At 42.4% G+C, this 57,671-nt stretch carries 44 protein-coding genes (2 of these 44 running past the window's edge); 24 read left to right on the plus strand and 20 right to left on the minus strand.

The annotated features are described in order from the left end of the window. From D0T66_RS10700 to D0T66_RS10715, 4 genes are all read left to right on the plus strand, one after another. A protein-coding gene (locus D0T66_RS10700) for a TonB-dependent receptor (protein ID WP_163357278.1) crosses the window boundary here: on the plus strand, positions 1-1,472 show its 3' end. Its footprint begins 1,672 nt before the window's first position; only the last 1,472 of its 3,144 coding nucleotides appear in the window; its start codon lies off the left edge, out of view; it ends in the stop codon at positions 1,470-1,472. 12 nt (positions 1,473-1,484) lie between these two features. Further along, positions 1,485-3,101, plus strand: coding sequence for a RagB/SusD family nutrient uptake outer membrane protein (locus D0T66_RS10705; protein ID WP_163357279.1), 1,617 nt, complete (start codon positions 1,485-1,487; stop codon positions 3,099-3,101). A 43-nt stretch (positions 3,102-3,144) separates the two neighbouring features. Continuing rightward, the gene (locus tag D0T66_RS10710) at positions 3,145-4,278 is read left to right on the plus strand and encodes a SusE domain-containing protein (RefSeq protein ID WP_255489806.1); all 1,134 of its coding nucleotides are present in this window, start codon (positions 3,145-3,147) and stop codon (positions 4,276-4,278) included. A gap of 76 nt (positions 4,279-4,354) precedes the next feature. Beyond that, entirely contained in the window at positions 4,355-5,548 is a 1,194-nt protein-coding gene (locus D0T66_RS10715; protein WP_163357280.1) for a glycoside hydrolase family 76 protein, read from the plus strand. A 77-nt stretch (positions 5,549-5,625) separates the two neighbouring features. Here D0T66_RS10715 and D0T66_RS10720 read toward each other — a convergent pair whose 3' ends face one another. From D0T66_RS10720 to D0T66_RS10730, 3 genes are read right to left on the minus strand one after another with little or no spacing between them, the layout of a single operon-like run. Continuing rightward, entirely contained in the window at positions 5,626-6,762 is a 1,137-nt protein-coding gene (locus D0T66_RS10720; RefSeq protein ID WP_163357281.1) for a TlpA disulfide reductase family protein, read from the minus strand. 10 nt (positions 6,763-6,772) lie between these two features. Then, positions 6,773-7,903, minus strand: a complete 1,131-nt coding sequence (locus tag D0T66_RS10725) for a TlpA disulfide reductase family protein (RefSeq protein WP_163357282.1) — start codon at positions 7,901-7,903, stop codon at positions 6,773-6,775. A 27-nt stretch (positions 7,904-7,930) separates the two neighbouring features. Beyond that, positions 7,931-9,082: a DUF4369 domain-containing protein gene (locus D0T66_RS10730; protein WP_163357283.1), complete on the minus strand. Its 1,152-nt coding sequence runs from the start codon at positions 9,080-9,082 to the stop codon at positions 7,931-7,933. A 210-nt stretch (positions 9,083-9,292) separates the two neighbouring features. Here D0T66_RS10730 and D0T66_RS10735 point away from each other — a divergent pair, with 210 nt between their 5' ends. From D0T66_RS10735 to D0T66_RS10795, 13 genes are all read left to right on the plus strand, one after another. Beyond that, on the plus strand, positions 9,293-10,408 hold the full coding sequence (locus tag D0T66_RS10735; protein ID WP_163357284.1) for a glycoside hydrolase family protein: 1,116 nt from the start codon (positions 9,293-9,295) through the stop codon (positions 10,406-10,408). A gap of 73 nt (positions 10,409-10,481) precedes the next feature. Next, positions 10,482-12,155 (plus strand): DUF6377 domain-containing protein, encoded by a 1,674-nt coding sequence (locus tag D0T66_RS10740; RefSeq protein WP_163357285.1) that lies wholly within the window; start codon positions 10,482-10,484, stop codon positions 12,153-12,155. A 22-nt stretch (positions 12,156-12,177) separates the two neighbouring features. Further along, positions 12,178-12,921 carry an NUDIX hydrolase gene (locus D0T66_RS10745; protein WP_163357286.1) on the plus strand — a complete coding sequence of 248 codons (744 nt, stop codon included), beginning with the start codon at positions 12,178-12,180 and terminating at the stop codon, positions 12,919-12,921. Between the two features lie 281 nt (positions 12,922-13,202). Next, positions 13,203-16,220, plus strand: a complete 3,018-nt coding sequence (locus D0T66_RS10750; protein ID WP_221412212.1) for a TonB-dependent receptor — start codon at positions 13,203-13,205, stop codon at positions 16,218-16,220. A 21-nt stretch (positions 16,221-16,241) separates the two neighbouring features. Continuing rightward, positions 16,242-17,831: a RagB/SusD family nutrient uptake outer membrane protein gene (locus tag D0T66_RS10755; RefSeq protein WP_221412213.1), complete on the plus strand. Its 1,590-nt coding sequence runs from the start codon at positions 16,242-16,244 to the stop codon at positions 17,829-17,831. 22 nt (positions 17,832-17,853) lie between these two features. Then, positions 17,854-18,957, plus strand: a complete 1,104-nt coding sequence (locus D0T66_RS10760; RefSeq protein WP_163357287.1) for a SusF/SusE family outer membrane protein — start codon at positions 17,854-17,856, stop codon at positions 18,955-18,957. Positions 18,958-19,027: 70 nt separating this feature from the next. After that, positions 19,028-21,238, plus strand: coding sequence for a glycoside hydrolase family 97 protein (locus D0T66_RS10765; RefSeq protein ID WP_163357288.1), 2,211 nt, complete (start codon positions 19,028-19,030; stop codon positions 21,236-21,238). 58 nt (positions 21,239-21,296) lie between these two features. Beyond that, positions 21,297-23,141, plus strand: coding sequence for a glycoside hydrolase family 13 protein (locus D0T66_RS10770; protein ID WP_163357289.1), 1,845 nt, complete (start codon positions 21,297-21,299; stop codon positions 23,139-23,141). A gap of 207 nt (positions 23,142-23,348) precedes the next feature. Beyond that, positions 23,349-24,728: a TolC family protein gene (locus tag D0T66_RS10775; protein ID WP_163357290.1), complete on the plus strand. Its 1,380-nt coding sequence runs from the start codon at positions 23,349-23,351 to the stop codon at positions 24,726-24,728. Positions 24,729-24,801: 73 nt separating this feature from the next. Continuing rightward, on the plus strand, positions 24,802-25,803 hold the full coding sequence (locus D0T66_RS10780) for an HlyD family secretion protein (RefSeq protein ID WP_163357291.1): 1,002 nt from the start codon (positions 24,802-24,804) through the stop codon (positions 25,801-25,803). Continuing rightward, complete coding sequence (locus tag D0T66_RS10785; protein ID WP_163357292.1) at positions 25,800-26,969, plus strand: ABC transporter permease; 1,170 nt, start codon at positions 25,800-25,802, stop codon at positions 26,967-26,969. Before D0T66_RS10780 ends, D0T66_RS10785 begins: the two co-directional genes overlap by 4 nt. After that, on the plus strand, positions 26,953-28,170 hold the full coding sequence (locus tag D0T66_RS10790) for an ABC transporter permease (protein ID WP_255489807.1): 1,218 nt from the start codon (positions 26,953-26,955) through the stop codon (positions 28,168-28,170). Before D0T66_RS10785 ends, D0T66_RS10790 begins: the two co-directional genes overlap by 17 nt. 3 nt (positions 28,171-28,173) lie before the next feature. Beyond that, entirely contained in the window at positions 28,174-28,368 is a 195-nt protein-coding gene (locus tag D0T66_RS10795; RefSeq protein ID WP_221412214.1) for a hypothetical protein, read from the plus strand. A 39-nt stretch (positions 28,369-28,407) separates the two neighbouring features. Here the strand turns inward: D0T66_RS10795 and D0T66_RS10800 are convergent, their stop codons facing one another. Continuing rightward, a complete protein-coding gene (locus D0T66_RS10800) occupies positions 28,408-29,484 on the minus strand; it encodes a tyrosine-protein phosphatase (RefSeq protein WP_163357294.1) in 1,077 nt (358 codons plus the stop codon). Between the two features lie 207 nt (positions 29,485-29,691). Between D0T66_RS10800 and D0T66_RS10805 the strand changes: the two genes are divergently transcribed. After that, positions 29,692-30,744, plus strand: a complete 1,053-nt coding sequence (locus tag D0T66_RS10805) for a tyrosine-protein phosphatase (RefSeq protein WP_255489808.1) — start codon at positions 29,692-29,694, stop codon at positions 30,742-30,744. Positions 30,745-30,986: 242 nt separating this feature from the next. Here the strand turns inward: D0T66_RS10805 and D0T66_RS10810 are convergent, their stop codons facing one another. The 8 genes from D0T66_RS10810 to D0T66_RS10845 form a co-directional block, all read right to left on the minus strand. After that, a complete protein-coding gene (locus D0T66_RS10810; RefSeq protein WP_163357295.1) occupies positions 30,987-32,225 on the minus strand; it encodes an FISUMP domain-containing protein in 1,239 nt (412 codons plus the stop codon). Between the two features lie 646 nt (positions 32,226-32,871). Beyond that, positions 32,872-33,522 (minus strand): HAD family phosphatase, encoded by a 651-nt coding sequence (locus D0T66_RS10815; protein WP_163357296.1) that lies wholly within the window; start codon positions 33,520-33,522, stop codon positions 32,872-32,874. A 78-nt stretch (positions 33,523-33,600) separates the two neighbouring features. After that, a complete protein-coding gene (locus D0T66_RS10820) occupies positions 33,601-34,047 on the minus strand; it encodes a GNAT family N-acetyltransferase (RefSeq protein WP_163357297.1) in 447 nt (148 codons plus the stop codon). A gap of 16 nt (positions 34,048-34,063) precedes the next feature. After that, positions 34,064-35,167 (minus strand): redox-regulated ATPase YchF, encoded by a 1,104-nt coding sequence (gene ychF / locus D0T66_RS10825; protein WP_163357298.1) that lies wholly within the window; start codon positions 35,165-35,167, stop codon positions 34,064-34,066. Between the two features lie 84 nt (positions 35,168-35,251). Beyond that, the gene (locus D0T66_RS10830; RefSeq protein ID WP_163357299.1) at positions 35,252-35,563 is read right to left on the minus strand and encodes a type II toxin-antitoxin system RelE/ParE family toxin; all 312 of its coding nucleotides are present in this window, start codon (positions 35,561-35,563) and stop codon (positions 35,252-35,254) included. Continuing rightward, positions 35,560-35,784, minus strand: coding sequence for a hypothetical protein (locus tag D0T66_RS10835; protein WP_163357300.1), 225 nt, complete (start codon positions 35,782-35,784; stop codon positions 35,560-35,562). Before D0T66_RS10835 ends, D0T66_RS10830 begins: the two co-directional genes overlap by 4 nt. Positions 35,785-35,929: 145 nt before the next feature. Then, positions 35,930-38,884, minus strand: a complete 2,955-nt coding sequence (locus D0T66_RS10840; RefSeq protein WP_163357301.1) for a hypothetical protein — start codon at positions 38,882-38,884, stop codon at positions 35,930-35,932. Between the two features lie 299 nt (positions 38,885-39,183). Then, positions 39,184-41,718, minus strand: coding sequence for a hypothetical protein (locus D0T66_RS10845; RefSeq protein ID WP_163357302.1), 2,535 nt, complete (start codon positions 41,716-41,718; stop codon positions 39,184-39,186). Positions 41,719-42,543: 825 nt separating this feature from the next. On the opposite strand from D0T66_RS10845, the gene D0T66_RS10850 reads away from it, so the two are divergent. Continuing rightward, positions 42,544-43,713 (plus strand): OmpA family protein, encoded by a 1,170-nt coding sequence (locus D0T66_RS10850; protein ID WP_163357303.1) that lies wholly within the window; start codon positions 42,544-42,546, stop codon positions 43,711-43,713. A 141-nt stretch (positions 43,714-43,854) separates the two neighbouring features. Beyond that, positions 43,855-44,067 carry a hypothetical protein gene (locus D0T66_RS10855; RefSeq protein ID WP_163357304.1) on the plus strand — a complete coding sequence of 71 codons (213 nt, stop codon included), beginning with the start codon at positions 43,855-43,857 and terminating at the stop codon, positions 44,065-44,067. A 74-nt stretch (positions 44,068-44,141) separates the two neighbouring features. Here D0T66_RS10855 and D0T66_RS10860 read toward each other — a convergent pair whose 3' ends face one another. Continuing rightward, positions 44,142-45,734, minus strand: a complete 1,593-nt coding sequence (locus D0T66_RS10860) for a glycoside hydrolase family 32 protein (RefSeq protein WP_255489813.1) — start codon at positions 45,732-45,734, stop codon at positions 44,142-44,144. Positions 45,735-46,462: 728 nt separating this feature from the next. Here D0T66_RS10860 and sppA point away from each other — a divergent pair. The 4 genes from sppA (at position 46,463) to D0T66_RS10880 (ending at position 51,207) form a co-directional block, all read left to right on the plus strand. Beyond that, on the plus strand, positions 46,463-48,220 hold the full coding sequence (gene sppA / locus D0T66_RS10865) for a signal peptide peptidase SppA (protein ID WP_163357306.1): 1,758 nt from the start codon (positions 46,463-46,465) through the stop codon (positions 48,218-48,220). Positions 48,221-48,277: 57 nt separating this feature from the next. Further along, positions 48,278-49,366: a tetraacyldisaccharide 4'-kinase gene (lpxK, locus tag D0T66_RS10870; protein WP_163357307.1), complete on the plus strand. Its 1,089-nt coding sequence runs from the start codon at positions 48,278-48,280 to the stop codon at positions 49,364-49,366. A 130-nt stretch (positions 49,367-49,496) separates the two neighbouring features. Then, the gene (locus D0T66_RS10875) at positions 49,497-50,276 is read left to right on the plus strand and encodes a radical SAM protein (protein WP_163357308.1); all 780 of its coding nucleotides are present in this window, start codon (positions 49,497-49,499) and stop codon (positions 50,274-50,276) included. 67 nt (positions 50,277-50,343) lie between these two features. Beyond that, positions 50,344-51,207, plus strand: a complete 864-nt coding sequence (locus D0T66_RS10880; protein WP_163357309.1) for an ion transporter — start codon at positions 50,344-50,346, stop codon at positions 51,205-51,207. A gap of 384 nt (positions 51,208-51,591) precedes the next feature. On the opposite strand, the gene deoC is transcribed toward D0T66_RS10880, so the two are convergent. From deoC to mnmG, 7 genes are all read right to left on the minus strand, one after another. Then, positions 51,592-52,455, minus strand: coding sequence for a deoxyribose-phosphate aldolase (deoC, locus tag D0T66_RS10885; protein ID WP_163357310.1), 864 nt, complete (start codon positions 52,453-52,455; stop codon positions 51,592-51,594). A 2-nt stretch (positions 52,456-52,457) separates the two neighbouring features. Continuing rightward, positions 52,458-52,784: a nucleotide pyrophosphohydrolase gene (locus tag D0T66_RS10890; RefSeq protein ID WP_163357311.1), complete on the minus strand. Its 327-nt coding sequence runs from the start codon at positions 52,782-52,784 to the stop codon at positions 52,458-52,460. A gap of 1 nt (position 52,785) precedes the next feature. Continuing rightward, a complete protein-coding gene (gene dtd / locus D0T66_RS10895; protein ID WP_163357312.1) occupies positions 52,786-53,238 on the minus strand; it encodes a D-aminoacyl-tRNA deacylase in 453 nt (150 codons plus the stop codon). 76 nt (positions 53,239-53,314) lie between these two features. Continuing rightward, positions 53,315-53,905 (minus strand): HdeD family acid-resistance protein, encoded by a 591-nt coding sequence (locus tag D0T66_RS10900; protein WP_163357313.1) that lies wholly within the window; start codon positions 53,903-53,905, stop codon positions 53,315-53,317. Positions 53,906-54,021: 116 nt separating this feature from the next. After that, positions 54,022-55,845, minus strand: coding sequence for an excinuclease ABC subunit UvrC (gene uvrC / locus D0T66_RS10905; RefSeq protein ID WP_163357314.1), 1,824 nt, complete (start codon positions 55,843-55,845; stop codon positions 54,022-54,024). 18 nt (positions 55,846-55,863) lie between these two features. Beyond that, positions 55,864-56,415 (minus strand): adenine phosphoribosyltransferase, encoded by a 552-nt coding sequence (locus D0T66_RS10910; protein WP_163357315.1) that lies wholly within the window; start codon positions 56,413-56,415, stop codon positions 55,864-55,866. An 85-nt stretch (positions 56,416-56,500) separates the two neighbouring features. Next, positions 56,501-57,671: the 3' portion of a tRNA uridine-5-carboxymethylaminomethyl(34) synthesis enzyme MnmG gene (gene mnmG / locus D0T66_RS10915; protein WP_163357316.1), read on the minus strand. 704 nt of this gene lie beyond the right edge of the window; the window shows 1,171 of its 1,875 coding nt (coding positions 705-1,875); its start codon lies beyond the right edge, outside the window — the gene reads right to left on this strand; it ends in the stop codon at positions 56,501-56,503.

Consider the following 57,671-nt stretch of genomic DNA (forward strand, 5'->3'; position numbering starts at 1 on the left):
ATTTGGGAACTCCTACCACAGGAAACGAAGAGTATAAAGGCACCAATAGTTCGCTGCAAGGAGCAAATAAATGGTCGATCATTTCTTACCTCGGACGTTTGCACTATTCATACAAAGACAGATACTATGCCGAAGGTAGCTTCCGTTACGATGGAGCTTCTAAATTTGCGAAAGATAACAGATGGGGCTTCTTCCCATCGGCATCATTGGCATGGAGACTTTCGGAAGAAGAATTCTTTAACTTCTACAAAGAGGCAGTTGGAGGAGACCTCAAATTGCGTGTAACTTACGGGGTATTAGGTAATCAGCGGATAGGTGATTATCAATTTATGACAGCATACGAAACATATTCGGATCAATACGGATTTAATAACAATTCGGTTGGTGCGGCAGGCTTCCAGTTGGGGAATGAAAATATCAAATGGGAAAAAACCAACGACTTCAACATCGGACTCGATGCTTCTTTCTTCAACGGTGCATTGTCAGTCTCAGCCAACTACTTCAACAAGGTGACGAAAGACATCCTTTTGAAACCTAAAGTACCAACAGTATTCGGTGGAGAACTCAACGACTATAATGTAGGTGAAATGCGAAACCAAGGTTGGGACTTAACAATCAACTATTTCTTGAAAACAGGAGAATTCAACCATAACTTTATGGCAAATATCGGGGACTCTTGGAATAAAGTCCTGAAGTTCGAAGGTTTTGAGCAAATAGATAACAATGACCAGTTGTATACCATTATCCGCGAAGGCATGCCTTTCAAATCATATTATGGATATAAAACAGCAGGCTTCTTCAAGAGCAGGGAAGATATAAATAACTCAGCCCTTCCGGCAGGAGTTGATCCATCTTCTCTCCAACCGGGTGATGTTAAGTACGTAGACCGCAACAATGACGGTGTTATCGACGTAAAAGACCGTGCATACTTAGGAAACGGATTCCCTCGTTATTCATTCGGACTTTCTTACGATGTTTCATATAAAGGATTCGACTTCAGCATGTTCTGGCAAGGAGTATTGAAACGTCAGCAATTTGTCCGCGGAGAGTTGGTAGAGCCTATCCACGGTGGTTATTCATATGTAATCTACAAACATCAGCTGGATTACTGGACACCTACCAATACCGGCGCAAGATGGCCGAGACTGACAAAGAGTGGTTCGTCTCATAACAACAACTGGGAATTTAAAGGTTCTGACTTGTACGTTCTCGATGGAAAATATATGCGTCTCAAAAATATCCAATTAGGATATACTATACCAAAACATTTAACACAGAAAATTGGACTTGGAAAAGTACGTGCTTATATCAACGGACAAAACCTACTGACATTCAGCAATAACTCCTTTATTGATCCCGAATCATCCGAGTTCGACTCAAACATGGGAGGACGTAATGGCGTTGGTGCAAACAGTGCACGTAACTATCCGTCATTGAAATATTACGGTTTTGGTTTCGATATCGAATTCTAAAGAAGAAAAATTATGAGAAAAATAAGTTTTAAAAATATACTCTTATCAGCTGTTGTTTTACTTGCCTTTTCGGCTTGTAACAACTTGGACCAGGCACCGAAGGATAAGTTTACGGATGCAAACTTCTGGCAGTCGGTCAAAAACTCCGACCTGATGGTGAATATGGCATATCGGCAGATGTATGGCGCTGATAAAATGTGGAAAGACGAAGCATTGAGCGATAATGTGTTCAATGGTCGTAGTTGGGAAGATACCCGCCGGGTACGTGCCGGATTGGCCGATGCCTCATTAGATATGTTCAAAGGCGAATGGAAAGACATGTATGGCGGCATTAAAACCTGTCATAAATATCTGGATAATGTAGACCGTGTTCCTGATATGGACGATGCTTACAAAGCGAAAAGAACATCCGAAGTCCGTTTTATCCGTGCATGGAACTATTTCCGTTTGGTTAGTTTCTATGGCGATGTTCCTTTCTTCACAACAGATATTTCGTTGGCTGATGCGAAAACGATAAGCCGTACGCCGAAAGCGACAGTGTTGCAGTTTATCCACGACGAGCTGGACGAAATTATGCCGTTGTTGCCGACAAGAGATCAATTGGCTGCAAGCGATAATGGACGTGTAACACGCGGAGCCGCTTGTGCTTTTCAGGCACGTGTATATTTGTACGAAAGCAACTGGGCCAAAGTAGAGGACTATGCCGGCAGATTGATCAACGATCAGGCTAACTATGGAACATACGCACTGTATCCTGATTACGAAGGATTGTTCCAATCGCTGAACGAATATAATGAAGAAGTAATTTTCGATTATGCTTTTGTTCCTGCCGTAAAAACATGGGGCGAAATGTATGCCCGCGTTCCAATGTCTCAAGGGGCATATCTCAACGATGGCGCACCTACGCAAGAGTTGGTAGATTCGTATATAATGAAAAACGGCAAAACAATTGCCGACGCATCTTATAATCCGAATATGCCATACGTAAATCGTGATCCTCGCCTCGATTACAGCATCGTTTACCATGACTGCAATTGGATAAAAGAAGATGGCAGTTCGGTTGTGATCAAGATTGATCCGAATGATGCTTCAACTGGCAGTAGCCCTGATAAATGGGGCGTAGGTAACAGTACATCTACCGGATACTATATCCGCAAATACTGGGATCCTGACCACGAAGCAAGCATACAGCAAAGCACTAATATCATCCTGCTTCGCTATGCTGATATATTGTTGATGTATGCCGAAGCTATGTTCGAGCAAAACCGCATGAGTTCTGCCGTATGGGATGCAACAATTAAGCTTGTCCGCCAAAGAGCAGGCTTTACTGCCACGGGAGCTGTAGATTATCCTACTTTAGGGACTGATGATATGAGAGCGTTAATCCGCAACGAGCGTCGTTCGGAATTGGCGATGGAAGGTGTCCGTTACCACGATGTAGTACGATGGAAAGCCGGCCTCGAATTCTTTGACAAACCTGTCAGGGGTGCAAAATTTGCCAATGGAGGAACAGCACATATCATATTTGACGAACGCAAGTTCAATACAAATAGAGACTATCTCTGGGCTGTACCTTTGGATCAGGTGGATTTGAATCCTAACCTGAAACCAAATAACCCAGGTTATTAATATTAACAAAACACATAATTAGTAAATTAAAAAAAAGATTATTATGAAAACAATGTTGAATAAAATATTAATTCTGCTTGCACTTTCTTTAATAATGGTGTCTTGTACAGAAGATATGAAGTTTAAGAATGCAAAAGTCACTCCGGTAGAAACACTATATGAGCCTGTCGATGGAAAGACTCTTCTGTTAGATCCTCAAGGATCATCTTATTTCTCTTGGGAGCCTGCAAGAACAGAAGACAGCGGTCCTGCGATTTATGAAATTATATTTGATAAACTTGGAGGAGACTTCTCTAACCCTCTTTATGTAATGCCGTCAGACGGAAATGGATCTTTGGCGGGAGTTTCGGTTTCTCATAAAATCCTGAGTTTAGTTGCTGAACTTAACGGAGTGGATATGGGTGAATCAACGACTGTTATCTGGACTGTTAGATCCTCAAGAGGAATCAATACAGCAATCTCTTCAGTACATCGCGAATTGTCATATACTCGTTTAGCTGGTTTTACTCCGGAGCAAACTCCTGCAGAATTGTATATTACAGGAACAGGTTCGGAAGCCGGAACAAACTTGTCAGATGCTATTCCATTCAAAAATTTAGGTAAACAAATATTTGAAATCTATACAGAATTGAATTCAGGTCAGACATATCAGCTGGTAAGTAAAACCTCAACTTCAGATCCTGATTTCAAAACATTCTATATTGATGGTTTGATCAAACAAAGCGAACATGGAACAGAGAGCGGAACAGTTACTCAGACATCAGGTATTTATCATATTGTGCTTGACTTCTCTACAGCATCGGTAACGTTTACTGAAATACAAAGAGTAGAATTCTATTTCTGTCCGACAGGTGCTACCGAATGGCCTCTTGCATACCAAGGAAAAGGTATATGGAAAGGTACAGGACCTGTAACATTCAAACAAGAAAGCTGGGGACGCGACCAACGCTATAAATTTAGAGTGACAACAGCTACACAACTCGAAGATTGGGGACCAGAGAATGCCGGAGAAGACGGAACGCCTTCTGGAGCAGCAGAATATTACAATCTGGCCATTTATACTCCTGTTAATCAATGGGATCACAAATGGAAGTTTGCTTCTGCATTTGATGGTGCAAATGTTACTTTGACGGTTTATATGCAAGGCGATGGTGTATACAGACATACTGTTGAGTAAAATTTAAGTAAAAAACTAATAAGGGTTGACCGAAAAGAAAACTTCCTCAACCCTTATTATAAAAATATATCAGCTTATGAAGAAATTAATATTCTTGTCCCTGACGAGTGTGCTGTTATTAGCATCTTGCAGCAAGGTGGACGATAAATACCTATACGACGATACAATAGCGATAGACTGGAATGCTGCTGCCGACAGTAGTAGCATGACATTAGCTGTCGACTATTGGAATACGACAGGGCATTTCTTTAACGATGATGCTCATGGCAACCCGACAACGAACGACTATTGGCCCGAAGCTCATGGCTTAGACGTTTTGGTCGATGCCTATCTGCGGACAAATGACGATTTTTACAAGAACCGTATCTACGACTGGTATGATGGCGTGAAAGCCAAAAACTGGTATCATGGCGGCGGAACTTGGGAGAATGAGTACTATGACGATATGGGCTGGCATGGCTTGGCTCACATGAGAGCTTTCGAAGCTACAGGCGATACTCGCTACGAACAGTCGGCCAAAGAACTCTGGGCATGGATCACACAAGGCTGGAGCGACTATGAAGGTGGAGGAATCAAATGGCGTATACCTTCCGATGCTTTAGGTGAAAGCAAAGGAATCCCTGCCAATGGTCCGGCAGCTATCATTGCCGCTCGCCGATGGATTAAATATGGTGATACTGAATCTTATCTGGTTCCGGGAAAAACAGTAAGCCTTAATAATTTGGAATGGGCTAAGATGATTTATGAATGGATTAAAGAAAATCGTTTTGTTCCATCTACCGGACGTGTTTTTGAAGATATCAACAACAAGAATAATGATTTCTTGTATAACTTTGGTACTTTCATGGGAGCAGCCTTGGAATTGTATCATATAACAGGAGACGGAGTGTATCTGAATGATGCCATCAAGATGGCCGATTATGCTATCGCCAATCGTAGCGCCAACGGCATATTAAATGATTGGGGGCAGCAAGAAAACCATGATGTGAACTTGTTTAAAGGTATCTTTGTCCGCTATTTCACTCAATTGGTTATGGAAGACGATCTTCCTGATTTTGCCCGCCTGCGTTATGTGACATTTATGAAAAATAATGGAAAAACATTGTGGGAGAATGGTACGCTCAAGCCTGATGGAGGATCTGTATTCTATGGATCCAACTGGGAAGAGAAACCATTGACCTACGACGTTAAACTCAGAGGTGAACTCAGCGGTTGCATGATGATGGAAGCAATAGCATTGCTCTATAACGAAGGTTATATAAAAGACTGATTTGGACTATAATAGACAATAAGAAAGCCGGCTTTTTGATTGAGCCGGCTTCTTTATTTTGGATGGTAGTGTATTGGTTATTTAGCCAATAATTCCAATATCTTAGCTTCCATTTGAGCGCCACGTAAATCGCGTGCAACGATTGTTCCGTCGCGGTCGAGGATAAAAGTCTGCGGAATACGGGTAATACCATATTGTTGAGCAGCTTTACCATTCCAGCCTCCATCGCCGAGGAACTGCGGCCATACCATTTTCATGGTACTTACGGCAGTTTTCCAATCCTGAGCAGAATCGTCGAGCGAAATACCGATTAATTCGAAACCATTATCTTTCTGTTCGCTGTAGAAACGTGCCAGCTCCGGCATTTCCTTGCGGCATGGCATACACCACGATGCCCAGAAATCGACCAGGACAACCTTGCCTTTACCGATGTAGTCGCTAATGTTTTGACTTTTTCCGTCGATGTTCTCCAACGTTATCCCATTGAATTTAGTCCCGATAGCGACACCATCTTGGCTCCATACATATTTCTGCATGATGCTCGAGATAGCCGCTTCTTTCTGGAACGAAGGACTCGATGCTGTATATAACTCGGTCATTTGCGGGATCGAAAATTGCGAAGCATAGTTGATGAAATAGAATTCACCAATACCATTTTGCATATTTTCTTTTGTGTAACTGAAAACAGTTTCGCTCATCTGCGACATAATTTCCTGTGCGGTAGCAGTCAGCGATTGCATCATTGCCTCGTCGAGTGTTCCCTCTTCCGAAGCCTTTTGGGCATTCTCCTCTAATGCGGAGAATCTGCTGTAATAGCCGCGCAATGTTTGTTGCAGCGCTTCGTGTTTGGTGTTGTATGTCCCACCCTGAATAACGATGCTGTTTTCGGTCAACTGCATCTCTATCGTTGCAGGTTCGGCAATGAAGAAGGAGAAAATATCTTCTTCCGTATTTCCGTTGCTGATGGCGATGATGCGTATTTCGGGGACATTAGGAGCTGCTTCGGTAAACTGAAACTTGCCACCGGATACGGATGTAGTATCTATCGTATTGACATCCGAAAGATTCTTATAATCAAGCGACTGTAAGGATACAGTGCTCCCGTCGTATGAAGAATCGAAAAGTTTTCCGTTGAGTGTGTAGTTGCCTTTTTGAGCAAGGATTGCCCCTGAAATCAGGAGCAATCCGAGTATAATGTTAAGTTTTTTAGTCATATTCTAATTGTTATTTCATCAATTCGGCAAGCTTATTTGCCAAATCTTCGCCACGCAAACCGCGTGCTATGATTTTTCCGTCTTTGTCTATCAGTACAGTTGCCGGTATCGATTTCACTCCGTAATCCTGAGCACCTTGAGCTTCCCAGAATTTAAGATCGGTGATTTGCGGCCATGTCATATTCATCGCGTTCAGTCCCGAAAGCCAGCTTTTTTCATCCTGATCGAGTGATACGCCGACGATTTCCAAGCCTTTAGGCTTATATTTAGCATAGAGTTTTACCAATTCCGGCATATCCTTGCGGCACGGGCCACACCATGATGCCCAGAAGTCGACTAAGACATATTTTCCTTTGCCTGCATATTCCGACAAGGCGATATCCTGACCTTTCGGATCTTTCCCTTTGATGTCGACAAACGGTTTGCCTTCGGCAGTGTTTTCTATTGCATTTACATAACTTTCGAGGCGGGTTATGCTTTCATATCCTTTCTTATCGGCAGGGAGAGTTGCCAAAATCGATTTGATTTTATCGGGCGCGAACATTCCGCCATTGCGTTGGAAGAAGTAGATACCCAGCGGATTATCGAGGTTGGTTTTGATAAACTCGAATACCACTTCTTTTTCCTGATTGTCTATCGCCTCATATTCTTTATCGATGCGTTCGTCCAAAGCTTTGTCTTTTCCTGCATTCTGTTGATATTGTTTATACAGATCGCGTTTTTTATCCTGCGAGGTACGCATTTGAGTGATGAATGCCTGATACTCATCGTTTTTAGCAGTCCCTTTGATAGTTGTGGATGTACTGTCCAAAGTAGCTTCGATGTTTCCCGGCTCGGCAACGAACATAATCGATTTGGGCATTCTTTCGTTTGGCTTTTTCTCGAAAACAATCGTTTGCAAAGATGTGGCAGGAGCTACACCTTTGAATGTGAACGAACCGTTCAACACCAATGCACTATCCAGTTTTACAGGCTGAGCAGCAGGATCTTTTTTCAATTCCTCTTCTACCTGATTCAGGTATACATAGGTGCTGTCGTAGCTGTCGCTTGTGACGTGGCCTGTTACGGTGTATGCGTTCTTATCGGCACATGATGCAGCCAATGCGGCTACAGCAAACAGGGGGATTAGAATCTTTTTCATCGTGGTTATTCTTATTTGATTTTTTAATTATTTTAATGCGTCTTCTAACTTATCTTCCAGTTCGTCAGGAGCTATGTTGATAGACAATACTTTTCCGTCGGGAGCGATAAACAATGTATATGGAATGGCTCCGAAATCGTATACTTCAGGTGATGCAAACTTGGCATCGAATAGCTGTACTCCCGGCAAACCATATTGTACAGCCTCTAACCACGTTTTTCTGTCTTGATCCAACGAAATACACACCAGTTCGAACCCTTTGTCCTTGTATGCATCATAGATGGGTATCAATGCGCCCAATATACTGAAGCACTCTTGTGATTGTCTCCAGAAGTAAAGGTATACATATTTGCCTTTTCCTACGTGCTTCGACAACAATTCTTCCGATCCTTTGACATTTGTTAGCCTTAAAACCTCGAACGGTTTACCTACATAGCGGGCATCCGACTCGATGCGGAGATCTATCGATTCTTTTAGGTTTTTTACTTGCTCTCTGTTCTGGAAAGAAGTATCGCTTATGGCAATCAATTCTGCTATTTGCTCTTTGCCGAAGTAATTGGCAAAGGTGAAAAACATGGCTTCTCCTGCCTGATTATCCATATTATCTTTCAGGAGGCTGAATATACCTTTTTTTGAACTGCGCGATATGCTTTTCATCCGCGATGCTATATCGGTGCTTTTTTCCTTCAATTCAGTTTTTGTCATCGAATCTTTTTTCTTGTCGATTTCTTCGATTTCCTCATCCAATGCTGCTATTTTGTTGGCATAAACATACATCTGGTTGTTGAGGCTATCGTTTTTGGGCGTTCCGCCGATGGTCACCAACTGCTTATCCACCGTAGCATTCACTGTTCCTGGTTCGATGATGATAAACATATCCTGAAATGCCGGCTCTCCTGCTTTTTTGTCTTCTTTTTTCATGCCCAACACGCCGAGTTGTGGAGTATTGCCCAACTTCGTGTTGAATACGAATTTTCCGTCTTTGATTTCAGCCGAGTCGGTCAGGACAGGGCCTTTGGTCGTCATACTATCTACATTCAATGTATACAGGAAGAGTTTTTTACCGTTCAGGTCGGTGTTGTCTGCCAGACTTCCGTTGATGGTGAGGGTGGGCGTATTATCGCACGATGCCAGCAAAAGGAGTGACAGAAATATAAGGATAGAAATGCTTTTTTTCATAAGAAAAGGGAAAATAGGTTTATTTGTCAATAAAAATTAGTTTAAGTCGCAAAGATATAAAAACTTATCCATCTGTCAGTGTATATGATGTTATTAGTTGTTTATATTCATATTGTTGATGAGATAAAAACGGATATAAGGCCGAAATATTTTTCTAAAAAGGTTATATTTGCATTAGACTAACTTAATAACCTAATTGTAAATTATACCATGAATTATCAAAGTCAAAAAAAGATCGGCGCCTTATTTTTCCTAAGCCTTATTATTTTAATCTTCTCCAATTGTGCTTCGTCAGAGAAGAAAGACGCAGCTTTTATAGACAGATTGCTCCCAGCCCCTGTGGATGGCGGATTTGCTATGGATGATTATTGGATTTGGGGTTCGTCCGTGATAAAGGGTGAAGATGGCAAATACCACATGTTTGCCGACCGCTGGCATAAAGATCTGGGATTCGAGTCGTGGGTGACACACTCCCAAGTGGTACATGCTGTGGCAGATAAACCCGAAGGCCCTTATACATTTTCGGATGTTACGCTTCCTCCCCGCGGAAAAGAATATTTCGACGGATTGGTTACGCATAATCCGCGTGTGATAAAATACGACGGTCTTTATTATATTTATTACTTTGGTACAACATACGACTATCCTGTACCACAGCCCGGCGAGAAGCGTGTGGATGACTGGTTCGAAAAAGCGTGGATGAATAAACGCATCGGACTGGCATGGTCGGCATCGCCTTATGGCCCTTGGGAGCGTGCCGATAAACCCGTGCTTGAACCGCGCGAGGGGAAATGGGATTCTTCCATTACTACCAATCCTTCGCCTGTTGTCAATCCGAAAACAGGGAAAATATTGCTGATGTATAAATCTTCTACCGGAAGCTCAGCACCTCCGTTGCTATTAGGAGTAGCCGAAGCCGATTCGCCTCGTGGAGAATATCGACGCTTGTCAGACGATCCTATCTTCCGCTTCGATACGGCAGAGAATCAGGATAACGATGTGGAAGATCCGTTTGTGTGGTTCAACGGGGAAGAATATGAACTGATTATGAAAGACCGCTTCGGACATATCTGTGGCGAAGAGGGTGGCGGTGTGCATGCAACCTCGCCGGATGGGGTGAACTGGACGCTGTCTGATCCGGTGAAAGCCTATTCCAAGACAATCGCATGGGATAATGGAACTACGACACATCAGGCGAATTTCGAACGTCCGTTTTTGCTTATGGAAGACGGTGTACCGGCATACTTTTTTGCTGCTACGGGAACGGGGCCGAGTCCGTGGAACTTCGAAAAAACATGGAATATGGTTATTCCATTGAAGAAATAGAAAAGTTCCTGCCACCTGCTTTTTCTTATTTTATTATTACTTTTGTAGCTCCAATAGAATACTTTAAGAGTCTATGAGAAAAATTCTTATTATCCTTCTGTTATGTCTTGTTCCGACAGTAACTGTTTTTTCTTCGAATATATCGGATAATCAACTCGATTCACTCCTGAAAGTATTGGATAAGACGATAGAAGAGCGTGCTGCATATACTGCTCAGAAAAAGGCGATTATTCAAGACCTCGAGAATAGAGCCCATCAGGCGGTTTCGGACGAAGTCCGGTTTTTTATATACGCTCAGGTATTTGACGAATACAAGTCTTTCCAGATGGATTCGGCTTTGGTGATTGCCAACAAACGGATGCAATTATCGGAAGACCTGAAGCATACGGCTGATGCTGATATGTATAAGATATACGGCGAACTGAATCAGGCTGAGGTGATGATGGTCACGGGTATGTATAAGGAGGCTTTAGAGATTCTAAATCAGCAAGATCGTTCAAAATATAAGCGAAATGATGAGCAATCGTACCTTTACCATTTATATCATTCGCTGTATATGCTTATGGCACAGTATTCTTTTTCCGAAAAGGAAAGAAAAGAATATCTGAAACTGGAGTACCAGTATAAAGATTCTATTCTGTCGACAATAGATCCCGACAATATAGGTTATCAGCAAGTCCTTTCCAGCAAGTTGATGATGAGCGGGCATTGCGATGAGGCGCTCGAATTGGCTACGCTTGTTTATAGTACCAATCAGAATGATAGCAGGACGGTGGGTATGATCTCTTATACCATCAGCCAGATATATGCCGCGAAGGGCGATTCGCTGAATCAGAAGAAATATCTGGCCATTTCGGCGATCAATGATCTCCGCTGCGGGGTGAAAGAGTATATGTCTCTGCCCGAATTGGCAGCATTGATTTATGCCGATGGAGATATCAGCCGTTCGTATAATTATATGAAATGTTCGCTGGAAGATGCCATCTTCTGTAAAGCGCGGCTTCGGACGCTCGAGATATCGCGTATGCTCCCGATTATCAATGCGGCATATGATATGAAAGTGAAACAGGAATGGAACAACCTGATTATCTTATTGATTATCATTATTACCCTCGTTGTTGTGTTGGTGATATCGCTCCTTTATATTTATAAGAAGTTGAAGGAATTAGCGGCTACCAGGCGTTCGTTGAGAGAAACCAACAAAGATCTGAAACAGATAAATGAAGATTTGAACGACCTGAATAAGAAGTTGTCGGAATCCGACCACGTCAAAGAAGAATATATCGGTTATGTATTCACGATGTGTTCTTCCTATATCGATAAGCTCGACGATTTCAGGAAGCGTGTCAACAGGAAGATAAAAGCAAACCAGACGGACGAATTGTTGAAGCAAACCAGCTCTGCCTCTTTTGTGGGGGACGAGTTGAAGGAGTTTTATAAAAGTTTCGACACGATATTTCTCAATATCTATCCCGACTTTATCGAAGAATTTAACTCCCTATTGTGCGACGATGAGCATGTTACGCCTAAGGACGGTGAATTGCTAAGCCCCGAACTCCGCATCTATGCCCTCGTAAAACTGGGAATCAGCGATAGTGTGAAAATAGCGAGTTTCCTGCATTATTCTACGCAGACGGTTTATAACTATAGGCTTAAGATCCGTAATAAGGCGAAGGTGGATAAGAGTAATTTCCCCGAAGCTGTGCGGCAGATAGGGCAACTAAAAAATATAGACAGCAATCATTAATGTATCAGTAAAAAACATAACGATGTCAGCAAACCATTTTGGCCCATATACAGAAGATAATATCCATCCCGGTTTTTCCGTCGATTGTGTAATTCTGACCTTCCATAAGGGAAAATTGAAAGTTCTCTTACGCGAACTCGGATTGCGCAATTATTGGGCTTTACTCGGTGGCTTTATGTTTCACGAAGAAAATGCCGATCAGGCTGCCCATCGTATATTGGAATCCTATACGGGATTGAAAAATATTTTTCTGAAACAGTTTCATCTCTTTAGCGATCCGGCGCGTACTATCATGGATCAGAATATGGATTTTGTGCGGCAAAATGTTACGTCGGGGAAAAAAGTGGAATGGTTTCTGCGGAGATTTATAAGTATGGGTTACTTTGCGCTTGTGAAATATGACAGTGTTGCTTTGCCCAATGATACAAAGGACGTATTGAGATGGTACGATGCAAAAACTTTACCTCCTCTCTATTCTGACCACAAGAATATTGTAGAAACTGCTTTGGCGAACATTCGGGCTATGCTGCCGGTGATACCCGTGGGCTATGAACTCCTGCCTGAGAAGTTCACTATGAGCGAGTTGCGCAAGATTTACGAGATTATATTAGAGAAAACATTCGACCGGCGAAACTTTCAACGAAAAGTCCTTTCCGAAGGAAACGTCATACAATTGAAGGAGAAAAAAAGCACACGAACGTATAATCCGCCCTCTTTGTTTTCGTTCGATCTTTCTAAAAAGGATTTGACAGGGATAATTCATTAGCGATATTTTCGTCACTGTCATTTGTCTTTTTTTGTTAAGAATATCCGCTCGATTTACCTGTTTTTACTTACTAAAAGAATTTTTAATATTTACTTTTTTGTTATTTTAATGCTTCTTATATTTCTTATTATTAGCACATTGTATTATTTTTATGTTTACTTATCCCCTTTACCTACCCCTACAAACCAACTAATTCCCGATTAATTTTGTTTTAGTGTAAAAGACGCGAGTTACATCTTTTAACATTCTAAATCTTCTAACTCTAAAAACATAAATTGACCATGAAAATCAAACTGGAAAAAATGAGGAGGTTCTTTCTCCTGTTAGCTGGTTGCTTCATCCTGACCAGCGTTTCAGCCCAAACCGACAAGGTAACAGTAAGAGGTGTCGTTATCGACTCTCAAGGTGAAGCCCTTATCGGTGTAAGTGTGATCGAAAAAGGAACAACAAATGGTACGCAAACCGATTTGGACGGAGCTTATGAGATAGCTGTTCCGGCAAATGCGGTTCTCGAATTCTCATTTGTGGGTTTCACTAAACAAGAAATAGCTGTTAACGGAAGAACTCAGATTTCGTTGACAATGAAAGAAAATGCTGAGATGCTCGACGAAGTGGTTGTTATCGGATACGGAGCCGTTAAAAAAGGCGACCTCACCGGATCGATAACAGCAATCGGCGAAAAGGATTTCCAAAAAGGAGTGATGACATCTCCTACCGAGCTGATTACCGGTAAGGTAGCAGGTGTGCAAATCACCTCAAACGGGGGACGTGCCGGATCGGGTAGCCGTATTCGTATTCGTGGTGGAGCGTCGTTGAATGCGTCAAACGATCCGCTTATCGTAGTTGACGGTGTTCCGCTCGATGTCAGCGGAATATCAGGGTCTTCAGATGCCTTGTCTACCATCAACCCGAACGACATCGAATCGATGAACGTATTGAAAGATGCTTCGGCAACTGCTATCTACGGTTCGCGTGCTTCGAATGGGGTTGTTCTCATTACTACGAAAAAGGGAAAAGCCGGACAAAAGCTAAACATAAACCTTTCTACTCAGAATTCACTTTCTTACAACAGCAAGAAAGTGGATGTGATGTCGGCTAATCAGTTCAGAGAGGCAGTGGGGTGGGCTATTGATAATTATCCAATCAACCCTAAACCGACACGTTTTAACAACTTATTAGGTACAGCCAATACTGACTGGCAGGATGAGATCTACCGTGTGGCATTTACGACTGATAATAACTTGAGTTTGAGCGGTTCGTACAAGAATATGCCATATCGTGTATCTGTATCATATCTCGATCAGGATGGTATCCTCGATACGGATAACATGAAACGTACGACAGGAGCAATAAGTCTTTCTCCTACGTTTCTTCAGGATCATCTATCTGTGAACATCAATCTGAAAGGAACATATACCAATCAACGTTTTGGTAACGGCGATGCTATTGGCGCTGCCCTTCGTATGGATCCGACTCAACCGGTTAAAGCCAGTGGCTTTGACGAGTTTAATGGATATTGGGCATGGTTAGAAGGTGGTAAGCTCAATAATAATGCGACCAAAAACCCTGTAGCCCTTTTGAAGAGTAAAAATGATAAGTCGGACGTGTATCGTAGTATCGGTAATGCCCAGTTCGATTATAAAATGCATTTCTTGCCGGAATTGAGAGCGAACCTGAACTTGGGATATGATATTTCTCAGGGAAAAGGGAATGTGGTTGTACAAAAATGGGGACCACAAGCTTATTATAATGAAGGTATTCCGGGTTCAGGAGGAAGTATAGGTGGAGAACGCAGTAAGTATAAGCAGAATAAGCGAAACTTATTGATGGAGTTCTATCTCAACTATGCTAAAGATTTGAAAGAGATAGACAGCCGTTTCGATGTGATGGGAGGATATACTTATCAGGATTGGAAAACGAAAGATTACAATTATACAGCTACAACGTATGATGGAGATCCTCTTGCCGAAGCTCCGGCTTTCCCTTCTGTAACTTATCAGAATACATTGATCTCATATTTTGGACGTCTCAACTATACGTTCAAAGAACGCTACTTATTGACAGCAACATTACGTCGCGATGGATCTTCCCGCTTCAGTAAGGATAATCGTTGGGGTACTTTCCCTTCGGTAGCATTAGCATGGAGATTAAGTGAAGAGGACTTTATGAGCGGATTTGATAAATTGTCTAATCTGAAACTTCGCTTAGGGTATGGTGTTACAGGACAGCAAGAAGTAGGAAATTATGAATATATCCCGACCTATTCGTATAGCGAAAGCTCTGCAAGCGTACAACTTGGTAACCAATTCTATCAGATGTGGCGTCCGAATGGCTATGATAAGGATCGTAAATGGGAACAAACCCAGACATACAATGTCGGTCTCGACTATGGTTTCTTCGATGGACGTGTAAATGGAGCAGTTGATTACTATTACAAAAAGACAAAAGACTTGCTTGCATTGGTATATCTTCCACTCGGAAGTAATTATACTAATATGATTGTAAAAAACATAGGAAAACTAAATAATCAAGGAGTTGAGTTCAATGTAAATGTTGTTGCTATTCAATCGAATGATATCCAGTGGGATTTAGGATTCAATGCGACTTATAATAAATCTGAAATCACACAATTATCAAAGAATGATAAGAATAATGCAGGAATTACTACCGGAGGTATATCCGGAGGTACAGGTAGTACAGTACAAATACACTCGGTAGGTTACGCTCCGAATGCGTTCTATGTATATAAACAACTATATGATACGAACGGAAAACCTATTGAGGGCGCATATGCTGACCTCAATGGAGATGGAGTAGTAAATGAAAATGACCGCTATCGCTACAAAAAGCCTGAGGCTGACTGGTTCTTCGGTTTCAATACCAACTTTACTTACCAGCAGTGGTCGGTAGGTACAGCTTTGCGTGCAAGTTTAGGTAACTATATGTACAACAATATCTATTCGGATGCCGGAAACTTCAATCAGGTACTCAATCCGAACGAATTCCTGATGAATGCTCCAAAGAATATTCTTAAGACAGAGTTCTACAATCGTAACCTGTTTTCTGACTACTACGTTCGGAATGCATCGTTCCTGAAAATGGATTATATCAATGTAGGATATGATTTCGGGAAAATCAGTAAGAAGTACAATGTGAACCTGAAAGCCAATTTCACTGTTCAAAATGTCTTCACACTGACTAAATACGATGGTGTAGATCCTGAAATTGCCGGAGGTATAGATAATAACTTCTATCCTAATCCTCGCACGTTTGTATTAGGATTGAACCTTAATTTTTAATTTGCAAAAATCCGAATCATTATGAAAAAGATCAATATATTCAACAAAATTGCTTGTCTGGCTTTAGGATTGGCGGTAATGATGGCAACATCATGTACCAGCGATCTCGACAGATTTCCAAGTAATGATAGTACAGACAAAGAAGTCTATAACACATTTGACGGATACAAAGAAGCATTAGCTAAAGTATATGGAGGTTACACGCTTACAGGTAACAGTGGTCCTGCCGGGAGCGGTGATATTTCAGGGCTCGACGAAGGTAGCTATGCTGACTTTATACGTGGATTCTTCAATGCACAGGAATTACCGACTGACGAAGTTATGTGTATATGGAGCGACGATGGTATTTCGGGACTGAATTATATTAACTTCTCATCCAGTAATCCGTTCACAAGAGGATTATATAGCCGTTCGATGACACACATCATGTATGCGAACAGCTTTATTCAGAACTCGGCTGATGGTATTGTAAACGGCAAGGGTTTTTCGGCTACAGAAGTACAAGAAATTGGATATTTCAATGCCGAAGCACGATTTCTCAGAGCATTCCAATATTGGGTATTAATGGATTTGTATGGTAATCCTCCATTTGTTGATGAAAATTCCCCATTAGATGATATGCCAGAGCAGATTAAACGCGCAGATTTATTCGCCTACATCGAATCTGAACTGTTAGAGATTAAAGATCTGTTACAAGAGCCACGTCAGAATGAATACGGACGTGCCGATAAAGCCGCGGCATGGGCATTACTTGCTCGCCTCTATCTGAATGCAGCAGTGTATACGGGAACAGCAAAATATACCGAGGCTGCGACTTATAGCAAGATGGTTATCGATGCCGGTTATACGCTCAAACCTAATTACGAAGACTTATTCCTTGCGGATAACAATCTGAATAATAATGAAATCATCTTGTCGATAAACTATGACGGAACCTATACCCGCAACTATGGAGGTACATCGTTCCTTATCAATTCGAGCTTTACAGCTAAACTCGAAACGGATCATGGATTATCTTACGGTCTTTCCGGCGCATGGGGTGGAAACAGGACAAGAGGTAAATTCTCAGAAAAATTTGATGCTGCCGACGGACGTAAGCTATTGGCTGGAGATACTCCGGTAATCACCGATGTGACCGATTTCTATCACGGATTGGCAAGCTATAAATTCCGTAATATTACTTCGGCAGGAGTTGGCGGTACAAATACCAACTTTGCCGATACCGATTTTCCATTGTTCCGCTTAGCCGAAATGTATCTGATATATGCCGAGGCTGTTAAGCGTGGAGGTACAGGTTCCGATGCTAATGCATTGACTTATATGAACCTTCTCAGAGTAAGAGCTTTTGGAAACTCGACTGAAAATTACGGAAGTTTTGCGGCAGTTACCCTTGACGAGATATTGGACGAAAGAGCACGCGAATTGTATTGGGAATGTCATCGTCGTACCGACCTCGTTCGTTACGGATATTTCACCACAGCGCGCTACATGTGGGAATGGAAAGGTGGAACAAAAGAAGGACGCTCGGTGAGCAGCCACTACAATATCTACCCTATCCCGTCTACAGATATTACGGCTAACCCTAATTTGAAGCAAAACCCTAACTATTAACCAGACTAAAAAAGAAACCATTATGAAAAAGATTCATATATTATTATTTCTATTGCCGCTGATTATATTCTCGGCATGTAGCAAAGACGAAGACAAAATGTACGTTTTGCCCGTTGACGACGCTACACCTCCATCCCTGTCGGTAGAAGGTTCGACAAATATCGAAGTGACAGCCGAAACATACGAGATTTTCCCTGCCATATTGAATTGGTCGAAAGCCAATTTTGGAAAAGATATTGTTGTGGAGTATATTCTTGAAATGGATACTACTGAAAACTTTGAAACTAAATATCAGGTTGCTGTTGGTAAAAGCGCTTACTCCAAAGCTCTCTCAGGGGCAGAATTGAGTAAATGGGCAATTGATAAATTCGGCGCCTATGACGAAGCTGCCGGTACAGTAAGTACCCTGTTTTTCAGCATGCGTATTGCAGCTGTGGTAGCTTTGGAAAACGGAACGGTAATCAATAAACCGGATACAGTATTCTCTAATGTCTTATCGCTCGAACTGACTCCTTATTTTCAGGCTCCGGCTTTCCCGACCGAAATGTATATGATCGGCGAAGAATTTGGAAATTTTGACTGGTCACAACCAGGCATTGTAACCATGACTCCTGTAAATGATAAAGAAGGAGAATTCTGGTGTATCCGTTACATGACGGGAGGTAAGAAGTTCAAATGGTCACCTAAGAAAGCGTGGAGCGGAGACTTCAACCAACTCGGTACGAATGTAGGTTTCACCATTGACGGAGGCGATGCAAAAATAACGACTGATGGTATGTATATTGTTTATATAGACCTGAAAAATGATGTGCTGACCATCGAACCGGCCAAAGTATATGGTATGGGAGACTGCTTCGGCGGATGGTCTACCGAAACATATCCGTTCACAGTGAATCCGGTGACTAAAACAATGGATATCACAACTACCGGCGCAGGAGATCTTCGTATGTATGCTTCATCAACGGCTTCATCTATAGGCGGCGACTGGTGGAGAATGGAATTTATCCTCAGAGCAGGAGTTATTGAGTATCGCGGAAATGGCGGCGATCAGGAACCACGCGTAAATGTTGCTGCGGGTAAAACTATCAGCCTCGACTTTAATGCCGGAACAGGAACAATAAATTAATTGGTTATTCTAAATAAGATTCAGCGGGAATTATATGTGATTCCCGCTGAATTTAAAAGCTTAAGGAAAAATGAAGAAACTTTTATCTACTCTGACTATTATCCTTCTCATTGCAATGACTTGTAATGCACAGGAGTTGAAATCGCCGAACGGTAATTTTGCAATGAAATTCTACCTTCAAAATGGTGGTATACCGACGTATACGCTGACCTATAAAGGGAAAGAAGTGATTAAGCCGAGCAAACTCGGACTTGAATTAGTTCCCGAAAAAGATGGACGCGAATATTGGGACTTTTCGCCCGAAGGAACACAATCGAAACAAAAGAATGAAAAAACATCGCTCTATGATGGTTTCGTTGTAGCCAATACGGCGACTTCTGCTTTTGACGAAACGTGGCAGCCTGTATGGGGCGAAACAAAAGATATCCGCAACCATTACAACGAGTTGGCGGTGACATTGAATCAACCGAACACCGACCGTCAGATAGTAATCCGTTTCCGCATGTTCAATGACGGCTTAGGTTTCCGTTACGAATTTCCGCAACAAAAGAACCTCATCTATTTTATTATCAAAGAAGAACGTAGCCAGTTTGCTATGACAGGCGACCACAAAGCTATCTGGTTGCCGGGCGACTACGACACACAGGAATATGACCATACCACATCGCGCCTGTCGGAGATACGTGGTTTGATGGACAAGGCCGTGACGCCTAACTCATCGCAGACACCATTCTCCAAAACAGGTGTACAGACATCGTTGATCATGAAATCGGACGATGGATTATATATCAACTTGCACGAAGCGGCATTGATCAACTACTCTTGCATGCACCTCAATCTGGATGACAAGAACATGATTTTTGAATCGTGGTTGACACCCGATGCACAAGGAAATAAAGGACATTTGCAAGCGCCATGCGTAAGCCCTTGGCGTACTATCATCGTGAGCGACGATGCATGCGACATTCTTGCCTCTAATATGACATTGAATCTGAACGAGCCTTGTAAAATCGAAGATACATCATGGATTAAGCCGGTGAAATATGTCGGTGTATGGTGGGAAATGATTACAGGAAAAAGTTCATGGTCTTACACGAACGAATTGCCAAGCGTTCAGTTGGGTGTGACAGATTATACGAAAGTGAAACCGAACGGAACACACGCAGCAAATACTGCTCACGTAAAAGAATATATAGACTTTGCTGCTAAACACGGATTCGATGCCGTATTGGTAGAAGGATGGAATATCGGTTGGGAAGACTGGTTCGGAAACTCGAAAGATTATGTGTTCGATTTCCTGACACCATATCCTGATTTTGATGTTAAAGAACTTCATCGCTATGCCAAGAGCAAAGGGGTGAAAATGATGATGCACCACGAAACATCATCATCGGTACGCAACTACGAACGACACATGGATGCTGCTTATAAATTTATGAATGATAATGGCTACACATCTGTGAAAAGCGGATATGTAGGAGATATGATTCCACGCGGCGAACACCATTACGGACAATGGTTGAACAATCATTATTTGTATGCCGTTGAGAAAGCTGCCGAGCACAAAATCATGGTCAATGCGCACGAAGCTACCCGTCCTACTGGTGTTTGCCGTACTTATCCTAACCTGATCGGTAACGAATCGGCACGTGGTACAGAATATCAGGCATTCGGAGGAAGTAACCCGAACCATGTAACTGTACTTCCGTTTACACGTTTGCTGGGAGGTCCTATGGACTATACTCCGGGTATTTTCGAAATGGATATCGCCAAACTCAACCCGAATAACAATTCGCACGTAAACAGTACATTGGCTAATCAATTGGCATTGTATGTGACTATGTACAGCCCATTGCAGATGGCTGCCGATATCATCGAGAACTACGAACGCTTCCCGGATGCATTCCAATTTATCAAAGACGTTGCTATCGACTGGGACGACAGTAAATATCTGGAAGCCGAACCGGGAGAATATATTACTATTGCCCGCAAAGCAAAAGGAACAAATAACTGGTTTGTCGGAAACGTATGTGGCGAAAATGGATTTACATCGAAAATCTCTTTCGACTTCCTCGAACCGGGTAAACAATATATAGCAACTATTTATGCAGATGCTGCGGATGCACACTATAAAACCAATCCGCAAGCCTATACAATCCGCAAAGTGATTGTTACTAACAAATCTAAACTGACACAAAAATCGGCTTCTGCGGGAGGATATGCTATCAGCATTTTTGAAGTTACAGATAAAGCCCAGACAAAAGGCTTGAAGAAATTATAATATTCACAATCCTCTCCGGCTATGTATGTAGCCGGAGAAGATTTTTATATCTTATATCATGAAAAGAATCCTATTATCGGCAATTCTGCTGTTTACTTGTATAGGGCTTGCATACGCCGCTATCGATGTCAAAAAGCTTGATCCTGCCTTTTGGTGGGCAGACATGAAAAATTCCGAGCTCCAGATCCTAATGTATGGAGAGAACCTCTCGCCGTGCAACGTTACCGTTTCGGCAAGTGATGTGCGAATAAAAGAAGTGGTTCGTCTCGAAAACCCGAATTACCTGTTGGTATATTTGGATCTGTCGGATGCTAAACCGCAGACATTCAATATCAATCTGCAACGCGGAAAAGAAAAGAAATCTATCCCTTACGAATTGAAGCAGCGCCGCGCCAATGCTGCCGGTGTAGAAGGATTCAATTCGAGCGACGTCTTGTATCTCATCATGCCCGACCGTTTTGCTAATGGCGATACATCCAACGATGTGGTAAAAGGCATGCGCGAAAACAAGGTCGACCGCAACGATGCTTTTGCCCGTCACGGAGGAGATATAAAAGGAATAGCAGACCATTTAGACTATATCCACGACCTCGGCGTTACGGCTATCTGGCTGAACCCGACACAGGAAAACGATATGGCTTCGGGTTCGTATCATGGCTATGCTATCACCGACTATTACCGTGTCGATCGTCGTTTCGGTTCGAATGACGACTTCAGAGCATTAGTAGAGAAAGCCCACGGCAAAGGGATGAAAGTCGTGATGGATATGATATTCAACCACTGCGGAAGCGAAAATTACCTGTTCAGGGATATGCCTTCGCCCGATTGGTTCAATTTTCCGAAGAAATATACTCAAACCACTTTTAAAACGACTACTCAATACGACCCTTATGCGTCGGATTATGATAAAAGAATGGCGCTCGACGGTTGGTTTGTTGAGCCGATGCCCGATTTCAACCAACGCAACCATCATGTTGCTCGTTACCTGATACAGACAAGTATCTGGTGGATCGAATTTACAGGCATCAACGGAATCCGTCAGGATACCCACCCTTATGCCGATTTCGACTTCATGTCCGAATGGTGCGCGGAAGTGACAGATGCCTATCCCGATTTCAACATCGTAGGCGAAACGTGGTACAGCAACAATGTGGCAATCGCCTATTGGCAGAAAGACAGTAAATTGGCTGCTCCTAAAAACTCGAATCTCCGCTGTGTAATGGATTTCCCGTTAATGGGAATTATGGCACAGGCCTTTGACGAAGAACCGTCTTGGGATAAAGGTGTAAGCCGCTTATATGATTATCTGGGACAAGATATCGTATATGAAAATCCGCACGAATTGTTAGTATTCCTGGATAATCACGATACATCCCGTTTCCTTCGCAATCAGGCAGATACCGACAATTTCGACCGCTATCGCCAAGCTTATGCCTTCCTTTTCACTACTCGCGGAATCCCTGAAATATATTACGGAGGCGAGATAGGCATGGCAGCCGAAAAATCGGAAGGTGATGGAGCATTACGCGCCGACTTCCCGGGAGGATGGCCGGGCGACAGCCGGAACGCTTTCACTTCGTCGGGCAGGACGGATAAGCAAAACCGTTTCCACGACTATATGCGCAAACTATTGCAATGGCGAAAAGGAAACGAAGTGATTGCAAAAGGAACATTGAAACACTTTGCGCCGAATAATGATGTATATGTTTATCAGCGCGAGTATAACGGTAAATCGGTTATCGTCATGCTGAATGGTTCGGATAGCGAACGGACAATCAGCCTCGAACCATATAAGGAGATATTGAACAAAACAACAGCAAGAGATATCATCACAGAAAAAAATATCAATCTGAATAAGGAACTATCCTTAAAAGGAGGTGATGTTCTGATAATGGATTTATAAATTGGGGTTATTAGTTAATTAGGTAGGTCGAAGCCGTAGGATTGAATAGAATCCTGCGGCTTTTTTTGTTGCCGGAATGAAAACGACTGAACAATGTTAAAATTTGGATGTTGTAATAGTATATAATTGAAATATTTATGTATTTTTGCTAAAAGGTTGCACAAACAACTAAAAGGGTTTTAAATAATGTATTAGAGATTTTGAGATATGGCAACAAGAATATATCTTATTTCCATCGTGCTTCTATTCTGCTCGGCAAAAGTCGCAGGTCAGCAATATTTTACACTCGAAGAATGTCGTCAGTTGGCAATCGACAATAATAAGGCGCTGAAAATAGCCTCCGAAGAAGAGCGGATAGCCTATTACGAAAAGAAAGAAGCACTGATGAATTTCTTTCCGAAAGTAGCAGCAACAGGCTCTTACCTGCATTTTGGCAGAGACCTCCACCTGATAGGGCGTTCGTCTATTCCGGCGAATATCACATTGCCTGTCATCGGAAATATCACTATTCCCGAGAATATCCAGAATGATATATATCGTGCCGGAAGAATCGATATGAGCGACTTCTGGATAGGAGGCATCTCGCTCACCCAGCCTATATTTGCGGGAGGTAAGATTATTGCCTACCACGATTTACGTTCTTATGCCGAGGAGTTAGCGAAAAGCCAGCGCGATACGAAGCTGACCGATATAATTGTAGAAGTAGACGAAGCCTATTGGCAGGTTGTCTCCTTAGCTAATAAAGAGAAATTAGCCGAATCGTACGTACAGTCGCTGCAAAAGATGGATAACGATATTCAGGCGATGCTCGACGAAGGTGTTGCCACCAAAGCCGACCGGCTGAGCGTCAGCGTAAAATTGAATGAAGCCGAAATGACGCTTACAAAAGCGCGCAATGGGGTGAGCCTCTCTAAAATGCTGCTTTGCCAGTTATGCGGAATAGAGATTACCGACGCCATCAATGTGGCCGATGAAAAGCTTCCCGAGCTCGTTTTAGATGAGGAAACCCCAACAAATGGAAGCGCCGAAGAAGCCATTGCCAATCGTCAGGAGATAAAAAGCCTCGAATTGGCAACTAAAATATACAAGAAGCAGGAGAATATTACTTTCTCCGAGTTCCTTCCCACAGCCGGGCTTTCCGTCGGCTATATGACCACGAAGCCCAACCTCAACGATGGGTTTGAAAATGAATTTGGCGGCATGTGGAATGTAGGGGTGAAAGTCACCATCCCGCTCAATTTCATTACCAGTTCCACCAAGCTGAATGCTGCCAAAGCCCGTACACGCATAGCGCGCTACGAACTGGAAGATGCCAAAGAAAAAATACGGTTGCAAGTGAGCCAGCAGACATATAAGCTGGCAGAGGCGAATAAAAAGCTGACAGCTGCCGGCAAAAATGCCGAAAGTGCCGACGAAAACCTATATTATGCCAATACGGGATTCGAAGAAGGGGTTATCTCGGCTACCGATGCTTTGTTGGCACATACGGCGTGGCTATCGGCTCATGCCGAAAAAGTAGATGCCCAGATAGATGTGAAACTCTGCCGCATTTACCTCAACAAGGCATTAGGACGTAGTATAAGATAGTTACAAGTTACTTCGCCCTACGGGCAGTTACAAGTTACAAGAAAAAATAGTTGTCAAATAAAAATCGAGATATATGCATACTGAGAAAGATAGAATAGAAGGGGCATCGAAGCTAATCCCCATTCTGGTATTCACTGCTGTCATCATAGTGGTTGGGTTGTATGGTTTCTTTTTCCTGCGCCAGCACGACAACATCGTACAAGGTGAAGCCGAGATAACAGAAATACGCATCTCGAGTAAGATTCCCGGGCGTATCGCCAAATTCTATTTCGACGAAGGCGATTATGTGCAAAAGGGTGATACCCTCGCCATCCTTAGCGCACCCGATATCGATGCCAAATTGCTACAGGCTCGGGCTGCCGAAGAGGGAGCGATGGCTCAGAACCGCAAAGCAATAAAAGGTGCCCGCGGGGAAGAAAAACAGGCGGCATACGAAATGTGGCAGAAAGCCCGCGCAGGGCTCGAGATTGCTCAGAAATCCTATACCCGTATGCAAAATCTCTTCGACAAGGGAGTGGTAACAGCCCAGAAACGCGACGAAGCGGAGGCGAATTATAAAGCTTCGGCTGCTACCGAAAGGGCAGCCAGAGCCCAATACGATATGGCTCTCAACGGAGCGGAAGCGGAAGATAAAGACGCTGCCGAATCGGTAGTGGAAAGAGCCCGTGGGGCAGTGGCCGAAGTGAAGTCGTATGTAGACGAGAGTTATATAATATCGGCTGTCGACGGGCAAATTACCGAGCGTTACCCGAATGAAAGCGAGCTTATCGGCACAGGCTCGCCGATTTTCAACATTATGGATTTTTCTGATAAATGGGGAAGTTTCAATGTACGCGAAGACAGGTTGAAGAATTTCAAGATGGGAGATGTATTGTCGGTGTACGTTCCGGCGCTCGATAGAGAGGTGGATATGAAAGTCTATTATCACAAGGATTTAGGTTCGTATGCGGCATGGAAAGCTACTAAGACAACAGGGGATTACGACCGCAAAACCTTCGAGGTGCGTGCCCGCTTTGTGGATTCGGACGGGCAAAGGGATGTTATTCCGGGTATGTCTTTGATTATAAAGGAATGAAAATACAGACAGGCATCATACCGGTCTTTGTACGGGAAATCTACCGTATGGCTACCTCCAAGTTGTGTATTTGGGGGCTGATTGTGGTGCCTTTGCTTTCCACCGGCATATTGGTGTATATGATGCACGAAGGACAGCCGCACAAGATACCTATCGCTGTGGTAGACTTGGATAATTCGGCTACCTCCCGCACCTTGATCCGCCAGTTGGATGCTTTCCCCAAAACGGATATCAAATACAAAAGCCTGTCGTTTCCCGAAGCACGCAAAATGATGGAACGCGACGAGATATATGCTATCCTGACCATTCCTGATAATTTTTCGAAGGATGCTACTTCCGGCCGTCAGCCGAAGCTGGTTTATTATACCAACAATGCTTTTTTGCTGTCGGGTTCGCTACTCTTTCAGGATTTGAAAACGATTTCGACCTTGGCATCGGCATCCGTAGGATTGCAGACCGGGCAGGCGCACGGCTACCGCGAAGAGCAGATTATGCCCGTCGTGCAGCCCATTCAGGTTGAATCGCACCCGCTGAGCAACCCCTACTTAAACTATTCGATTTACCTCAACAACTTATTGCTTCCGGCTATTCTGCAATTGATGCTGTTTATGTTTACCGTATCGAGTCTGGGTTCGGAAATTAAAGCTGGAAAAGGAAAAGTATTGCTACGCTTGTCGGGCAATTCCATCCTGAAGGTAATGGCGGGGAAACTATTGCCTTATACGCTGATTGCTATTGTTATAGCATTGTTCTATATGTCGGTACTGTATTACTATAACCAATATCCGATGAATAGCGGTTTTGTGCCGATGTTTATCAATTATGTATGCCTTATTCTGGCATCGCAGGCATTCGGCGTCGTTCTGTTCGGCTTGTTCCGCAACTACCGTTTTGCCTTGAGTATTGCCAGCCTTGTGGGGATGCTCACCTTCTCTATTATGGGTATGTCCTTTCCGGCGCTCTCTATGGATGCACCCTTACAGAGCCTCGGCTATTTGTTCCCGATGCGGCATTTTGTGCTGATATATGTCGATCAGGGGTTGAATGGGATAGCTCTTGGCTATTCGATGTATCATTATGCCGCCTTGATCGGTTTTGTGCTGTTGTCGTTGTTCTTTTTCGGTTCGGTCAAAAAGCAGCTGAACCTCAATGTTTACGAACCTTAAAGGAGTAGCTATGTTCAAATTCTTTCTCGACATATATTATACTTGCAAATCGGAACTAAAAGCCATTATCCGCGACGAGGCCATTATTATCCTCTTCCTGCTGGTACCATTCGGTTATCCGTTGCTGTATACCTATATCTACAATAATGAGGTATCGCGCGAGGTGAAAATGATAGCGCTGGATGAATCACATTCGGCTCTTGGGCGCGAATTTGTGCGCAAGGTAGATGCCACGCCCGACGTGCACATTATCGGTTATGCCGGAGATATGGAAGAAGCCAAAGAATATATGCGCCGCAAAGAGGCTTATGGTATTCTTTATATCCCGGGCGATTTCAGCAAAAATCTACATACACAAAAGCAGACACAGGTAAATGTGTATGCCGACATGAGCGCCTTGTTGTTCTACAAAGCGATGGTTTTGAGTACGACGGAAGTTTCGCTGGATATGGGAGCAGACATCCGTGTTTCGGAGGTCGGATACAAGAGTAGGGGAGACGATGCGAATACCCAACAGGCGGTTTTGAACGAATGGGTTCCCTTGTACAATCCAGCCAATGGCTTTGCCAGCTTCCTTATCCCGGCAGTCCTTATCCTGATTCTCCAGCAAACCATGTTGCTGGGTATCGCTACCCGCGTTGGTACGCAGAATGACAGACGTATCTATTCGATAGGCATCAATGACCTTACGGGGAAGAAGGTCGGCTCATTAGGACTGACCTTTGGCAAAGCGGTTTGCTATGTCCTCCTGTATATGCTCATTTCTATCTGGGTCATACGGATTGTCCCTTACCTGTTCGATCTGCCGCAGATTGGCGAACCGTCTACGATTGCCATCTTTATTATGCCTTTCCTGCTGGCATCGGCTTTCTTTGGCATTACGCTGTCCTATTTCTGCTCGCAACGCGAGTTTGCCATGCCGCTGTTTGTATTTACCAGTGTCATCTTTGTCTTTCTGTCGGGCATATCGTGGCCTTGGGCGTCCATGCCTCCTATGCTGAAATCGATTAGCTACATTATACCATCTACCCCTGCCATACAGGGATTTGTGCGCATCAATACGATGGGAGCATCCTTAGGCGAAGTATGGTTCGAATATATTGCCTTATGGGTGCAGGCAATCGTCTATTGCGTCACAGCCATACTTATGCAGAAATGGTGGTATAGGAACTATAGCCGCCAGCACATAGAGACTATATAACTGTTGTTAAACATATATAGAAATTGGTTGTATATCAGTCTGGCAATTGTCGAAGATAATCGCTTGTGGCAGAATATCAAACCTTCGGGCACACAGGATGAGGTGGTTAGAGTTGCTTTCAATCAGGATGTGAAGGATATGAAAACTTGGCTTACATCCCGCCTCAACTGGCTGGATCAGGCCTCTTTCCAAGATTAATAGATAAGGTGGGAAACAATCTCCCACCTTATTATCTTCTTAATCCTCAACGGTATTATAGAGTAATATCTTCCTTAACCTGATTTGTTTTTCGGGAGTAATTTTCAGATCTTTTTCCAGATACTCGTCCAATGTACCCCGTTTCTTACGGATGCAGGAGAGCGCAAAGCGCAGGTATGAAATATCGGTGTTGGATATTAGCAGGAGCGCTTCCTGGCTCGATTCGGGGAGGTTGGTAATGTCCGGCACGAGCGACGATTTATTTATTCCCCGGTTGGATGCCAGATAGTCGTCTTCGATAGTTTCCACAGGTACACCTAATGTGTATAGGAGGAAGTAAGAAGCCAGACCTGCCTGCTCTTTGCCTAAATGGCAACCGAACAAGATAGGGTAGTTGTCTTCGTGGCATAGATAATCGAAGAAAGCCGCAAATTGTTCGGTGTAATTGTCAACAAACTCTTTATATAAATCTTGCGTATATATGACGGCATCGCCCCGCATAAAGCGCCCTTCGCGTATCTGGGGGACAATGGATGTGAAATTATCCTGCCCGATGGGCAATCTGTAGTAATGTTCCACATTCAACGGATTGTTGAGAGGCCTGACCTCCTGTACCCGTATGTCGATGTGCGTTTTTATATGCAACCTGTTTATTTCGTCCCGGTCGTTAGCTGTCATATGCCTGAAGTTGCCGCTGCGGAATATCTTTCCCCATCGTACCTGTTGCCCGTTAGAAGTGTAATATCCTCCCAAATCGCGGAAGTTGTGCACACTGTCGAGGTTGAAAAAACGGTTGGAGATAACCCCCGACCATATTTTGTCTATCCTCAGTTTGAAGAATTGACGACGTGCCGAGTCCGGAAGATTCATGGCCGCAATATAATCGTCGCTTTTGGCTATGACGGTAGGTGTGGAAAAGAATGTAGAGTCATTGTCAGACGAAAATATTTCTACAATTGCATTCTCCGGCTCGGGATATAACTCCCATTTTATTTCATAATCCCCTTTCGACCCTTTTTCGCAAAGGACGTCTATCGACATTGTCTTCTGCGAGCAGGCGCTCCAAAGCACTATGCCGGAAGCGAATAAAAAGAGGTACGGCAGTTTATTTCTCATTTACCCTATTGATGATTTTGCTTAACACGAATAACAAATTTACACAAGTTTATACAAGGAAGTGAGCCTTTCGAGATATTAAATGTTATTTTTTCCAAAACTTAGGCATTTTTTTAATTCCTACAGCTATTTTATGCTTCTACTCTCCCTACCTTTGTTACATAATGATAATAAACCACAGCATAAATAAAATATTTTAACGAGTATATGGGAAAAATTATATTGGTATATACCTTTTTCTTCTGTGCTATATTCTTTCCGGCATGTAACCAAAACAAACCAGATATGACAGCTACATTCGAAGGTGAAGACCTGACGCAAAATGCCCAAATTTTACGGGACAAAGAGACTAAGAAAGCATCCATCAAAATAGATATACAAGGACCATGGCAATTGTACTATGGCTATTCGACCGATAGTATAGATTTCTCGCGCCCGTTGCTTACGGGGGAGGGAAGCGGTGAATTCGAACTGAATGTTGCCGACTCCTTGCGCAGCTATTTCGAGCTGGTGACGGATAACGGAAAGGCTATCCTGACGGATAAGCATCTGCCCATGACGGGCGGATATAACTTCCGCGATTTAGGCGGAGTGAGGACTACCGAAGGACGGTACGTGAAATGGGGAAAACTCTTTCGTGCCGACGATTTGGCCAATCTCACCCCTTCGGATTTGAATTATCTCAATTATTTGCCTGTTCGCTCGATTGTAGATTTCAGATCGCAACAGGAGATAAAGTCAGCTCCTGATCGCTATCCCAAATCGGTGATGAACAATTTCGATCTGAGTATCGCTCCGGGAAATCTGACACCTGACCAGATAATGGCGGATTTCACCAAGATTGATTTTGCCGGACTGATGCAAGAGATCAACGTCCTGTTGGTTTCCGATTCGACGGCGATAAACCGTTACCGGGAGTTTTTCCAGATATTGCTGGATGAAGATAATGTTCCTGTCCTCTATCATTGTACGGCAGGTAAAGACCGTACGGGTATGGCTACTGCCCTCATTCTGTTAGGATTGGGTGTAGATGAAGAGACTGTAATGAACGACTATCTGCTTTCGAAAGTCTATCTGGCAGATAAGTATGCCCCGATGGTGGAACGCTATCCGCAAATGGCACCATTGATGACGGTAGAAAGAGAATACCTGCAGGCAGGGTTGGACAAGATCAAAGCCGATCACGGCTCGGTAGAAAACTACCTGACTACGGTATTGGGCGTCGATATCAAGAAACTGAAAAGCATGTATTTGTATTGATGTCACCCTCGTGTCACCTTTGTAGGTCTCTGTTTGTGCTTATTATGAGCAGATTATGGTAAAAAGGTATACAAAAAGTATATATGTTTTGTGCGTTTTTTTGTGAGGTTACTTTTTTATTACTTAACCACGGAGGGCACTAAGTTTTTACACAGAGGACACAAAGTGAAAGAACGCAGGGAAACAGCTAACAGTTATCCGAAAAATATGATAACTGTTAACTGATATCTAATAACTGGTCATTAGTCTTTCTTGCAGCGTACGGAAAAAAGAAAATTTACAGTGCCAGCATTATGGCGATAAACACCGTTCATTATATTTTGTATACTACGATACCAGGCATTTCCTACATTATACGTAGAAGAACTACTCGTCCAATAAATACCGGTTCCTCCAAAATTGATTACAGAACCATAACTGGCCATCCCTGGCGCCAATAAATTAAATCCTCCTTCTGACGGTATTTTTGAGAATCCTTCTGAAGCACGAATAATTGGATCACAAAAATCTTGTATAGCTTGCCCATGTGTTGTTCCTCGCCAGTTAACCGTATAATTGTCTTGATTTAATACTTCACTATCATCACCAGGATCAATATTGGTTGTCACATTTGCATATTTAGTTGTATTTCTTATGATCTCATTTTCTAATTCCGTCCACTCATAATCACTCGGCAAATGCCAACCCGAAGGGCAAATCCCCTGTACTTGTGCATGTATAATACCTCCTTCATTTGCTATGCTTCCTATTCCATCTATTCCTCCTTTTCCAGCCGTTGCTGCATCCCATGTATACAAATATCCCAAATAAGGATTTGCAAGATATTCTATAGAGGGGGATTCACCAGGAGTTACAATTCCAGACTCTTTGGGATAGCACCAATATGCGACATCACAGGCCATGGAAGAATTAGCATTTGGACCACTCAGAGAGCGTCCAGAAGAATGGCTGATTCCATCAAAATCCTTTGCAGATAGATTGGTTATCATCCATCTACCAGCTGTACTGAAATCGGCCGAGATGAATTCTTCATAAATCCCAGGTTTAGCTACATGACGAAGAACTTTTGTACCCCATTCCGATTCGTTAGAAGAGGCAACTGGAATTTCTGGTTTTTCTTTACCCAAAATACTCCATTTTTCACCATTCCAAATATATAGGCCAGTATTGATTGCATCAGTATGTGGGCATTGTTTTTCTTTAATATTATAAACAATCAATCCAATATGATCGCTCAAATCGTAACTTTCGGTAGTGTTACCAATCGATTTAGCCAACTCTGAAGGAGTACCTGGTTCTAAATTGGTCAATTCTACCCGAGGCATGCCTAAGCCTTTGGTGGTGGTACTTCCCTCGCTTAGTTCGAGCAAGGCTCCTGCAACAGGAGGGGTTGAATCCCCGATTTTTACCTGCGCACATAGGTTTGTTGTAACGAATGAGGCTACTATAATAATAGCCTGTGTCAAGATTTTTTGTTTCATAATGTTTATAATTAGCATATTAGTAAATTCGGATATGGATTATAGATTTTAGCCGTTAGCTGATAGCTGTTAGCTTTGTCATCCCGAGTGACTACGAGGGATCTCGTTCCGATTTGGATGTAGGGGGCAATAAATATTGCCCCGTATATGTTGGATATTGCGGGCGAAAGATTTTTGGCTCGCCTGCGCTTCGCCGAACGATGTTTCGCCCCTACAAGGGTTCTGTTGTTAACTGAAAAATCCCGCTTCTCCTCACGGAGAAGACGGGATGAAACGGGGTGAATACCCCTGACATTAACACAAGCATATCTTAAGTTGACAAGTAGACGAGTTGACCAGTAAACAAGTTTATACCATTCTCGTGTACTTGTTAACTTGTCTACTTGTTTACTTTTTCTAATAAATTTCTTATCTGAAAATTTGAATAAATCCCAAGAAAACGTTATATTACGTGTGTGTGTGTGTGTGTGTGTGTGCCTATTATCTCACCAATGAACATATTGATAAGACGAAAGTTGAATAAAAAAATAAGGCGTTTTTGTTCCATCATCCGTATAGGTATTTAACCCCGTTATATTTGACAAAGGAAAACAAAAAAACCGGAAAATGCAACTTTTCCGGTTATGATACTGTATTTTAACTACAATCAGATAAACGTTTTCAGGCGTTCGATATCCTTGAAGTCCGAAATAACGGCATAGGTATAATCTTTCAGGAAATCGGCCGTGTGTGTTGTCGAAACTCCTATCACGCGCATAAAGGCATAGGTAGCAGCCTTGATACCTGTGAAAGAATCTTCAAAAACGGTACATTCGTTCGATTGTACACCCAGATTGGTCTGAGCCAATACATAACCCATCGGGTCGGGTTTTCCCTTCTTGATGCTGTCGGAAGTGACAACCGTGTCGAAAACTCCTTTCAGCGATAATTGTTCCAATACAATATCCACCTTAGCGGATGGCGAACTGGTCACGACACCTGTCTTATATCCCGCCTCTTTCAGGTATTTGATGAAATCCAATACCCCGGGAATAACGAGTTTCGTATATTCGATTTTGGCTTCCATGTCGGCGGCAGCCTTGCGGATAGCCTGTTTCTCTTCGAGTGGGGATATAGTGAAATACAATTCGATGATAGAGCTGATTGTCATCCCTTTGATGGTAGCGGCAAAGTTTTCTATCTTCAAACCTGCTTTTTCGGCTACTGTATTCCAGAAATTGTCGTAGTAACATTCTGTATCGACTATCACACCGTCCAAGCCGAACAGCACTGTCGTAATCTTTGTTTCTTTCGCCATGATATTATATTATTAGATTAAATTATCCGTTGATTGACACGCAAAGTAACAAGAATTTTCTCTATTCCGGGAAAATATCTACTTTTTTTTACCTTTTTTCAGTTCGAGACGAAGAATAGGATAGTTCAATCCCTCGCCGTCGTACTCGTCGCGCCCTACTTCTTCGAATCCGAGGTGATAGTAGAAATCGAGCGCCTGCTTATTTTGCTCGTTTACGTCCACCTGACGGGCATCTAATTTTTCGATGGCATATTCCATCAATTTCTTTCCGATTCCTTTGCCACGGACCGAATTATGGACGAAAAGCATTTCTATTTTATTCTCTTCGGAGATACCCAGAAAAGCCTTTATCACTCCATGATCATCTTTGTAGGCATACAAGTCCACATGGTTGAAATAGACCGGGATATGTTCCCTGTAAAATTCATAATCCTTGTTAGACAAGAAATGATGCGTCGCCTGCACGGCGCTTACCCATACATCCAACAACTTGTTGTATTCGTCTTTATGTACTGAGCAAATCATAATCGGCTATTTTTTTTTAAACGTTAAACCTGAAATGCATAATATCGCCGTCCTGAACGACATAGTCTTTTCCTTCAACATTCATCTTTCCGGCTTCTTTTACGGCAGCTTCCGAACCGAGGGTGACAAAGTCTTCGTATTTAATCACTTCGGCGCGGATAAATCCTTTTTCGAAATCGGTATGTATCACACCTGCACACTGAGGGGCTTTCCAGCCTTTGGTATAAGTCCATGCGCGCACTTCCTGCACGCCACAGGTGAAATAAGTCTCCAAATTTAATAATTTATAGGCAGTTTTTATCAAACGGGCAACGCCGGATTCCTGCAATCCTATTTCCGAAAGGAACATTTCGCGTTCCTCGTATGTCTCAAATTCGGCTATTTCCGATTCTATTTTGGCAGCAACTACCAATATTTCGGCATCCTCATCTTTCACGGCTTCGCGCACCTGCTCTACATATTGGTTGCCCGACGATGCACTGGCTTCGTCTACGTTGCAAACATACAGGATAGGCTTATATGTTAACAGGTAAAGTTCGTTGGCCGATTTTTGGTCTTCTTTACTATCGAAAGTCACTACGCGGGCAGATTTTCCCTGCTCCAATACTTCTTTGAACTGGAGAAGGATATCATACATCCGCTTGGCATCTTTGTCGCCGCCTGTTTTTGCCTGTTTTTCCACTTTCTGGATGCGGGCAAGGACGGTTTCGAGGTCTTTCAACTGCAATTCGGTATCGATGATTTCTTTATCGCGGACAGGATTAACACTTCCGTCGACGTGGGTGATATTGTCATCGTCGAAACAGCGAAGTACATGGATGATAGCATCTGTTTCGCGGATATTGGCAAGGAATTTATTTCCTAATCCCTCCCCTTTGCTTGCACCTTTCACGAGGCCGGCAATGTCGACAATTTCGACAGTGGTAGGTACTATCCGCTGCGGATTGACTATTGCTGACAGTTTGTTCAATCGTTCATCCGGAACGGTTATTACTCCTACATTGGGTTCTATCGTACAAAACGGGAAGTTGGCCGATTGCGCTTTCGCATTGGACAGACAGTTGAAGAGAGTCGATTTACCTACATTCGGCAAACCTACGATGCCACATTGTAATGCCATTTATTTTCTGAGTTTTTAGGTTTTAATGCTACAAAGATAGCACTTTATCGGGGAATGGCAATCACGCAGGAAAGAAACGGGTTTTTATTTCTTTCCGATGGTATTTTTAAGCTTTTCAGGGTCTTGCCGGCAATCCCATATAGAGGTGATAAAAACAGTCTTCTCGTGTGCGAAATAAATAACTTTGTAAGTTCTAACAATTAATGATCGAAAAGTTTCGGGATAATCTGAAAGGATAGGTTCTATTGGTGCTATTTGAGGAAACTTTTTTAGCAATTCTACAGCCTCCAGAATATCATTAGAAACATTTATAGCTGATATTTCACTTTTATCAGCTATAAAATTATATATTTTACTTAAATCTTCCTGGGCAAGAGGTAACCAGATTATCCTCATACAGAACTGTATTTTTTACGCATATCTTCTTGTGTACAGCCCAATCCGTTTTTTGCATCTTCAATCCCTTGATTGATACGAAGTTTTAATTCTTCCTCCGTATATTGACAGGGTAAAGACCTTTTTTTAAGTTTCTTAAGATATTGCTTGAGTTTATTTAGTGTTTCCTCGCTATCAATATCTTTAATAAATTCTTTTATTTCCAATTCAAAAGTTGTCATCGTAAACTCCTTTCTTCTATACATTCATTACAAAGATAACACTTTATCGGGGAATGGCAATCACGCAGGAAAGAAACGATTGGTCAAAAAAAGCAAAAGCTCCCTGAAATAGCCGGAAGCTTTGCACATTTTATATATTGAGGTATCAAGGGTAGCGAACGCAACGTGTTGCAAGTGTAAGATATTTTTTCCTTGCTGCATTACCATAAAATTCGTCATAATATACAATGGTAGGATTAGTAGCAGCATTATTAGGATTTAAAAGAGGTATCGAAATCGATTGATAATTTTTTTCCGTCGAAGTCCAGTGCGGACTTGTTGCATCGAAAGCAGGAATACTTCCTCTGTTATTAATCATTTCAATCGCTTCAGCTTCTGTAGGTACACGCCATGCACCTGCCGGATAGCCCGGCTCGGAATAAGCAGCACAACCCGTTTTTTGTGTTGTATTATAATCCTGTGTATAATTCAACCAGTTCTGATGTGGATAAGTCGCAGTATTGTAACTTGCCGGAATACCCATAGCGTAGTTCCATATACTTTGCCCGGCGGTGCGAATATCTACTTTAGCTACAATTCGTCCGGTGGATAGTTTAAAGTTTCCTACGTCTTGCGTAAAGCTGGTAATATTCGTCCATGTACCGTTATTATTATATTGAATAGTAATTGTTCTGGTGGAGGTTGTTGATTGGTTGAGCGGTATAGCCAGAGTAGTTGAACTGTTGCCGCTGTTGGCGCCATTTACTGTTCCGCTGATTGTTCCACTTTGAGTATTTAATGCTCTCACGCTTATATTCGGCCGGAAGCCTGTCAGTGTAACTATGCAATTACCTCCTGCTGCAGATGTCACAGCAGTGGCCGACGCTGCCGTTACCTTATATCCGGCCTGGCTGACGGCTGCGCCTATGGTTGTCCAGGCATTGCCATTTTTCGGGTTCTGATATTGACATACTACATTCCGGGTTGTCCAGGAAGCATTTTTCGGCACACTCAGGTTGCCCGAAGTTTTCGAGCCCGAAGTAGTTGCGGCAATCGTACCCGTTGTTAAGGCGGTGACACTGGAAGCGCTTGTGGTATAATAACCCGAACGGACATTTAGCTGGGGAAAATATCCGGTAGCGGTGACACTGGTATTATTAGCGGCATTGGCAGCAAGCGTAGGAATAGTTCTACTAATCCCCGAGATATTATATCCCGCTTGGGTGACTGCCGAACCGACAGTCTTCCATGAAGCACTTCCCGGATGATAATATTCCATTCTTACACTTCTCGAATTCCATGTAGCATTTGCCGGTACCGACAAAGTTACCGATCGCGTTCCGTATTCTCCTGCTGCAATCGTTCCCGTCTTCAGCGCTGCACTTCCCGTCACATTATAGGCCCTGATATAGTTTGTCATATTCGGATAGGCACCCGCCAGCGATACGTTTACATTGGTGGCGGCACTGGCTGACAAAGCAGACAAATTAGTCGACGCTGACGAAATATAATATCCGGGCTGGGTAAGTGTTTTACTTCCTCCCGAAGTGAGCATGGAAGATGTATTATTCCCATAAACCGCCGATACGGTTATAGTCCTGTTCACTGGTGATGTTGTTATAGACCAGGTGGTATTGGGAGAAATGTTGACCGTAGTGCTCTTATTCCCAAAATTGGAAGGGTTTTGATTGGCAGAAGCCGTACCGATGGAAGGAGTCGCTTTCCAGGCAGCATTGGTACTCACATTCACGGTGATATTTCCGCCTGCCCGGGCTATGCTTGTAGCACTCAATGAATTGAATGTAAAGCGGGCACCTACTGTCCTGTTCATAACCACATCGAAAGGCGCAGGAGCTGCCTGCGGACTTGTATTGAGCGCCGAAAAGCGAACAGTCGTGGTGTAGTTGCCCGGAGCGGGTTCGCTGGTGCTCGGGTTGAATGTGACGCTTGTCGCTCTTGTGGTTACAGGGGTAGTAGTGCCTTGCGTTGTTCCGGCTGTAATGGCTGTTCCACTCAACGAAGCGCTACCAACGACGGCAGCATAATTGCCGGACTGCACTGCAAACTGCCATTGTGCATTGGTGTTGAAAGTCACATTCTGAGCGGATGCAAGACTTATTGTTCCGGCGCTGGTTCTTGTCAGCACGGGGGCAGCAGCCGTTTGTTTTACATCTATTTCCCTGCTTTTGAAATGGGGATCGGTGGAAGTAATATTGAGTTTGGCGATACGTTCTGCCCAAGTCGGGTTATCGGCAAGGGTTATCCTCATTGTACCACTATTAGGGCGATTGGTATTATCGGCCAAGCCTGACAACATTGTTCCCGGATTGGTGGAAGTGAGGGCTGCACTCCAATCCGAAGCCTCGGTAGTGGCAACAACGCTATGAGTAGTACCTTGCGGAGCAAAGGTAGTTGTATTGAGCGAATAGAGCATTTCCCTGTCGAGCTGCGTTATGGTGATAGGGTGCACATACGTTTTGTTGTCTATTTTTACGGTTGCCGTAACAATCGTTGTACGATCTCCGCCGGTCGTATTTACTTTCGGTTGAAAAGTAAATATTTTGGAAACTCCCCGCGTAATATCCGACGGGTATTGTTGCCAGTCAGCCGATGGGATAATGCCATCGTTGGTCCATAAGACCGACGCATTGTTGTGGCTCAAATCCAATGTTACGTTTCGGGCGGCTAAAGCGCTTTTATAAAACAACATACTGCTTGTACTGAAAAATGCTTTGGCACAAGGTGTGGGGATGCGTGCCCATTCGGTTCCGCTCCACAGGTAGATACCTTTGCAGAAATCGACGCCGGTATCGTTGATATTGTATACCATAAGCCCGGCATGGCGGGCATCTTCGGCATCTTTCAATGTTCCTGTGTAGTTGGCATTAGCCAATCCGCTTCCGGGAGAAGTTTCGAACATGGGGAAAAGATTATCCGTATCAGTCAATGAAACCTTCGGGAGCACCATCCCTTTATTTGAACTTCCATCCGGGTGTTGTTTCAAATCCAGCAAAGCTCCTGCATTGGGTGCATTACCCGAACCGATTGTTACTTGTGCAAAGGAATTGATTGCTGTGAAAAAGATAACTATCAATAGAATAGCCTGTGATGACGACCTCATAGTACAAATTGTTTATATTTAGGATTGTTTGTATAGTTCATTGCTTCATTAATATTATGATTTGACGAAGGTATTTCTTTATCAGGCTGACTTTGGATTTTTTAGACGAAACGGGGTATTTTTGCGACGAAACGGGGTATTTCTACTGACAAAACGTTTTTTGCCGGCTATTCATTTTTTAATTCTTATTGCCAAATCGAAGACAAAAAACAAAGGGTACTCCTGGCAATCACTGCCCAAAGTACCCCTTTCGCATTAAATACAAGTAAATAGTATAGTTGTTCTTAAATCATCGAACTTTAAGGTGCATCTTTCACGCACTTATAAGTTGCTGAGAGATCCCATTCTGAACTAAAACCGCCGTACACTATAGTAGACCAACAATAGTAAAAAGTATCATTTCTAATATCAAGCTCTATAGTTAAAAAAGGTTGAAAGAAACTTCCAAAAAAGCTTTCTCCCAATGCCTGTAAAGCTGTACGATTGGTAATGTTACTGATATCTGATCTATACGGCAAGCGAGCACCTCTACTCTCGCATGCAGCCTTAGCCTCATTTCGTTTAGCCGGACCATAAGTATTTCTGTCGATATATATATTTCCGGCTCTCACCATTAACCCTTCTTGTGTCCCTGTATATACTTGAACCCATTCGGGATTATTTGTTCCATTTTTGTGCTCTTTGGCAATATAAACCTTTATAGTGCGATCTGTATCACCTGCTCCCGGAATAGTGACTGTTCTTTGCCCAACTCCGCCAGCTGCTGAAATCCACAAATCGCCAACGCCATCTGCCGTTGTTTTTACCCTGAAATTGGGCGTCCATGTTGTTGTCGATGTATTAATTTTATAATTACCTCCGGTACTTGGAATAGTAACAGGGATATAATTATTAGACCCTGTCAGAGTATATCCGGCTTGATTGACTGCCGAGCCGACAGTTTTCCATGCCCCAAATCCTCCTGATCCGTTACTTACTCCCGGATGATAATATTCCATCCGTATACTTCGCGAATTCCATGTTGCATTAGCCGGCACAGATAAAGTAACTGATCTGGTTCCGGATTCTCCTCCTGCAATTGTTCCTGTCGCCAGAGCTGTTCTTCCTACTATCTGATAGGCTCTGATGTTCATCGTTGGATACGCACCTGTAAGAGATACGCTTACATTAGTAGAAGTATTAGCTGGCAAGCTATTCAAATCAGTAGATTTCCCCGATATATAGTACCCGGGTTGGGTGATCTTTTTACTTCCTCCCGAAGTAGACATAGAAGAAGTATTATTTCCATAAACGGCCGATACGGTTATGGTCCTCTTTACAGGCGTTGTTGATAAAGACCAGTCGGTATTAGCCGGAATATTGATCGTGGTACTCTTATTCCCAAAATAGGAAGGATTTTGATTAGCGGAAGCCGTACCGATGGAAGGAGTCGCTTTCCAAGCAGCATTGGTACTCACATTCACGGTGACATTTCCTCCTGTTCGCGCTACACTTGTAGCACTCAATGAATTAAATGCAAAACGCGCAGCTACTGTCCTGTTCACCGTTACATCCAAAGGCGCAGGAGCTGCCTGTGGACTTGTATTGAGCGCCGAAAAACGCAAAGTTGTCGTATAGGTTCCCGGAACGGGTTCAGTTGTAGCCGGATTCAATGTCAAGGCCACCCCGTTGGTGATTACAGGCGTAGAAGTACCTTGTGTCGTTCCGGGCATAATGGTTGTTCCATTCAGCGAAGCGCTACCAACAACATCATTGTAATTGCCCGATTGCACTTCATACTTCCATTGGGCATTGGTATTGAGAGTTACATTTTGTGCCGATGTAAGGTTTATTGCTCCAGAGCCTACTCTTATCAAGGAAGGTGCTGCTGCAAGTTGTTTTACTTCAATATCCCTATTTTTAAAATGAGGGTCTGTTGAAGTAATATCTAATTTGGCAATACGCTCGGCCCAAGTATTATTATTATCAAGGGTTATGCTCATAGTTTTTCCACTGGTGCGATTTGTATTATTTGCCAAAGCTGTTATCATCGTCCCCGGATTGGTGGAAGAAATAGCAGCACTCCAGTCGGAGGCTTCGGTCGTAGCTATCACACTATGGGTAGCGGCGTATGGAGAAAAGGAAGTCTTATTGAGCGAGTAGGTCATTTCCCTATCGAGTTGCGTTATGGTGATAGGATATACAAATGTTCTGTCGCGGATTTTTACTGTTGCCGTTACCACTGCTGTACGGTCTCCACCGGTATTATTCACATCCGGCTGGAAAGTAAATATTTTGGAAATATCCCGCGTCAGATTCGACGGGTATTGTTGCCAGTCAGCCAACGGGATAACCCCATCGTTTGCCCATTGTACAGTTGCTCCGTCATAGTTCATCTCTAACGTTATATTCTTAGCGGCTAAAGCGCTTTTGTAAAAGAGCAGGTTTTCGGGGGTGAAACGTGCTTTGGCACAAGGACTTGGGATACGCACCCATTCTGTTCCCGTCCACAGATAAAGTCCTTTACAAAAATCTACTACGGCCTCGTTCGTATTGTACACTATGAGGCCTGTGTGATTTTCGTCTTCGGTATCTTTCAACGTCCCTGTGTAACTGGAATTGGCTATTCCGCTCCCGGGAGAAGTTTCGAACATGGGAAACAAATTGTTGGCATCAGTCAACGAAACTCTCGGTAAGGACATCCCTTTGTCGGAAGTTCCGTCCTGCTTTTGTTTTAAGTCAAGTAAAGCCCCCGGATTCGGTTTGTTATCAGATCCTATGGTTACTTGTGCAATGGTTGTTGTAGAATAAATAAACAGCAATGTCAAGATAACTCGTGATAATGTTAATTTCATAATTACAGTATTTAATTTGATAGTGTGATAATGTCGAAACAATTGTATCAAGGACACATATATCCTTACTTCTTTTTGAGTAGAAGTGAAGAATAAATAAACAGTTTTTTTGGAAATAACAACCCGAAAAAGGCTCGGAATTATTGCTTATGTTGAATGTCTAAAAAAATTGTTAATGTATGTGCGTATGTACGTATATAATATTTTACATAGTTATTATTCGGATATCTGTATAAGTTAGTAATAGATGCTTGTTATTTTCACGTAATTTATGTTATACTTTTGCAAATATATACATTTTTTATGATTTATCTCTTAAATATTCAAATTTAAAGAAAAAAATAGGGGATTCGACGGCTGTCACAGCCCGGAATACCCCTTCACTTTAACACAAGCAAATAGTATAATATAGTAGTTGTATCTATTTTGGTTTCACACAACGCCAATTGGCATTATATCCTTTTTGATCCATTCAAATAATATTTAGCCATTCAAAATTACTTCTTAATCAACCTATAATTCAAAAAATGAGACAAACCCACTCAATCTGTCGACCAAACAAGGTTTTTTGTAAGATAAATGATTATTAATAAAGCTTAATTTTAAAAGAATAAGAGAAAAGTAAAGAAATATTATATCTCCATTTATGAACCTTCAAGATATTTATTTGTTAAAGTATTTGTATTCGTAACAATAGAATTTATTTTCTAAAAAAATAACGAAATTAATGAGTATAAATTAATAAGTATAATTACTTTTGCGACCTGAACGGTTATTTATAAAGAGTAAAAAAAGGTATTAGTAAACAAACTTAAATTATTTGAAATGAAAAAAGTATTATTTTCAATCGCAGCTATCGCTTTTATAGCCATGCCTGCGTTGGCACAAGAAAAGGTTATCAAAAAGACTAAATTCAGCGACAACTGGTTTATCCAGGCGCAAGGTGGTGCTTCATACACTATTAGCGAAAACTTCAAAGATGCTTCGGTAGGTGATCTTATTACTCCGACTGTGGCAGTATCATTCGGTAAACACTTCACTCCTATATTCGGATTACGTGCACAGGCAAGCGGATGGGAATCGAAAAGCCAATATACTTATATCGACGATACATACAGACATAAGTATTTCCAAGCCGGTTTGGACGGTATGTTCAACCTGACTAACGTATTCGGAGAGTACGACAAAGACCGTTTCTTCAATCTTTACGGAATGGTAGGACTTGCTTATGTACACGGATCAAGCAAAGATAACGTGAATCTGAACGTAGGTTCGACTAATCCGAGTGTTGGTATTCTTAAATCGAATATGATCGTTCCACGTGTAGGTTTCCATGCCGATATGGCTTTGACTGACGCTTTGAGCATCAACCTCGAGGTTACAGGTAACTTACTCGAAGACCGTTTCAACGGTGTAGAAAGAGCTAAAGCTTACGATGGTATGGTTACAGCATTGGCTGGTATTACTTACCATATCAACAAAGGATTTGAAGTAATCGACTACATCGATCCGGCCGAATTGGATGCTCTCAATAACAGAATCAATGAGCAACGTGCTTTGATGAATGCTAAAGACGGTAAAATCTCTGACCTCGAAAGACAATTGGCCGAAAAACCAAAAGTTATCGTTGAAGAAGTGGTAGCTAAAGAAATAGAAGAAGATATCGTAATGAATGCTGTGGTAGTATTTAAACTTGGTAAAGCAGATTTGCAAGACAACCAGGAAATCAATATCTACAATGCTGCACGTTACTTCCAGGAAAATCCTGATATGCACTGCGTTATCACAGGTTATGCTGACAAAGCTACCGGTAACCCGACTATCAACCAAAAGATATCGGAAAAACGTGCCGAAACTGTTGCTAACATCATGGTACAAAAATTCGGTATCAGTCGTAGCCGCATCACTACTCAAGCAAGTGGAGACAAAGATCAACCATTCCAAAACGATGCTTGGAACCGTGTTGTAATCTTTACTGCAGTGAAGAAAAAATAAGCGTTAAAAACGTTGTTTCCTAAATAACAAATCCCTCAGATGAGTAATTCATTTGAGGGATTTTTTTTTTGTGTAAAAAAATACAATTATTTTGACAATTAAATTTATTTCATATATTTGTATACTTATTAAAGACAAAAAATGAAACAAAAGAAAGAAGGTAATCTTTGGCTTGGCATATTTATTGGATTATTTATTTTTATCATGGCTATTGCTAAAAATATAGATTTAATCCAATCGGGCGAGCATGGCATTTTAAAATTTACTCTGTTCACAGTAATCATGGCTATTGTTTCTATAAGCCTATCTTTTATGTCATACAAATTGACACGATTATTTAGTAAAACAAAATAAATTTTCAACATAAACAAAAGACTCAGGTAAGTAATTTTCCCTGAGTCTTTTTATTTATAAGCTTAATACAAAGTCTACCAGATAGACTTCACATCATATACTTTCAAATCCTTTACTTCTATATTGTTTCCCCAGAAGTGGAAACCTTCCTTATTACCGGCATGTGGCCTGCGTTCCATCGAATAGGAATATTTTCCGCCATCGATAAATACTTCAATCGAAGTTTTGTCAATATAAATATCCGCAGTCAGTTCCATACTTGTCATATCTTCGGGCGAATAAAACATACCGTTCAGCATATTCGGATTCAAATCGTAATCGATTATCCGTTGTCCGAAAAGATTAAAGCCTGCATTGGTAGCATGCGAGAGTTTTATAGTCGTTTCGATGCGTAACATATCGCCATCATAATACTTCTTCATCCGATTATTAGCTTCATCCGAAGACAAGGAAGTCCATTCGTCCTGCAAGGTGAACAGCTGCTCCACTTCTTCTACAGGTTTACTGAATAATCTCACACCGTCTTTAGTCGTGCGAAGTGTTAATTCGGTAGGCAAAGACATCATACCATTGAAAGGCATGCCGGGATGCGAGAGCCTGCACCACCCTATCTGGATGCGGCGTCCGTCTTTGGCAGGAATATTATTGAATGTCTGCGCGGCATATATCGTCCCTGTAGTGAAATAATATTTTCCATGCGTAGGTGTAAATACTTTACCGTCGAAATCCCCCAACATATATGTTCCCGAAGCACCATACATCACCCATTTGGTATTGCTTTTATCACCGTCTATCGCTAATTCGAATAATTCGGGACACTCCCAGAATCCGGTTACATGGCTTTCATATTTCCAGTCTTTCAAATCGCCGGAAGTATAAATAGAATGCCCGTCGCGCTCGTTCAGTACCATCACCCAGTGTTTTGCAGGAGCATACCAAAACACTTTGGGGTCGCGTGTGTCTACACTATTCCATTTAGCCTTGGAATCTATCAATGGATTTTTGTCATACTTGATAAAAGTACGTCCTTTGTCGAGGCTGTAAGCCATGCATTGTACCTGTTTTTCGGGGCTGGCCGCTGTATAAAAGGCTATCATGGCCGGATTGTTCTTTTTATTATATCCCGCTGTATTATCGTAATCGATGACAGTAGAACCGGAATACATCGTCCCTATATGGTCAGGATATAAAGCATCGGGCAATTCTTTCCAATGTACCAGATCGGCGCTTACAGCATGCCCCCAATGCATATTTTCCCACTCCTTTTCGTAAGGATTATGCTGATAGAAAAGATGATATTCGCCATCGTAATAAATCAATCCGTTTGGGTCGTTTATCCATCCCCTCATCGTGGTGAAATGGAATTGCGGACGGTTCTTTTCTTTATATATCCTGTCCGCTTCGGTTATCTTATCATCCTGATATATCTTGTCCAATCCCGCAGGATTACCTTCGTAACGGATTTTTATTGTTCTTCCTTTTATCGACGACACATCACGAAATATCCAGTAATCGGGTTCGCCATCGGCCAATCTTACCACAACAGGTGTTTGTGTACGGCCATCTATTTCGAAATACATTTTAGCTCTTTCTTCTTTGTGCGATACCGGGATGTTCAGATATTGTTTCGTTATTTTCAATATTTTTTCTTGAGCTGAAATACCCATGTTTACAGTGATAACCAACAGAAACAAAACAACATATTTAAGCGTTAATTTCATAGTAATTAATACATTAGGTTTTAACTTTAGTTTGATTTGCCAGACGGTTAATTAATTGGTTTTACAGACTGCAAGGTATAACAAAATATCCTTCGGAGGAAATAAACTTATCCACACGTTTTTTCATCAACATATATATTATATTTTATTTATTTAATTCTTTAAAAAAAAATTCATAATGATATTTATATCCTGTTAACTCTGTTCATTTCTTTTTACGAGAATGTTTGGATTTTCGGTAATTAAAAAAATATTCATACCCGTTTGTGATTTTATCAACATCGGTGCGACTAATAAGATGTTAAGGCAAAGCTCTTTCCAAACGTTATTAAAAGCGTGTTAATAACTGGCTCTGTTGAAAAGTATTTTTTATTCGGAAACTTGCAAGTTGTGAAAAAGCAGATAAAAAATAAAGAATAAAAAGGCATATACGAATGCTTCATATTCCAATCGGGTTTTCGTATAACCGGATTATTGGAAAGTCAAGCATTTTTTATCCGGATTTTTATCAACAGTTTTCAACAGTTTCTTAACAGCAGGATGTTAAATAAAGGACTATCCGCAACGAAAGATAGTTATTTAAAAGCATTCAATTGGCTTTCTTCCTTTTTATTTAAAGGACTTTGTAGAGAAAAATTATTAATTTTGTTAGATATATTTATAATCGCAGAAAAATGAAAGATTTTTTAAAGACGCTGATAGCATCGATGATAGGATGCTTTATTGTTTTGGGACTGTTGTTCGTGATGTCGCTTGGTATATTGGCAAGTATGTCGCTCAGTTCAGAGAAAACGTATTCGTTGAAGGATAACACTGTACTCACACTCAAACTGAATGGTGTATTGAAGGATAGGGTAGAGGAAGGAAATCCTTTCAATGACTTGGTATTCGGAAAAAGTACTTCCGAAATAGGATTGGATGATATTCTTTCGTCTATACAGAAAGCAAAGGAAAATGATAAAATCAAGGGTATCTATATCCACGCAAGTTCGTTTTCGGCGGCACCTGCTTCATTGAAAGAGATACGTGACGAATTACAAGCTTTCAAGGAAAGCGGTAAATTCATTATTTCTTACGGCGAAGTATATACACAAGGTTTGTATTACCTGTCTACCGTTTCGGACAAAATGATTCTGAATACCAAAGGAATGGTGGATTTGCACGGATTGGCTGCCGAACCTACTTTCTACAAAGGATTGCTCGACAAACTGGGTATAGAAGTACAAATCTTCAAGGTAGGTACATTCAAATCGGCCGTAGAACCGTTTATGCTCGATAAGATGAGCGATGCCAACCGTCAGCAGGTAGAATCTTACCTGAACGATATCTGGTCGGTTATATTGACCGATATATCCGCATCGCGTGGAATATCTGTCGAAAAACTGAATGCTATTGCCGACGAAATGCCGTTGCTCAAGCAACAGGATTATTATCTGGCCAATAATATGGTAGATACACTGATGTATGAGAGCGAGGTAAAAAATTACCTGAAAAACCTTATGAGCGTAGATGAAGAAGAAGATGTACACCAGGCATCTATCAGTGATATGACAACAATTGCTTTCCAGAAGAAAAAAGGAGGAAAAGGCACTGTAGCTGTTCTCTATGCACAGGGAAATATCACGAATGGTTCAGGTCGCGAAGGTATCACAGACGGTCATTTTGTTAAGGAACTTAATAAATTGAAAGACAACGATGATGTAAAAGCCGTTGTATTCCGTGTGAATTCGGGTGGTGGTAGCGCCAGTGCATCCGAACAGATATGGAGAGCTGTGAGCGAATTGAAAGAGAAAAAACCGGTAGTTATCTCTATGGGCGACTATGCCGCATCGGGAGGTTATTATATCTCGGCCAACGCTTCCAAAATCATTGCCGAACCGAATACCCTTACAGGTTCAATAGGTATCTTCGGTATGTTCCCGAACATGAAAGCCTTGTCCGACAAAGTAGGCTTGACATACGATGTAGTGAAAACAAATGAATTTGCCGATTTCGGCGACATCACACGCCCTATGCGCTACGACGAAAAAGTGTTGATGCAGGCTTATATCAACAACGGATACGATTTGTTCCTTACCCGTTGTTCCGAAGGTCGCGGAATAGCAAAAGATTCGTTGGCGCAGATTGCCGAAGGCCGTGTGTGGACAGGTAACCAGGCACTCGAATTAGGCTTGGTAGACGGTATCGGCGGCATCGGAACAGCTATCGAAGAAGCAGCGAAACTGGCCGAACTCGAAGAATATTCGGTAAAAGATTTTCCGCGTAAGGTCGATTTCTTCGAAGCCTTCTTGAACAGCCAGAAAGAGGACGTTTCGGTGCGCATGATGAAAGAATATTTGGGCGAAGATTACAAATTATTCGAAACTATTCGTAACTTTAAGCAGCAGGATTATATGCAGGCACGCATACCTTATGGTGTAAAGATAGATTAATGCTTGTTCTTGGCACATCTTCGGGGTGTTTATAGAACAATCTAATAATAGTAATAGATGAATAAACAATCCGTACATATCAATTGGTGGTTACTACCCATATCTTGGTTGTACGGATTGGTTGTGTGTATACGCAACAAGTTTTTTAAATGGGGAATATTGAAACGCGAGACGTTCGATGTCCCCGTTATTTGTATTGGCAACATCACAGTAGGAGGGACAGGTAAAACTCCTCACACCGAATATCTTGTACGCATCCTCAGGGATAAATACCGTATTGCAGTACTCAGCCGGGGTTATGGGCGCAAAACGAAAGGCTTTATTCTGGCCGATGATAAATCGACCAGCCGGCAGATAGGGGACGAGCCGTTACAAATCAAGCAGAAATTCCCGGATATAATGGTGGCAGTGGATGCCAAACGCACGCGCGGAATAAAGAACCTGCTGGCACTGGAGAAGCCTCCTGAAGTTATTCTGCTGGATGATGCTTTTCAACACCGGTACGTAAAACCATCTTATACTATTATTTTAACCAATTACAACCGGCCGGCCTATCTCGACAAACTACTACCTGCAGGGCGTCTGCGCGAATCATTCGGACATATTTATAAGGCTAATATGATTGTTGTGACCAAGTGTCCCGACGATTTGAAACCTATCGATTACCGCCTGATGATGCACGAGATTAATCCCTATCCTTTCCAGTCAGTATTCTTTACGCGGTTTGCGTATAAACAGCTTGTTCCCGTATTTGTTAAAAAGAAGGATACACTGCCGCTGCCTTCCCTCAAAGGGATGGATGTGCTGCTGGTGACGGGTATTGCTTCGCCTGCTACGATGATAAAGGAGTTGCAGCATTATACATCCAAGATACATGAAATGACCTATCCCGACCATTATGTATTCAAAAACAAGGATATAAAGAAGATAAAAGAGCGTTTCGATGCTATACAGTCCGATAATAAAATCATTATCACCACCGAAAAAGATGCTACCCGTCTGGTCTTGTTCGATGAGATGGATAAGGAACTGAAAAAATCCCTGTATTACCTGCCGATAGAAGTATCTTTTGTCGAAAATGAACAACTATTCCGCGATAAGATATTAGAACATATCAAGGCTAAAAGAATATCCGTATCTTTGTAATAGTTACAAGTTACTTCGCCCTTCGGGCAGTTACAAGTTACGAGATTTTTTTTCGTCGCATTACGTTTTCTCGAGCCTCTGCAAGAGACGCAGCAGAGTAAAATAAAAGAATTTTATACATACACATTCTATGGCAACAATATTGTTTCACGAAATTGTTTTTGGTCCTATTCATAGCCGGAGGTTGGGCTCATCCTTGGGAATGAATCTTTTGCCTTACGACGGCAAACTTTGTTCGTTCGATTGCATTTATTGCGAATGCGGTTTCAACAAAGACTTCCGCACAAAGACCAAACTACCTGACCGAGAAAATGTAAGGGCAGCACTGGAAGATAAGCTAATCCGGCTGCAACAGGACAATACACACATAGATGTGATAACCTTTGCCGGAAACGGCGAACCCACACTTCATCCGCAATTTGCAGGAATCATAGACGATACCATCCTGTTGCGGGATAAATACTATCCGCAGGCTAAAATAAGTGTCTTAACAAATGCGATGCATCTGGATAAGCAGCATGTTTTCGAAGCATTGAGAAAAGTGGATAATCCTATCCTGAAGCTCGATTCGGTCAATATAGATACTGTCTGCTTGTTGGATCAGCCCAATAGCCCGTCGTATAGCGTAGAGAAGCAAATCGAGCAGTTCAAGCGTTTCGATGGCAATTTTATTATGCAGACAATGTTCCTCCGGGGCACACACGAGGGTAGGGTAGTAGACAACACAACGGAAGATGAAATTTCGGGCTGGTTAGAGGCGATTAGAGCGACAAATCCGCGCGAAGTGATGATTTACACCATCGACCGCGAAACGCCCTCAAAACAACTCGAAAAAGTTCCTGTGGAAGATTTGCGGAAAGTAGCCGGCAGGGTAGAGGCCTTGGGTGTTAAAGTGAACGTGGCGGGTTGATATTGTCCGTATTTTTTCTTTACTTTGCCCCTCACACAAAACTAATATTATACATACTCATACAATTATGTCGAAAATAAAGCAACTTTGCCGTAGCCTTATCGAACAGCGTTGGTTCGAGCTCCTCATTATTTCTGTAATCCTTGTCAATTCGGCCCTGATTGGGGTAGAAACTTACTTTGTTACCAAGGGTATTCTGCTCGTTCAGCATATCATACTGGGCATATTCACCTTCGAAATTGTTGTCCGGTTTATAGCCCGCGACAGTACCAAATCTTTTTTCCGATCGGGCTGGAACTTGTTCGATTTGACGCTGGTGCTTGTCAGCTACGTTCCCGAAAGCCTTTTCGAAGGAAGTACGATGATTATGGCAGTGCGTATCCTGCGTGTATTCAGGGTACTCCGTTTGTTGAGGACGTCGGAAGAGATAAAGCTTATTATCGCTGTACTTTCCAAGTCATTCAGCGCCCTATTCTACAACGGCGTGTTCTTCTTTATTTTCATCTATTTGTTTTCCATCATTGGCGTATCGCTCTTTAAACTACCCGATTACGAAAGCCTCGATGCTGAAGGAAAAGCCAAATATACCGAACTGATGCAGGTGGCGCCGCATGCCCCCGAATGTTCGCCCGATCCTTACGGAACACTGTCCGAGTCGATGTTTACACTCTTCCGCGCATTGACGGGCGAAGACTGGACAGACTTGCGCTACAACCTTATCAAAGCAAACGAATACGGATTGATACATACATCGCCTATTGCCATCACCAGTTTCCATGTTGTCTGGTTCGTATTGGCCGCCTTCCTGTTGCTCAATCTTGTGGTGGGTGCTATTGTCAACAACTACCAGGTGATTATGGAAGAAAGCCGGCGCGCAAAGGAGCGGGAGCGAAAAGATAAAGGCCTTGAGGAATTGGACGCAGTAGAATAACTTTATCTATATAGGAGGCATCTCTTTCCGATAGTGTGAGGAAGAAAAAGGTAACTCAATGAAAAAACGTTAGAAATAAGTAGAGGTCTGTTACTTTATGGGAGTAAAAAACTTAGTGTTCTTAGTGTAGAACCTTCGTGTCCTCTGTGGTTAAGTAATAAAAAAAGTAACTTGGTAAAAAACTGGCCAAAAGAAGTATACTTTTTGTATACATTTTAATCTAATCTACTTATAATGAGATTAATTCGAAGTATACAAAGGTGACAGCAAGGTAACATACGCAGAGGCTTTTTTGGGGAAAAGATAACCAATTTACTGGTTCTGAATAGCAAAAGTCCCTGACAGCATCAGAGACTTTTATATAAGAATTTGATTTAGAGCAGTTTACTCTATTTCCGCCAACAAGTTTTCGGCTAAGCTGCTTGCCCCGATACGGAAGTATTCAGGCGTCATATATTCTTCGCCCATAAGCTCCTTAACAAGCGTATAGTATTCTACTGCATCTTTGGTCGTGCGGATGCCTCCTGAGGCTTTAAATCCGGCTTTGTTGCCTGTCCGTTCGGTGTATTCCTTGATAGTGGAACAGATAACATACGCGGCTTCTAACGTTGCACCCTCATATCCCTTTCCGGTAGACGTTTTGACGAAATCCGCTCCCGAATAAAGGGCTAACAAGGTGGCTTTACGGATGTTATCGGCTGTTTTCAATGCACCTGTTTCCAGAATGACTTTCAGACGGGCATCGCGGCAAGTGTGTTTGATTTCCATTATCTCCTCGCAAAGCTCTTCATAGTTCTCGTCGAAGAAATAGTTGAGGCTGAGTACGATATCTATTTCGTCTGCCCCTTCGGCTATGGCAAGGGCTGCTTCGGCCACCTTCACTTCGGTAAAGGTCTGCGACGAAGGAAATCCTCCGGCAACGCAGGCAATGCGCACATCGGATGTAAGTGCCTCTTTCACTGTGCGTACCAGATTGGGATAGACGCAGATAGCAGCCACATTGCTGACATCGGTTGTCCCGTCGAAGCTGTTTATCTTCTCGGTCATTTGCCAGATGCTCTCATGCGTATCGGTGCTGTTGAGGGAGGTGTAGTCGATGCAGGAATATAGCTTCTTGTAGACCTCCTTGGTATTGTTTCCGGCGAATTGCTGGTCGATAATCTTCTTGACCTTGGCCGCTATGTCGCTGTCGTTCAGGTTTGTTTGGTACTCGTTCAATACTTGTTCGTATTTACTAAGTTCGCTCATGGTTATTTCAGTTTTTGATTGTTTATATGTCTTGTTTCGTCTCTTTCGGTCTTCTTACGGATGTTCTTTTCGAAGGCTTCTGTCAGGTCTACACCTGTCTGATTGGCAAGGCATAGCAATACCCAGAGCACATCGGCCATCTCGTCGGCAAGGTTCTTATCCAGATCCGACTTTTTGAATGACTGGTCGCCATAGGTACGCGCCATGATACGTGCCAGCTCGCCTACCTCTTCGGTCAGAATGGCCATATTGGTCAGTTCGTTGAAGTAGCGTACACCGTAGGTTTTTATCCATGTATCTACCTGTTTTTGAGCTTCTTTTATTGTCATATCATTCGCGGTTTTTGGAGTCAATCCAGATGGTTACAGGCCCGTCGTTTACCAAGGCTACTTGCATGTCTGCCCCGAATTCGCCTGTTGCTACCTGTTTACCTGCCTTTTCGCTCAGGGTTTGGCAAAACTGTTCATACAGGGGAATAGCTATATCGGGCTTTGCCGCCTTGATGTAGGAAGGCCGGTTCCCTTTCTTGGTGGAGGCATGGAGCGTAAACTGCGACACAACGAGTATCTCGGTATGGCTGTCGAGGGCGGAGATATTCATCACTCCCTGCTCATCATCGAAGATGCGCAAATGGATGATTTTGGTTGTGAGCCATTCGATATCTTCTTTGCTATCAGCCTCTTCAATCCCCAGAAGGATTAGAAGCCCTTTTCCTATCCGGGATTTGAGTTCATTGTCGATAGTGACGGAAGCATGGGCTACCCGTTGGATTAATACTCTCATTACTACATAAATAATTAAAGTCACATCCCGGAAGCGAGATGCGACCCTAAAAGTAGCTATAATTTGATAAATCTCCTTATCTGTCTTCTAATTTTTCGAGTTTATCTTTTATCGACTTGATTTTGAAGGCATAATAGATACGGAATATACCGTAGGTGATGAACGCGATAGCTGCAAATGCTACAATGAAGCTACTTCCGATTATCGGATTGATGATAAGCAGGATAGAGAATAGTGCTCCTATTATGGCTAATGCCAATAGCCATCCCCATCCGCCGACGCCTGCTTTTTGCAGCTCAATGGCGCTTCCGATGCCCCATATCGAGCGGAACATGATATAGAATCCGACAAAGAATATCATCACGGCAATGGTCAGTACCGGCCCGCTTGCGGCCAGTATAATACCCAGTAAGAGGTCTACAATACCACTTGCCAATGCCCATCCCCAGCTATAGTTGGGTGTGTTCCGGTTAGCAATGGCAAAGATAATCTCGAATAGCCCCGAGGCTATAAAGCCGATTACGAACAGGATTGACAATGTCAGCAAAGCGCTTTCTGCTGCTGCGATAAAGAGGATTCCGAGGGATATAGCTAATATTCCGATGCATAGCGACAACCACCAATATTTCATGGATTGCCTTACTGAAGTGAATAGATTGTTTTTCATGGGCTCCTAAGATATTAAGTGTTACTTACTTAGATTATAACAACTCTTGCGAAGAGATGTTTGTAAGCCTGTTTATTATTTAGGAGTAGTTAAGTTAATTTAATGGTTGCGAAAAGTCAATCTTCTTTTCCTTCTTTACTATTGAAGTAGTCTTGTAGGATTTTGGCTTTGGATTTACCTATCAGCACTTCGATGGTTGCCAGATCGGCTTCTTTTATGCGTTTGATACTCTTAAAACGGCTGAGTAGCAACTCTTTAATCTTAGGACCTATCCCCCTTATCTTGTCCAATTCGGATTCTATCTGGCTTTTACTTCTCTTATCCCGGTGGAAACTGATGCCAAACCGGTGAGCTTCGTCTCGCAAATGCTGTATAACTTTCAGTGTATCAGAGTTTTTATCTAAATACATCGGTACAGGATCTTCAGGGTAATAGATCTCTTCGAGGCGTTTGGCAATGCCTACAATTGCCACTTGCCCGTATATCCCTAACTCTTTGAGGGAATCGCAGGCTGCACCCAATTGTCCTTTTCCTCCGTCGATGACGATCAGTTGGGGTAGGGGCTCTTCCTCGTTGAGCAGGCGACGATAGCGGCGATATACCACTTCGCGCATGGTGGCGAAATCATCCGGCCCGTCAACGGTTAGCACATTGAATACACGGTAGTTACTTTTCGATGGTTTGGCGTTTTTAAATACCACACATGCCGATACTGGATTGGTACCCTGTATGTTAGAGTTATCGAAGCACTCGATATGTACAGGCAACTCCTTCAGATGGAGGGCATCTTTCATTTCGTGCAATATGCGTTCGGTTTTTTTCTCGGGATCAAGGCTTTCGGCTTTTTTGAGCTTATCTACCTTATATTGCTTCACATTCTGTTGCGAGAGATTCAGCAGTTTCAATTTATCGCCTCGCTGAGGAATGGTGAATTGTATATGTTCCATCGGTAGGTCAGGAACAAATGGCACCACAATTTCTTTAGCTTTCGAACCGTAGCGTTCCCGCATTTCTATAATACCGAGGGCGAGCAGTTCCTCTTTCGGCTCTTCCAAACGTTTCCGGTATTCGAACGTATATGCCTGGATAATAGCGCCATTGTGCACATGCAAGTAGTTTATATATGCCGAGTTGTGATCCTCGTCATAGCTATACACATCGATGTTATAGTTGAGATTGCTGACGATGGTCGATTTCTTTTTGAAATTCTCGATAAGCTCGTATTTTGTCTTGAGTTCGTTTGCCTTCTCAAATTCTTGTTTCTCGGCGCATTCCATCATCCTCTTGTATGCCAGTTTGCTGACTACTCCGATGTTTCCGTTGAGGATTTCTTTTACTTCTTCTATATTTTGCAGGTAGCTTTCTTCGTCCTGTAATCCAATGCAAGGACCTATGCATCGTTTGATATGGTATTCGAGACAAACTTTATATTTCCCCGATTGGATATTTTCTTGTGTCAGGTTTAGTTTGCATGTGCGGATAGGGTAGAGGCGATGCAACATTTCGAGCATAGCTTTCACTCCGTTTACACTTGTGTAAGGACCGAAATAGAAAGAGCCGTCTTTGACGATTTCTCTCGTTTGTTCTACGCGGGGATATGCTTCGTTGCGGACGACTATCGAAGGATATGTTTTATCGTCTTTCAGCAGGATATTATATCTCGGCTGAAATTCTTTAATAAGATTATTTTCGAGTAGAAGTGTATCTGCTTCTGTTTCGACAATTATATATTTTATATCCCTTATCTTACTGACAAGGATTCGGGTTTTGGGATTGTTATCATGTCTGAGAGAGAAATAACTCAACACCCGTTTCTTTAGATTTTTGGCTTTCCCTACATAAATAATGGTTCCGTTTTCGTCGTAATATTGATAGCACCCGGGACGTTCAGGAATATTTTTCAGAATATTATCTAAGTAGGCAGATACTTTTTTTGCCATCTTGTCTTTCGCTTTTTTTTAAATCTGATATCTAATTAATGATTCTATGTCTACATCTTCGGGAAATAATTCCCGTCCTTTCAACGCTTCCAATTCGATTATAAAATTAATATATATTTTTTTGACACCCATTTTCTTGACCAGATTATATGCCGCTCTCATTGTACCACCTGTAGCGAGCAAGTCGTCATGCAACAGGACGACATCGTTTTCGGATAAGGCATCCTTGTGGATTTGTATTTTATCTATTCCGTATTCTTTTTCGTATTCTTCCTCCATGGTTTCGGCGGGAAGTTTTCCGGGTTTGCGGATAGGAATAAATCCGGCATCTAATTTCAATGCCATAATAGGTCCCATGATAAAACCGCGCGATTCTATTCCCACGACTTTGGTAATACCTTCCTTCTTATATTTCTCTACTAAAACTTCAGTTAAAGTTTTGAGAGATTCTTTCGTTTTGAATAGAGGTGTTACATCTTTGAATTGGATTCCCGGGATGGGGAAGTCGGGGATATTGCGCACTATATCCTTTAATTCTAAAATCTTTTCTTCTGTTGTTTTATTTTCCATTATCGTATTTTGTTCTTTGTTCCACGTGGAACATTTTACCTTTTCATCGAATTTCACCTTTTGTTCCACGTGGAACAAAAGGTTTTCACCTACCTAAAAGCACTAATAATATAGATATATCGTTCGGCGAAACTCCGGGTATTCGGCTTGCCTGAGCAATTGTTTCGGGATCGATTTTTGATAATTTCTGTCTCGCCTCTGTCGAGAGTGCCGAAATGGTGTTGTAATCGAATTTGCCTTTTATTCGGATATTTTCCAATCGGCTGATTTTATCGGCGATTGTTTTTTCGCGTTTTATGTAGCCGTCATACTTAATCAGGATTTCAGCCGCTTCTATTATTTCCTCTTTTCGGTTCGTTATTTTTTCTAATTCCGATTGAAGCGCCGAGATATATGGGGCAATATTGTTGATGGTGACTTGCGGACGGGTAATAACGTCTTTCAGTTTGAGTCCCTGTTTGAGTGGGGCTGTTCCCAATTCGCTTAATCCGTCATTTATATATTCTGGTTTGAGGGAATAGTTAGCGGTGAAATCAATGATGCGTTCGATTTCTTTTTTCTTCTCCTGCAAAAGGTCGAACCGTTCTTTCTTCGCTAATCCTATATCATGCCCTTTCTCGGTCAATCGCATATCGGCATCATCCTGACGCAACAGGATTCTATATTCCGCACGGGACGTAAACATACGGTATGGTTCGTCCACACCTTTAGTGACAAGGTCGTCTATAAGGACACCGATGTATGCTTCGTCGCGGTTGAGGACAAATTCGTTTCCTCCATGCACATTGATGTGCGCGTTAATGCCGGCCATCAATCCTTGTCCGCCTGCCTCTTCGTATCCGGTAGTGCCGTTTACTTGTCCGGCAAAGAACAGGTTTTTGATTAGCTTCGTTTCCAACGTATGTTTTAATTGTGTGGGGTCGAAGAAATCGTATTCGATAGCATATCCCGGACGGTAAATGTGCAGGTTGCGGAATGCCGGAATTTTTTGCAATGCCTCGATTTGTGTGTGGAGTGGGAGAGAGGATGAAAATCCGTTCAGGTAATATTCCTGTGTATTTTCACCTTCCGGCTCCAAAAATAATTGGTGCGATGTTTTATCTTCGAATGTTACAATTTTGGTTTCGATACTCGGGCAGTAACGAGGGCCGATACTTTGAATCTGTCCGTTGTATAGCGGCGATTCATCCAAATCGTCACGAAGCGTTTTATGTACATCTTCGTTCGTATAGGTTATCCAGCAACTCAGTTGTTTC

Source organism: Dysgonomonas sp. 25 (assembly GCF_010501075.1).
Lineage (GTDB): Bacteria > Bacteroidota > Bacteroidia > Bacteroidales > Dysgonomonadaceae > Dysgonomonas.

Bases quoted from the DNA above. Each gene is read 5' to 3' on its own strand.
- D0T66_RS10705 (WP_163357279.1), top strand. From the start codon at position 1,485: ATGAGAAAAATAAGTTTTAAAAATATACTCTTATCAGCTGTTGTTTTA.
- D0T66_RS10710 (WP_255489806.1), top strand. From the start codon at position 3,145: ATGAAAACAATGTTGAATAAAATATTAATTCTGCTTGCACTTTCTTTA.
- D0T66_RS10715 (WP_163357280.1), top strand. From the start codon at position 4,355: ATGAAGAAATTAATATTCTTGTCCCTGACGAGTGTGCTGTTATTAGCA.
- D0T66_RS10720 (WP_163357281.1), bottom strand. From the start codon at position 6,762: ATGACTAAAAAACTTAACATTATACTCGGATTGCTCCTGATTTCAGGG.
- D0T66_RS10725 (WP_163357282.1), bottom strand. From the start codon at position 7,903: ATGAAAAAGATTCTAATCCCCCTGTTTGCTGTAGCCGCATTGGCTGCA.
- D0T66_RS10730 (WP_163357283.1), bottom strand. From the start codon at position 9,082: ATGAAAAAAAGCATTTCTATCCTTATATTTCTGTCACTCCTTTTGCTG.
- D0T66_RS10735 (WP_163357284.1), top strand. From the start codon at position 9,293: ATGAATTATCAAAGTCAAAAAAAGATCGGCGCCTTATTTTTCCTAAGC.
- D0T66_RS10740 (WP_163357285.1), top strand. From the start codon at position 10,482: ATGAGAAAAATTCTTATTATCCTTCTGTTATGTCTTGTTCCGACAGTA.
- D0T66_RS10745 (WP_163357286.1), top strand. From the start codon at position 12,178: ATGTCAGCAAACCATTTTGGCCCATATACAGAAGATAATATCCATCCC.
- D0T66_RS10750 (WP_221412212.1), top strand. From the start codon at position 13,203: ATGAAAATCAAACTGGAAAAAATGAGGAGGTTCTTTCTCCTGTTAGCT.
- D0T66_RS10755 (WP_221412213.1), top strand. From the start codon at position 16,242: ATGAAAAAGATCAATATATTCAACAAAATTGCTTGTCTGGCTTTAGGA.
- D0T66_RS10760 (WP_163357287.1), top strand. From the start codon at position 17,854: ATGAAAAAGATTCATATATTATTATTTCTATTGCCGCTGATTATATTC.
- D0T66_RS10765 (WP_163357288.1), top strand. From the start codon at position 19,028: ATGAAGAAACTTTTATCTACTCTGACTATTATCCTTCTCATTGCAATG.
- D0T66_RS10770 (WP_163357289.1), top strand. From the start codon at position 21,297: ATGAAAAGAATCCTATTATCGGCAATTCTGCTGTTTACTTGTATAGGG.
- D0T66_RS10775 (WP_163357290.1), top strand. From the start codon at position 23,349: ATGGCAACAAGAATATATCTTATTTCCATCGTGCTTCTATTCTGCTCG.
- D0T66_RS10780 (WP_163357291.1), top strand. From the start codon at position 24,802: ATGCATACTGAGAAAGATAGAATAGAAGGGGCATCGAAGCTAATCCCC.
- D0T66_RS10785 (WP_163357292.1), top strand. From the start codon at position 25,800: ATGAAAATACAGACAGGCATCATACCGGTCTTTGTACGGGAAATCTAC.
- D0T66_RS10790 (WP_255489807.1), top strand. From the start codon at position 26,953: ATGTTTACGAACCTTAAAGGAGTAGCTATGTTCAAATTCTTTCTCGAC.
- D0T66_RS10800 (WP_163357294.1), bottom strand. From the start codon at position 29,484: ATGAGAAATAAACTGCCGTACCTCTTTTTATTCGCTTCCGGCATAGTG.
- D0T66_RS10805 (WP_255489808.1), top strand. From the start codon at position 29,692: ATGGGAAAAATTATATTGGTATATACCTTTTTCTTCTGTGCTATATTC.
- D0T66_RS10810 (WP_163357295.1), bottom strand. From the start codon at position 32,225: ATGAAACAAAAAATCTTGACACAGGCTATTATTATAGTAGCCTCATTC.
- D0T66_RS10815 (WP_163357296.1), bottom strand. From the start codon at position 33,522: ATGGCGAAAGAAACAAAGATTACGACAGTGCTGTTCGGCTTGGACGGT.
- D0T66_RS10820 (WP_163357297.1), bottom strand. From the start codon at position 34,047: ATGATTTGCTCAGTACATAAAGACGAATACAACAAGTTGTTGGATGTA.
- ychF (WP_163357298.1), bottom strand. From the start codon at position 35,167: ATGGCATTACAATGTGGCATCGTAGGTTTGCCGAATGTAGGTAAATCG.
- D0T66_RS10830 (WP_163357299.1), bottom strand. From the start codon at position 35,563: ATGAGGATAATCTGGTTACCTCTTGCCCAGGAAGATTTAAGTAAAATA.
- D0T66_RS10835 (WP_163357300.1), bottom strand. From the start codon at position 35,784: ATGACAACTTTTGAATTGGAAATAAAAGAATTTATTAAAGATATTGAT.
- D0T66_RS10840 (WP_163357301.1), bottom strand. From the start codon at position 38,884: ATGAGGTCGTCATCACAGGCTATTCTATTGATAGTTATCTTTTTCACA.
- D0T66_RS10845 (WP_163357302.1), bottom strand. From the start codon at position 41,718: ATGAAATTAACATTATCACGAGTTATCTTGACATTGCTGTTTATTTAT.
- D0T66_RS10850 (WP_163357303.1), top strand. From the start codon at position 42,544: ATGAAAAAAGTATTATTTTCAATCGCAGCTATCGCTTTTATAGCCATG.
- D0T66_RS10855 (WP_163357304.1), top strand. From the start codon at position 43,855: ATGAAACAAAAGAAAGAAGGTAATCTTTGGCTTGGCATATTTATTGGA.
- D0T66_RS10860 (WP_255489813.1), bottom strand. From the start codon at position 45,734: ATGGGTATTTCAGCTCAAGAAAAAATATTGAAAATAACGAAACAATAT.
- sppA (WP_163357306.1), top strand. From the start codon at position 46,463: ATGAAAGATTTTTTAAAGACGCTGATAGCATCGATGATAGGATGCTTT.
- lpxK (WP_163357307.1), top strand. From the start codon at position 48,278: ATGAATAAACAATCCGTACATATCAATTGGTGGTTACTACCCATATCT.
- D0T66_RS10875 (WP_163357308.1), top strand. From the start codon at position 49,497: ATGGCAACAATATTGTTTCACGAAATTGTTTTTGGTCCTATTCATAGC.
- D0T66_RS10880 (WP_163357309.1), top strand. From the start codon at position 50,344: ATGTCGAAAATAAAGCAACTTTGCCGTAGCCTTATCGAACAGCGTTGG.
- deoC (WP_163357310.1), bottom strand. From the start codon at position 52,455: ATGAGCGAACTTAGTAAATACGAACAAGTATTGAACGAGTACCAAACA.
- D0T66_RS10890 (WP_163357311.1), bottom strand. From the start codon at position 52,784: ATGACAATAAAAGAAGCTCAAAAACAGGTAGATACATGGATAAAAACC.
- dtd (WP_163357312.1), bottom strand. From the start codon at position 53,238: ATGAGAGTATTAATCCAACGGGTAGCCCATGCTTCCGTCACTATCGAC.
- D0T66_RS10900 (WP_163357313.1), bottom strand. From the start codon at position 53,905: ATGAAAAACAATCTATTCACTTCAGTAAGGCAATCCATGAAATATTGG.
- uvrC (WP_163357314.1), bottom strand. From the start codon at position 55,845: ATGGCAAAAAAAGTATCTGCCTACTTAGATAATATTCTGAAAAATATT.
- D0T66_RS10910 (WP_163357315.1), bottom strand. From the start codon at position 56,415: ATGGAAAATAAAACAACAGAAGAAAAGATTTTAGAATTAAAGGATATA.